The sequence below is a fragment of the Chryseobacterium sp. Marseille-Q8038 genome (genome assembly GCF_965111995.1).
On sequence record NZ_CBCOPN010000002.1, the window covers coordinates 516,311 to 573,981 of the forward strand.

Genomic DNA, 57,671 nt, shown 5'->3' on the forward strand with positions numbered 1-57,671 from the left:
TTTTCAATGACTTGCTCTCCTGGTTCAGCCCCATTAATCTGATAAAGACCACTTTCTTTTCCATATTTCACCATTAAACTGGCAGTATATCTCGGGCTGGAAGGTCCGGCTTTTTCCTTATCTGCATTAATTAAAAAGTCATAGTCTGAGTTATTCATTGTTATACTTCGATCAGACTGAAGGCCTTTATAAGCTAAAGAAGTTTTCCCTGTAGAAAAAATAATAAGATTTTTAGCATCTCCTGCAAACCCTTCAGAAAATGCATTCTGAAGTCCTTTTCCAATTCCAAAAAGTACAATGAAAATAAACAGCCCCAAAGCTACAGTAAAGCCTGAAAGCACCGTCCTAAGTACATTACTCCGGATAGAACTGAATATTTCCTGCCAACGATCTAGGTCAAACATTTTTTATTGGTATTAAAAGATTGAAAAATTTAAAGATTAAAAATTGAATCAATAAATTTTCAAATTATCTTATTTTTAAATTATCAAATTCTTAAAGCACAATCTGCTTAATAAACTCATCGCTTTCAATAATCCCGTCTTTCAGTACTACATTTCTTTTGGTTTGTGCAGCAACATCCGGTTCGTGGGTTACCACGATAATTGTTTTTCCTTCATTATTGATATCCTGAAGAAGCTTCATAATATCATGAGTGGTTTTGGAGTCCAGTGCTCCTGTAGGCTCATCTGCCAGCACTACTTTTGGGTCGGTAATTAAAGCTCTTGCAATAGCTACCCTCTGTTTCTGCCCTCCGGAAAGTTCACTTGGAAGGTGATTGGCCCATTGTGCCAATCCTACTTTTTCCAGGTATTCCATCGCTTTCTGATTTCGTTCTTTTCTCGGTACATTCTGATAGTACAGAGGAAGTGCTACATTTTCCAAAGCTGTCTTATAATTGATAAGGTTAAAAGACTGAAAAATAAATCCTAAAAACCTACTTCTGTATTCCGCAGCTTTTACTTCAGATAAATGTTCGATAGGAACTCCATCCAATTCATAGGTTCCTGAATCTTTTTCATCCAGAATACCAATAATATTAAGAAGTGTAGATTTTCCGGAACCGGAACTTCCCATAATAGAAACAAACTCTCCTTCAGAAATATTCAGATTAATTCCTTTAAGGACATGAAGTTTGCTTTTCCCTGTATCGTATGACTTATTTAAATCCTGAATTACTAACATTAAGTGATGTATGTTTTATACCCAATAAGTAGATGATATTTTCAAATTGTTACAAGAATAAAAATTTATTCAAATATTTTTTTGTTTAACACTTCAACCCTTTATTAATAATACTTTACAATATTTTGTTTAACTGTAACTTGGTATTTCCATCTATTTATCCCCAGGATTGCTGTCCAGCCTATTATTCGAGCCCCTTTCATGTAAATGTGGAAAACTTTTCAGGCTAAAAGTCAGCCTATTAGTATTTACCTCTTTCAAAATCAGTTCTTTTTTTCGAACTTTGCTGTTAGTTCTTTACAAGAAATACTGATTGGGGAAAGTGAATAACTTTAATTCACAATACACAGACAAACAAAAAGTTAAGTATTTCCGGAACGTTATCCACAAGGATCTAAATTATTTAATTATAAAGATATTTAATATGGGAATTTTTGATAAAAGAGTAAGCTATAAGCCATTTGAATACCCGGAGGTTCTTCAGTTTGTAGAAGCCATCAACAAATCGTTCTGGGTGCATTCGGAAGTGGACTTTACTGCAGATGTTCAGGATTTTCATTCGCAGTTGGAACCACATGAAAAGCATGCTGTGAAAAATGCGCTGTTAGCCATTGCACAGATCGAGGTGTCTGTAAAGACATTCTGGGGGAATTTATACAACCACCTACCAAAGCCGGAATTCAATGGATTAGGATCTACTTTTGCAGAGTGCGAGTTTCGTCATTCTGAAGCATATTCCCGTTTATTAGAGGTACTAGGATATAACGACGAGTTTCTTAACGTAATCGAAATTCCTGCTGTAAAAGGAAGAATCGAGTTCTTAGGAAATGCGCTAAAGCATGCTAATTCTGCGACTCCGAAAGAGTATGTTTCTGCTTTATTGTTATTCAGTATTTTAGTGGAAAATGTGTCTCTTTTCTCGCAGTTTGCGATTATCCTTTCTTTCACAAGATTCAAAGGATTCATGAAAAATGTTTCCAATATCATCGCATGGACTTCAGTAGATGAGCAAATTCACGCGAATGCAGGAATCTACCTGATCAACAAAATCCGTGAGGAACAACCTGACTTATTAACAGACAGCGATATTGAAGATATCTACACCTTAGTAGACGAATCTATCGCAAGAGAAGGGGATATCCTTAGCTGGATCTTTGAATTGGGAGAAATTGACAACGTTTCTAAAGAAGATCTTCTTAACTTCATGAAATACCGTGTAGATGACAGCTTGAAGAAAATCAATATGAAAACAAGATACAACATCACTCCGGAACAATACAGACCAATGGTATGGTTCGAGGAAGAAGTTTTTGCCAATTCATTAGATGATTTCTTTGCAAAAAGACCTGTAGACTATACGAAGCACGATAAGAGTATTACTGCAAACGATTTGTTTTAATACGGAGGCGCGAGCGAAGCGAGCGTCAAAGCAGTCAGTATTAGGATTACCCTTTTTCTGACAATATAGTGGAATTGCTGTTCATGAATAAAGCACAAATACAAAAAGAAATGATCAATGTAATAGTAACCTATACGGTAAACCCCGAATTTGTTCCAAACAATAAAACCAATATCCAAAAGTTTCTGGAAGATTTCAAGAATTTAGATCCTTCCACCTTTGAATATAAAGTTTATGTAAAGGAAGACGGTGTTACTTTTGTACATTATTCAAACTACATCAATGATGAAGTTCAGCATGAAGTTTTGAATGTTCCGTCTTTTAAAGAATTTCAGAGATTAAGAGATGAAAGCGGACTGAACGGTTCCCACAAAGTAGAAATTTTACAATCAATACTATAAAAAAACAAAATTCCGGAGTGATTCTCTCATTCCGGAATTCGAAAATATAACATCTATGGAAGAGCAAAATTCAAATATATGGTGGCTCAATGAAGAGTCTGAGCAGATGCTGAACAGAGGATATCTGTTGAAAGGTGAAACGGTAGACGGAGCTATCGACAGAATTACCACTGCCGCTGCAAAAAGGTTATACAAACCTGAACTTCAACCGGCATTCAAAGAAATGATCACAAAAGGATGGATCAGTTTCTCTTCTCCTGTATGGGCGAATATGGGAACAGAAAGAGGTCTTCCTATCTCATGTTTCAACACTCACATTCCGGACAGCATTGAAGGTATTACTCACAAAATGGGTGAAGTCATCATGCAGACTAAAATCGGAGGAGGTACTTCAGGGTATTTCGGAGAATTGAGAAACAGAGGAACCGCTGTAACGGATAACGGAAAATCTTCAGGAGCAGTTTCATTCATGAAGCTTTTCGATACGGCAATGGATGTTGTTTCTCAGGGAGGTGTAAGAAGAGGTGCTTTTGCTGCTTACTTAGATATTGACCACGGAGATATTGAAGAATTTTTATCCATTAAAGATATTGGTAGCCCGATTCAGAACCTGTTTACCGGAGTATGTGTACCAGATTACTGGATGCAGGATATGATTGACGGTGATATGGAGAAACGTAAAGTTTGGGCAAGAGTATTGGAAAGCCGCCAGCAAAAAGGTCTTCCATATATTTTCTTTACAGACAACGTAAACAGAAATAAACCTCAGGTGTATAAAGATTTGGGAATGACGGTAAACGCAAGTAACCTTTGTTCTGAGATCATGCTTCCATCTACAATGGAAGAATCTTTCATCTGCTGTCTGTCTTCCATGAACCTTGAATTGTACGATGAGTGGAAAGATACAGATGCTGTAAAATTAGCAGTATACTTCCTGGATGCTGTATTATCTGAGTTTATTGACAAAACTGAAGGTAATTATTATCTGCAGGGAGCAAGAAACTTCGCAATGCGTCACAGAGCTCTTGGATTAGGAGTTTTAGGATACCATTCTTATTTACAGAAAAATATGATTCCGTTTGAAAGCTTCGAAGCAACTCAATTCAATGCAAGAGCATTCAGACATATTAAAGATCAGGCTGAGCAGGCTTCAAGAGAACTTGCCAACATCTATGGAGAACCGGAAGTATTGAAAGGATATGGATTAAGAAATACCACCACAATGGCTATTGCTCCTACCACTTCAAGTTCTGCAATCCTGGGACAAACTTCCCCTGGAATTGAGCCTTTCTCTTCAAACTATTATAAAGCAGGTCTTGCTAAAGGAAACTTTATGCGTAAGAACAAATACCTGGCAAAACTTTTGAAAGAAAAAGGACTGGATAATGAAGAAACGTGGAGAACCATCATGTTGAACCACGGATCTGTACAACACCTGAATGAGCTTACTCCTGAAGAAAAAGCAGTATTCAAAACATTCAAAGAAATCTCTCCAATGGAGATTATTTCTCAGGCGGCACAGAGACAGCAATACATTGACCAGGCACAATCACTGAATCTTCAGATTCCTTCTACAATGCCTGTAAAAGATGTCAACTATCTTTATATTGAAGCTTGGAAAAAAGGAGTAAAAACGCTTTACTACCAAAGAAGTTCATCAGTTTCAAAAGAAATGATGGTTAACTTCGTTTCATGTTCAAGCTGTGAGGCATAGGATCAAGTAATAAACACGCTATATTTAAAAAAGCACACTTTTTAGTGTGTTTTTTTTATTTACCAGAGCTTTTAAAGGTAATTTATGCGAAAAATTAAAAGAAAAAAAACAACATTAAACCTCGTATTACCCCAATAAAATCAAACCATAACATACTTTCATTAACAAATTTTACTTAAAACTCATAAATAGCACCACATACACTTAAAAGAGATTTTTTTCAAAAAAAGAAATTATATTTACAACATCTGATTGTACACAAAGAGATTTGTAATATTATCGGATAACTAAAACTCAAATATGAAAAAACTTTTAATTACCTTATGGGTAAGCGGATTTTCTATCGCTTACTCCCAGAATCTGAATTTTTCTGATGCAAAATTTAAAGCTTTAATTCTAAGCTCAAATACAACTAACCAGATTGCACAAGATTTTAACGGAAATTCTATTGTCATAGACAGTAGCGGAGATGGAGAAATCCAGCCTTTAGAAGCGCAACAGGTCAAAATACTGACGATTAGATTAGATGCTAACCAAATGTATATTGATTCTAATGGCAGCCCATTTGATCCGGATAATATCAATAGTACATACTATAACAGCCATCTGCCGGAGGGAATTTCGGATGCCTTACTCTTCTCCAGTCTCGAGGAACTTTATTTTTGGAATACCAAAACTGCCAACATCAGTTTTACAAATAATACTAAAATAAAAAAAGTACAGGGAAGACCTTTTTACTATGACTTATCACAGGGAGGTCAATATATGGCATCTCCTATTAATCTTTCTTTTGATAACTGCTCAGGAATTCAGAATATTGCCGATATCATTGCCTATCAGATCTCCGGTAATCCATGGTCTCCTGATGAAAACAGCTTAAGGATAAAAAACTGCCATCAAATAAACAATAATGCAGTGATCAGTTCCGCCGAACTTAAGGAGCTGTATATTGAGAATTCCAATATTCAAACTCTTACATTTGATTCCTGTAAATTTTTGGAAAAGATTGTTGTTCCTAATCTGAATACTTTAACCAAAATTTCAGTAACAGGAGGTTTCAGCTCTTCAGGAAATTCAGAGCAGAATATTCAGCTGATTGCCAATAATTGCACCAACCTTCAGGAGATCATTGCAGATACAGATCATTATGAATCAACAGGATCTTATTTCTCCGGTATAAACATCAATGGCTGCTCATCCTTAAAGAAAATAACGGGACTGAATGCTCCATCTATTGATTTTAGTACAGCAGGATTGATTAACCTTGAAGAATTAGACTGCTCTTTCTATAACAGATACCTCTACTCTACCACTTCGGGAATTTATTTCGGGAATGTAAATAGCTTAAACCTTGCAGGTTTACCAAAATTAAAAACCCTGAAAGCTTTCAATCAAAAGATTACCAATACTATAAACTTCAGCGCTGCCGAAAAACTGGAAAGCATTGATCTCACTAACTCTTGTGGGTATATGAGTACGGTAAACACCAGTAACCTTTCCCATCTGCATACCTTAAAAACAGATCGCTTTATAACTAACGGGACACAAGGAGCCAACAACCTTCAGAACATTTTCACTAACAATTGTATTGCACTCACAAATTTTGCATTCGATAATAATAACGACTTAAAAAAACTGGATTTAGAAAACTGTCCGGGTTTGCAGAATCTGTCAATCGGATACATGTTCTCTAACTTAGAGGAAATCAATCTCAGCCAATGTACCGGATTTAAAGATATTTTGTTAAGCAATACAAAGATATCCGCCTTGGACACCAAGGACTGTACTTCTCTACAATCATTAAGCCTTTCTTACAATGACCTTCTTACTTCAGTAAATACTTCAAATAATACAAATTTAGAATCATTAACATTGGCAAATCTGCCTTTGCTTACCCAGATCAATACTTCCGATAATATTAATCTGAAGAATGTACATTTTAATACCTGTCCCCAGATTACCCAACTTGATCTTTCCCCATCATCACATCTGGAATCTGCTACATTATGGAATATGTCTACTCTTACTTCTGCCAATCTGAGAAATGGTTCTATAGAAGAGTTCATTGATTTTACCAATAACAATTCTAACCTATCCGTTTGTGTGGATGACGCGCAATGGAATGAACTCCAGACCATGTATCCTGATATCACATTGACTACAAACTGCAGCAATTCTTTCCTGAAGAGCGACAATCCAAACTTTAAGTCAAAACAGATCAAAGTTTTCCCCAATCCGGTAAAAGATATCCTGCAGGTAAGCTCAGATACTCCTATAAAAAACATAAAGCTTATCGATTCTCAGGAAAGAATTATTCTGGACAGAAACTTCAACAACACTATTGTAAAAATCGACCTTTCACGCTATCCTACTGCTGTTTATATTATAAAAATCACGACTGATAAAACTCAAGCCACTAAAAAAATCATTAAAAAATAAGTAATTCCGATACAATTATTTCCATTAAAAATCATAGAAAATTCTATGATTTTTTTGGTTTATATTTGTGTTTATTGTTTAATACCAAAACTACAGATATGAAATTCGGACAAGTAGAAGACCCTTCAAAAATAGATTTCACATTACCTAAAGACCATCCCAGAACTAAAGAAATACTGGCACTCAATAAAAAAGGTCTGGAAAATATTTCTATCGGATGTGCAAAATGGAACAAAACAGACCTTAAAGGGTTTTATCCTAAAGGAACTAAAGACGAACTGACCTATTATGCCACTCAGTTTAATTCTATCGAACTGAATGCTACGTTCTACGGAATGCCAACCCCTGAACAGGTAACAACATGGAAAGAAAAAACTCCGCCAGACTTTAAATTTTTTCCAAAGATCACCAATACGGTTTCCCATTTCAGAAGACTGATTGATGTAACAGATCCGGTGACGCAATTTGCATCTTCGGTGATCAATTTTGATGAAAAACTGGGAATGGCTTTCCTGCAGCTTCATGATAATTTTAAACCTAAGGATTATGACAGACTGGAAAAATTTGTAAAGGAATGGCCCAAAGAAGTTCCTTTAGCAATCGAACTCCGAAATACAGAATGGTTTACTGATGAGGAAATCCTGAATACAACCTGTGAGCTCTTTGAAGCCCATAACATCACCAATATCATTGTAGATACTGCCGGAAGAAGAGATATGCTTCATATGCGCCTTACAGCCCCCAACGCATTTATCCGCTATGTAGGAGCCAACGCAGAAAGCGACTACGAAAGACTGGATGACTGGTTGAAGCATCTCACAAAATGGAAGAAAGAAGGACTTCAGAATCTTTACTTTTTCGTACATCAGAATATTGAAAAAGCCTCACCTTTATTATCTGCTTATTTCATCAAAAAAGTGAATGAGGAATGGAAAACGGATATTCATATTCCACAAATGGCAACAGAGAGTACAGGAACGCTTTTTTAAATTTAAATAGAATAAATTCGGTATAAGGAACTTCCTTTTTCATCATGAAAAAATTCGTACCTTAGAGTATAATGTTTTCCAATAATCATTATACTTTAAAAAACATAAATCATGGAAAAGGAAATTTGTACAATCAGTATTGCCAATAACTGGCTTGGTGATGAATATATTTTTTATGAAAATCATACCATAAAAAGAGTATATGATAATCACAGTTTGAATTCCAATAAGAGCGAATGGCTCGAACCTAAAGAAATCAGTAAACAGAATAAGGATAAGCTGATCAAAGCCTGTCCTGAAGAATTTAAAGAACGGATTATGCAGATTCTGGATTATCCTTAACAAAAAAGGTAATGAGTATTTGAAACTCATTACCTTTTTTATTTATTTTTTCTAAGAAGCAATACCAGATTGAGAAATAGAAGCAGAAAGTCCAGTGTAATCCAGATTCCTAATTTTGTATTCTCATAATTATAAGCATCTACCTGCTTTTTGGCGGCATCAGAAAGCTTCATACTTTGATTAATATAATTCTGTACTTCTACAATCTGATCGATATTCTTATTGGGTACGGAATGCTGAGAAAAGTACACCAGGTTTTTCTTTCCAAGATAGCCTGCAATCCAGTATTCATCAGACTTATCCATTTTCAGGTATTCTATCCTGTAATATTCCGGACGTATTTTCCCGATATGCTTAGGTTCAAGGTTTGTATTTTGCTCCGTTTTGTTTACTTTGATCAGGTAAAAATCCAATGCCTGCGGAAGTTTATTAATCACCTGCAGCCCTACAGAATTATCCACAAATGCCACAGCACTTTTCTTGATAAACCAATACGTAAAAACAGAAATTGAAAAAACTACTGTTACAATACGAAACAGCTTCGCCCACTTGGCTATACTTCCTGATTTAACCTTAAACAGGATCAGAGAAAGAACACAAGCCAGAAATATTATAAAAATAATGAGTGTCATATTCTACAAAGATACTTCTTCTCTCTATTTTATCTATATCTGAGGTCATTTTTTTAATTTTACCCCATCATGAAAAAGAGCTTTCTCTCTATCTTTTTGTTCGGATTATATTTTCTAATCTACATTCCATTCTTTATAAAACTGATCAAGGAAATTCATCATATACTGATGTCTTTCTTCTGCCATTTCTTTTCCTTTTTCAGTATTCATCATATCTTTCAGAAGCAATAATTTTTCATAGAAATGATTAATGGTTGTCCCGTTAGACTTTTTATATTCTTCTTTGGACATTCCCAATTTTGGTTTCATATCCGGGTGGTACATCAGGTTATTTTTAAAACCGCCAAAGTTGAATGTTCTGGCAATTCCGATAGCTCCTATCGCATCAATACGGTCTGCATCCTGTACAATCTGAAGCTCAATGGGAGGATTCTCCGGTGCCTGATCTCTGTTTTTAAATGAAATATTTTCAATCACAAATAATACCTTACGGATGATTTCTTCAGAAACGCCCTGTTCTTCAAGAAATGCTCTGGATATTTGGGGAGCAATGGTTTCATCACCGTTATGAAATTTAGGATCCGCAATATCATGAAGAAGAGCAGACAATTCTACTACTTCTTTGTTACAATCTTCTGTTTCTGCTATTTTAGCGGCCAGCTTCCAGACTCTTTCAATATGAAACCAGTCGTGTCCTGCTTCAGCTCCTTCTAATTTTTCTTTTACAAATGCTACTGTGTTGTTAATCGTACTTTTCATTTATCTATCAGTTCATTTAAAATAATATCCCAAAGCTTGTTGTTGTAACTTCTAAAAAAATTGACATGTCCTATTTCTTTTTTATCAGATTCTGAAACATTTACTAACCGGTAAGTTGGTTTAAGATTAGGATAGGTGTCATTTAATAAACTCAACACACCTTTCTCTGTCAGCCAGACATCATCTTCCGCCCGAATTACAAATACTTTCTGGGTCAAATTTTCAGAAAAGTTATCAATTTTCTCCAACAATCTGTTGGTTGATTTCTTGTTTAAAATTAAGGTTCTCCAGTCATATGCGCAATTTTTTGGAAGACTTTCTCCCAGTCCGAACCAATGGGCGGGAAAATATCCTAACAATGAAGTCGTTAACGGCTGAGCAATTCCAAAGCCTAAATAGGCTTCAACTTTTGTCATCCCTTTAAGGTTTCCAACAAAGGCATTTTGGGTTCCCACAAAAACAAATTCTTCGAAGATTTTGGAGTCTTCATTCATTCCCAGAATCAATGCGCCTACCGAATGGCCTAAACAGTATTTTTGGTGTTGTTTAAAAGCTGATTTAATATATTGAGTTACCGCTTTATAATCTTTGGAACCCCATAGTCTCATAGAACCCTGAAATCCTCTCATATCTTTCGGTTTGGAAAGACCAATTCCCCGGTAATCATAAGTAATGACAGTAAATCCCTGTTCAGAAAAATAGCTGGCAAAAGAAAAATAAACCTGCTGTTTTACCCCTGTTGCTGAGTTAATCAGTAGTAATTTCCCATTATCTTTTTCCGGTTTAAACACATGGGCGGTCAGCGTGACATGATCTTCTGTGGTTAATATTAGTTTTTCCATAGTATAAAAAGAAAAAATCCACTATAAAAGTGGACATTTTACTTATATTTTTATGTTAAGTTTCAGACTTTTGATATGTCGTAAATAGCTTTAGGAAAAGAAATCTGAGATTCTCGGAAGTCCTGTCTGAGAGCCTTTACCTCCTGAAACTCTTGATGAGACTTCATTTCCGAATTTTACACATTCTTCGATAGAATTCCCATGGCACATCGCAATGGCAAATCCTGACGTAAATGCATCACCCATTCCCATTTTATATACTTTTTCATCCTTATCGTTTCTGTAATATTTCATTTCTGTACCATCAAAATAAATGGTGGAATTGGTATCATCTCTTACAAAAACTTTATTGAAATATTTTTTAAGAACCTCTTCTCTTTTTTCTTCCCCGAAAATAACATACAATTCATTGCTTTTAGCAACAATAAAGTCAACCAGTTCTAAAATTTCTTCACTGACTCTCATTGCAGGTGAAGCGTATAATCCTACTTTTTTTCCGTATTTCTTGGCTTTTCTAACGGTATGTTCTACAACATCCATAGAAACCTCAAGCTGTACCAGCACAAGATCTGTGGTATGAAAATACTTATCTGCCTCGTCTATATGTAATTTGCTAAGGTATTTATTGGCTGCCGGTACTACAACAATAGCTGCATTTCCGTGGGAAGTGGTTACATAGGCCGTTCCCGTAGCTTCTTTATCTGTTTCGTGAACAAATCCTACATTCACATTTTCACTTACCAGATTTCTCATAATCTGCTGCCCAAGAGGATCCATTCCTACACATCCGATAAAGTATACACTTGCTCCCAGCCTGGCTGTACCTACTGATTGATTAGCGCCCTTACCTCCAAAATAACTATCTGACTTAACGGCTAAAACCGTTTCATTAGGCAAAGGAAGTTTTTCGGTTTCAAGAACCAAATCTATCGATGAGCTGCCCACAACAATAATACGGGGTTGTTCTGATGAGAAATTCATTGTGTTTTGTATTAGCTTTAAAATTTATAACTGACAAAAATTGCGTCTCAAAAATAGCTAATTTAAAATTAACTTATTTCTATAAATTCAGTAATTATTTTCACTGGCTGCTGATCTTTGTTATACGCTATATAGCTGGCATAAAATCCTTCTCCATATCCGGTTTCAAAAGCAAATATAGTTCCGGGATGTTCTTTTGCAGGTTTAAGAAAGGCATACTGATCTATTGCGCCCTTTTCATCAAAGAAGTAGTCATGGAAAAATTCTTCGTAGATTCCCATAAAATCACCTCCTTTATTTTGATACAATCTTTGTTCAAGTTCGTTCAGACTGTTTTGGGTATCCACATCCATGAAACATCCCATCCCGCTTTCTACAGGATATCCGAACACTTCTTCTTTCGCAAGATCTTTTATATTCTGTCCTGCTGTAGTGGCCATTTTCCATTCTTTAATTTCAGAATTACTGAATATAATTTCGGCATAGGCTACACAGTTGCTCTCTCTTTCTTTATGTATCATTACAGAAAAATCTCCTTTGGGAAATTCTGTGGTAAAAGGAAGCATATCATTAGTGATCAAAGGATCACAGGTAACAATCTTTCCACTTGAAAGGTAGATCTTCCCTACTTCAAAACTTTCCAGCAACGGACTTTCTACAAAGTCTTTCGAGAATAGTTTTTGTATGTTTTCTATATGTGTCATTTTTATTTATTCTTTGTTTTCTGTGTCAGGCTGAGCGGAGTCGAAGCCTTTGAAGGTTTTATCTTTACAATTGTCACAATGGCTATCATTCCTGCAAATAGATAATTCTCTCAACTTATCCCAATTATCATTTATAATAGCTTCCTTTTTCTTACGACTCCAGCCTTTCACTTGTTTTTCAAATGCAATTGCTTGAATAATATCATTAAACAGATAAAAGAAGACCAGCTGAACCGGTCTTCTTTTATAAGTATAGCTTTCAGGAAATTTCCCTGCCTGATGCTGAGATAATCTCAACTCAATGTCATTGGTAACTCCTGTATAATAGGAATTATCGGAACATTTTAAAATATATACAAAATACTGTTTCATTTTTCAAAAAAGGCTTCGACTCCGCTCAGCCTGACATTCCGACAAATTAACCTATTTATAAGGTAATTTTTACAAACTTTTCAGTTTTTCTTCAAGGATCGCAATCTTATCCTGAGCATCTTTTTGCTTCTTACGTTCTCCTTCTACAACTTCAGGCTTAGCATTCGCAACAAATTTTTCATTGGAAAGCTTTTTTTCTACTGAAACCAAAAATCCTTTTAAATATTTTACTTCTTCTTCAGTTTTAGCTTTTTCCTCACCTAAATCCAAGTTTTCACTTAAAGGAATAGAAACTTCAGTTGCTCCTACCAGGAAGGTAAAGCTTGGCTTATCTGTTTTCTGCCCAAAGTGAATTTCAGAAATATTTGCTAATTTTCTTACTACATCTTCATTGGCAAATTCAGTAGCATTGGTAAATACCTCAGCGGCTTCTCTTGGTGAAATTCCTTTTGTCTGACGGTAATTTCTAACTCCTGAAATCAATTCTGCTGCAGTTTCAAAATTCTTAATAATAGTCTCATCAAACTTTCCAGCTTCTTTCTGCTGAGCGATCACTAAAGCTTCATCAATACTTCTTTCCGAAATAGTCTGCCATAATTCCTCTGTAAGGAAAGGCATGAACGGGTGAAGTAACTTCATCAGCTCTTCAAAGAAATATATTGTTTTGTTATAAACATCCTTAGAAATTCCTTCTCCATAATTTGGCTTGATCGCTTCAAGGTACCACCCACAAAAATCATCCCAAATTAATTTATAGATCAAATGCAGGGCATCAGAAATTCTGAATTTCTCGAACTGGTCATTAATTTCGGCAATTGTTTTATTAAGCTTGTTTTCAAACCATTCAATAGCCTGATTATCTGTAGCAATAGCTGGCTTATCTTCATGATTCCACATGTTGATCAGACGGAATGCATTCCAGATCTTCGTCATGAAGTTTCTTCCCTGAAGCATTAAATCTTCATCAAAAAGAAGGTCATTTCCTGCTGCAGAGCTCAATAGAATTCCTACACGTACTCCATCTGCTCCATATTTATCCATTAATTCAAGAGGATCAGGAGAGTTTCCAAGAGATTTTGACATCTTTCTTCTCTGCTTATCTCTTACAATTCCTGTAAAATAAACATTCTTGAACGGAACTTCTTTTCTGTATTCCAATCCGGCCATAATCATTCTGGCTACCCAGAAGAAAATAATATCCGGACCTGTAACCAGATCAGATGTTGGATAATAATAGTTGATATCTTTGTTTTCAGGATCAAGCAATCCATCAAATACAGACATTGGCCATAACCAAGATGAGAACCATGTATCCAATGCATCATCATCCTGTCTAAGGTTTTCTATCATCAGAGTTGAATTCCCTGTTTTTTGTTTTGCCAGTTCTAAAGCAGCTTCTTTAGTTTCTGCAACTACAAAATCTTCATCACCTTCTCCATAATAGTAAGCAGGAATCTGCTGTCCCCACCAAAGCTGACGGGAAATATTCCAGTCACGGATGTTTTCCATCCAGTGCTTGTAAGTATTTTTAAACTTCTCCGGATAGAACTTCACTTCGTCATCCATTACTACATCCAAAGCGGGTTTAGCAATTTCAGCCATTTTAAGGAACCATTGTACTGAAACTTTAGGTTCAATAACAGCGCCTGTTCTCTCGGAAGTTCCTACTTTGTTTACATAATCTTCTGCCTTTAACAAAAGATCTTTCTCTTCAAGTTCTTTAGCGATCTGCTTTCTTACATCAAATCTGTTCTTTCCGGCATAATGTAAACCATGTTCGTTAAGATTTCCGTCATCATCCAGTGCATCAATCATTTTCAGCTGATGTTTCTGTCCGATTTCGTAGTCATTGATATCATGGGCAGGTGTAATTTTCAAAGCCCCTGTTCCGAATTCTATATCAACATATTCATCCTCAATAATTGGGATTACTCGGTTAACGATCGGTACAATTACATTTTTACCTTTCAGGTGAGCATATCTTTCATCATTAGGATTGATACATACGGCGGTATCCCCGAAAATAGTTTCAGGACGCGTAGTCGCTACTGAAAGGAATTCTTCTGAACCTTCAATTTTATATTTAAGGAAATACAATTTCCCGTTCTGTTCTTTAAATATTACTTCTTCGTCAGAAATATTGGTTTTCGCTTCCGGATCCCAGTTAACCATTCTGTAACCTCTGTAGATTAATCCTTTATTATAAAGGTCTACAAAACTTTTGATAACCTGCTGCGAAAGTTTGTCTTCCAAAGTGAAGCGGGTTCTGTCCCAATCACATGAACATCCTAACTTTTTCAACTGCTCAAGGATGGTTCCTCCATATTTATTGGTCCAGTCCCAGGCATGCGTTAAAAATTCTTCACGGGTAATATCTGACTTATTGACTCCTTCAGACTTCAGTTTAGCAACAACTTTAGCTTCAGTAGCAATTGAAGCGTGATCTGTTCCCGGAATCCAACAAGCATTAAATCCGCGCATTCTTGCACGACGGACCAGAACATCTTGAAGGGTATTATTCAACATATGCCCCATGTGTAATATCCCCGTTACGTTTGGCGGAGGAATGACCACGGTATACGGTGGTTTGTCATTAGGCTCTGAATGGAAAAATTTGTTTTCCAACCAGTAATTGTACCATTTTTGTTCTGTTTCCTGTGGATTGTACTTTTCTGAAATCTGCATAAATTCTATTTCTTTGGCTTGCAATTTGCAAAAATAGTCTAAAGAAAAAAATTTTTAAGCATGAATTAAAATAATTTTTAACTTTGTTTCACAAAATTTATCTAACAAACGTATTAACATTCAAGAATATGAAAAAATTAATTGCAGGAATTGCACTATTCGGGACATTTGCTCTGGCATCTGCACAAACAATTACATTTGATAAAACAACTTTCGATTACGGTACTATTAAGCCTAATGCTGATGGTACAAGATTCTTTACGGTAACGAACTCAGGTGATAAGCCTTTGATCCTTTCAAATGTAAAACCTTCTTGTGGATGTACAACTCCTGAATTCAGCCAAGATCCTATTATGCCTGGGAAATCAGCTAAGATCAAGGTTGGATACAACACCGCTATTCCTGGCCCTTTCAACAAAATGATTGAGGTTTTTTCTAACGATCCTGCTAACAACAGAAGTGTAATCTACATCAAAGGTAACGTAGATGCTAACGCTCCTGAGCCAAAAGTATTGACTGCTGCTGAGCAGAAAGAAGCTGCTAAGGCTGAGAAAAAAGCTGCAAAACTTGCTAAAAAAGCTGCTGCGAAGTAATCTCTACTCAAAAAAATAAAAGAACCGTCTCCAATGAGGCGGTTTTTTTATTACATTTATGTTTGATTAGGAGGCAGATGATAGGTAATAGGTGGCAGTAAATGTATTGACGTTTATCAAATATATTATCTAGGTTTTGGCTGAAGCCTTCGGATTTTTTTTTAAATGGCTGGGCCAAAGCCCACCCCTATTGAATTTAAAGAACAAGATCTTTTAATCTTTTAATCTTTTAATCTTTTAATCTTTTAATCTTTTAATCTTTTAATCTTTTAATCTTTTAATCTTTTAATCTTTTAATCTTTTAATCTTTTAATCTTTTAATCTTTTAATCTTTTAATCTTAAAAATATATGGACACCGATTTCTCAGATGACTTTAAGGTAAATGGAAAATTTTCAATAAAAAAAACATCAACTTCTTATAAAGGAAAGCTTACTAAAGAAGAAGGAGAGCAAATGCTGATTCAGGAGAAAGAAAAACTTCGTGAACTGCAGGAAAAATTATATGCTGACGGAAGCCAGTCTTTGCTTGTTGTATTACAGGCTATGGATGCTGCTGGAAAAGACAGTATGATAGAGCATGTTTTCGGAGGAGTGAATCCTCAGGGATGTAATGTGACCAGTTTTAAAACCCCAAGTTCCAAAGAATATTCCCATGATTTTTTATGGAGACATTATCTTGCATTGCCACAGAAAGGAATGATTGGAATTTTCAACCGTTCTCATTATGAAAGTGTTCTGGTTTGTAAGGTGCACCCTGAATATAATTTGAGTGAAAAAACATGGTCTTCCGTAAAAGACTTTGACAGCAAATTCTGGGAAAACAGGTATGAAAGCATCCGGAATTTTGAAAAACACCTTTCACAAAACGGAACTACAATTGTTAAGATCTTTTTGCATGTTTCCAAGGATGAACAGAAAAAAAGACTTCTGGACAGAATTGACGAACAGGAAAAAAATTGGAAATTCTCTGCTGGAGACCTTCCGGAAAGAGCATTATTCGATCAATATATGGAAGCTTACGAAAACGCAATCAACGAAACATCAAAAGACCATGCTCCCTGGTATGTGCTTCCTGCTGACAGCAAATGGTTTGCAAGAGTAGCAGCAATCCAGATTATTATTGACACGCTTGAAAAAATGAATCTTAAATATCCTACACTTTCTGATAAAGACAGGCAGGAATTGCAGGAATCTAAAAAACAATTGGAAAGCGAATAAATGAGGTTGGAAGACGGAAGTATGAAAATGGAAATTTAAAATCATTACGTTTAAAAACTTCACTCTTCCAGCTTTTAAAAAAAATCACGAGAAAATCTATAAGCCGGATTCTGTACTTCCGAAGAAGCGCCTGTTATTTATCTACGTGGTACATTGCTGCAACACTTGAGCTGATTACCCCTCGGTTTTCAGGACGAGCCGCCCCTATTTCCATTGCTGAAAAGAACCGATATACTTACCATTGCACCGCAAAGAGTTTACCTGGTTTCACTACAGCCGAACTGTACTTGCTTTCTGTTGCACTTGTCCTACCCTCACGGGTGACGGATGTTATCCGCTTTGCTGCTCTATGGTGTCCGGACTTTCCTACCTCCCGTAAAACGGGAAATCAACAAGCCGATTTTCTCGCGGAGGCAAAGGTACGCAAATTTTGCGGTAAAAAGGTAAAAGTTCAGAAAGCCTCAATGGTTTTAAGCGCTATGTAAATGAGTAGATATATAAATATTTTTCTTTTGTTTTTGATGAGAATATAAATTACATGCTACAATATTCAAAGCATGTTTACCATTCTATGGTCTAGCTTTTACGATTTTTTGTTATAATTTTCACCAATTACCACTTTATTATTATCTTCGTGCCATTATATATCTATGGATTCCAGAGAAAAAGAATTTGCGCAGCTTATCAAGGATAATCAGGGACTGATTATTAAAGTATCGCGTCTGTACACAAATTCTCTGGAAGATGAAGAGGATCTTTTCCAGGAAATTGTGTTACAACTCTGGAGAAGCTATGATTCCTTTAAAGGAAATTCTAAAATTTCCACATGGATGTACCGTGTAGCGCTCAATACAGCCATTACCCTCTTTAGAAAAAAAAGCAAAAGCCTTCCTACGAATGAGCTGGACATCAACCATAAAGATTTTGTGGAAGATGACGATGAAAAACAGCAGCAGGTATCACTTTTGTATACTGTAATCAAGACTCTTCCGAATGTAGAAAGAGCCATTGTCATGATGTATCTTGACGATCTGCCTTACAAGGACATTGCAGAAAACCTCGGAATCACTGAAGTCAATGCACGCGTGAAAATGAACAGATTAAAGAAAACCCTTAAAGAACAGATGGAAAAATATGCCTGAATTTGATTTAGATAGCTTTAAGAAAACATGGCAGGAACAACCTGTACAAGATAAATATGACAACACTGAGATTCTTCAGATGCTGAATAGAAAATCACGTAACTATGTGAAATATATTTTCTGGATCAGTGTTATAGAATTTCTGTTCTTTTCGGTATTGGGACTGTTTTACCTTTTCCCGGAAGAGGAATCAGACAGCTTCCGTAAAATGCTGGAGCGATTAGGGGCTCAGGAATCTCCTGAAGCAGAAAACAATTTCGGTCATGCTTATCTGGCTATAAAAGTCTTAAGCTTATTAATTACAGCTTATTTTGTATTGAAATTCTATCAGAATTACCGAAAAATAAAGATTGAGGAAAATCTGAAAGGGCTTATTACCCGCATCATTAAATTCAAAACAACAGTCAATGCTTTTATTCTCATCAGCATTGTTTTATTGTTAATATTCACTTTTGTACTGATCGCTTTCATCTTTTATATATTAGATTCTCAGAATATACAGCCTAATGGCTCCAACCTTACGATTGTTATTGTTGGAATTGCCGTAAGCTCGTTGCTTGCAGTCTCTATGATCTGGTTTTATTACAGACTGGTATATGGGACAATCATTAAAAAACTTGATAAAAATCTAAAGCAGCTTAAAGAAATAGATTCTCAGGAAAATTAATATACATAGGCATAGTTCGGGATATAATTGCTAATTTTATTCCACCAAATCTTAAACTATGCCCTTATCTTATGTGTATGGAACTTCTGAGGTTTCATTATTAGGACAGACTATCGGAGCGAATCTTAAAAGTACTGTCGAAAAATATCCCCATCAGGAAGCATTAGTCTGCGTTCATCAGAATTACAGAGCTACTTACCAGGAATTTTACAATCAGACAACAGCTGTTGCAAAAGCTTTATTGTTTTTAGGAGCAAAAGCGGGTGACAGAATCGGAATCTGGTCTTCCAACCGTTATGAATGGGTACTTTTGCAGTATGCCACTGCAAGAATAGGAACTATTTTAGTGAATATCAATCCAGCCTACAGAACTCATGAACTGACCTATGTTCTCAATCAGTCTGAAGTTCGTTTTATCTTTTCTTCTTTAAGCTTTAAAACCAGTAATTATAAAGAAATGGTTGAATATGCAAAAGAAGTGTGTCCAACCCTTGAGCACGAAATATTCTTTGATGAAAACTGGGAAGAATTTGTTAATAACGGCCAGGAGATATCAGATGAAATGCTTCACAGTTTTGAAGAACATGTACAGTTTGATGATCCTGTTAACATTCAATATACTTCCGGAACTACCGGTTTCCCGAAAGGCGTTACCCTTTCCCATCATAATATTCTCAACAATGGTTATTTCATTGGTATCAGGTTAAAATATACTCAGAATGACCGTGTTTGTATTCCCGTCCCTTTTTACCATTGCTTCGGAATGGTGATCGGAAATATGTGCTGTACGGCACACGGAGCGTGTATGGTGATTCCCAATGACAGTTTTGATCCGGAGATTACTTTAAAAGCTGTTTCGGACGAAAAATGTACTTCTTTGTATGGAGTACCAACCATGTTTATTGCTGAACTGGCAGTAAAAGATTTTGACACCTATGATTTTTCAAGCTTAAGAACTGGTGTGATGGCCGGTTCCGTATGCCCTCCGGAAATTATGAAAAAAGTGGAAAGCCTGATGAATATTAAAGAAATGAGCATCTGCTACGGAATGACGGAAACTTCACCTGTATCTACTCAGACTTTAATAGGAACACCGCTGGAGAAACAGGTGAGCACCGTAGGAACTGTTCAGGATCATCTTGAGATAAAAATTGTTGACGAAAATGGCAGAACTTTAAAACGAGGAGAACATGGTGAGCTCTGCACACGAGGCTATTCCGTAATGCTGAAATACTGGAATGATCCAGAAAATACGAAGAAAGTACTGGATGAAGCCCGCTGGATGCATACCGGAGACATGGCAGTAATGGATAAAGACGGCTATATTACCATTTCCGGAAGGATAAAAGACCTCATCATTCGTGGCGGAGAAAATATTTCGCCTAAGGAAATTGAAGACTTTTTATATACCTATACCCATATTCTGGATGTTCAGATCATAGGGGTTCCGAGTGAAAAATTTGGGGAAGAAGTTATGGCGTGGGTAAAAGTGAGAAAAGGATTTACCCTCACAGCAGAAGAACTTCAGGAATACTGCAAAGGAAGAATTGCCCACTATAAAGTTCCGAAATACTGGAAATTTGTAGATGAATTCCCAATGACTATTTCCGGAAAGATAAGAAAGGTAGAGATGCGGGAAATTTCTATGAGAGAGCTTGAATTAGGCAGTTTTAAAGATTAATTCAACACAGAGCTGTGAGCTATCAATATCAATAGATTAGCATAAATTCATAAAAAACCTGTTTAAAGTTTAAACAGGTTTTTTATGAATTTATATCTGAATAATAACTTATCTTATAGTATTAAAAAATCATGAACATTTAATAGTTCAAATAACTAAGATATTTTTACTCAGGTTCCGCAATTCCCAGGAAAATTACCACTCCGTCACCACCAGGGTTATCAAAAACATCTACGAGGGCTGAAGGTTTCCAGTTATTCATACACCAAAGATTTCCTGCGCCGTCAATATTCGTTGAAGTAAGTCTCATAATAGGCTGATAACATTGCATCCGTAACTCTTCATGTTTTGATCCGGGTAATTTTGGTTTATGCTGAGTACCGTATAAGGGATATCCGTTCGCTAAAGTAACCTCTGAACCTCCTGTAGGAAGAGTAAGTAACATTGCTGTTTCCGGTTTTGAAGTATCACGAAGCATTGTTACTCCAAAAGGCCCCTGCATATCCAGCGTAGGATTATTTTTAAAATCTGTTTCATGGCCAAAATTAGCTAGAAAAACAGTCTCATTTTTATCTATTTTAACTCCCCAGGGAGCATAAGTATTGACATCGTAATACCCCAAAACGGTTGAAAGGTCTTTGCTAAGAACCGTGGCACGGCTACTGCTTACTCCTACCACAACAATATTACCATCCCCATTTATTGCAATCTGACGAAGTGATTCATAACCTTCCTGCTTATTGGCACTTTCAGAGTAATTGCTGAACCAGCTATGGGTAACCACCAACCGATCTCCATCAATTGTAACTTTATAAACCGCTGAAAAGGCACAGTTTTCAGGAAAATCTTTATCATAATTTCCAATACAGGAAATATAAGCACTCCCTTTATGATCCGGAGCTACATCAAATATTTTCAAATAAGGGGTTCGAGTTGGCAATGGAGGTGAGTCCGGTGATTTTTTTACAGGAAATTCATTACAGATGAGGGTAAGTGCTGCTGTAGGGCCTTTCTCAAAATCACCATCTTCTGGTTTTAGATAGACCACCACTGCACTGGGTTCACTTTTAAAAGGATAAACTCCTGGCTTGGCAGGCGCAAAAGGTTCCTGACAACCTACTGAAGCCATCCAAAGATTCCCTTGATTATCATATTCCATTCCCTGAACCCGGGAAAGTCCTAATGTAAAACCGTTGGAAGGACTTACGGGTTTTCCATCTTTATAATAAAAACGAGAAATACTTCCCTCCTGTGGATTATTATATTCCGAACCCCACCCGAAGTTTCCGAAAGAAATATATTTTTTATCGGGGCTAACGGCAGCTCCAAAAGCGACTCCAAGTAATCCGCCACCCTGAACCGGAGAAAAATCGGCAGGCGTAGCATCATATTTATAAACAGGGCAATGAGTTCCGGAATCCGGAGAACCCGCCCGGAAATTATTGGCAATCCATGCGTTATCATCTGCATCAAAAACAACAAAGGCTGCCCCACTCGGAATAAAGTTCTTAGCTCCTGATGAATTACTTTTTAATGTAAGAGTCCAATTATTAGGAATCTTTTGATCCTCGGTCATATTTTTCATCGAGACTAATGAATCAGAGTAGATTTCTTCCAATCCAAAAAGCATCTGATAAATAGGGTCTGCATTATGGCAAGGATCATATATTAGATTTCGTATAGCCTGAAGAAAGTTTTTGTTTGATTCCGAAGGTTTGTGCCAGGCATAATCCAAAAATTGTCTGTAAAAAGGTTTTCCCGTACTGAGGATTGGGTTTGTTAAAGAATAATAGTATAAATTACATAAAGAGTTGAACATGGGATAACTGTTCGTTTCAAAACCATTTGGTGAAGTACTAATCATATCTCCGATGGCTCCTTCTGTTTTATATAGATTCTTCTTCATTCCATAAGCGATTTTCATATTTCTTTCGGTTCCTGAAATGCGCACTGTTCCATCGTCATCTACTTCTGTCATACGTGCAAATGTATAGATTGAAGCGATAGAGGATTCAGGATTCACAATAACTGGATCAAGGATATCAGGAAGATAAAATGTCGCTAATAAACTTAAAGGTTCACCTTCAACTTTGTACAGAGTATTTTCAATTATATATTCATGCACCCAAACAGTTACAGCGTAATATTCAGATTCTGCATTCTTAACTTCAACACTGAAAGTATTGTTTTCAAATGGCGTTTTTTTATTAACAGCGCCAATGAAATTTTCAACAATTCCAAAAACTTGGAAACTTCCTGAAGTGATGGTTATATTTTTCACTTCAACACTAAATTGAACGGTTCTTGTGGACATAAGCAGATGATTAATGGTTCAGTTATAAATTAATTAATCAAATGTCGGGAGAAACGATTGGATTTTACTCAGTAGAAATACGGTACTGAAATACGTTCGAGAAACTTTTTATATTAAAAGAAGTAATGAAAACTTAAATACACTCCGTAACAAAAAAAAGCATTTCAGATTGAAATGCTTTTTTATATTTTTAAAGTTCTTTTCTTAACCTTGCTACAGGAATATTGAGCTGTTCACGATATTTGGCAATCGTTCTTCTGGCAATATTATAACCCTGTTCTTTCAGAATAACTACTAATGCATCATCTGTAAGCGGTTTTCTCTTATTTTCCTTATTGATAACTTCCTGAAGATGGGTTTTGATCTCTTTGGTAGAAACTTCTTCTCCATCGTCATTCGTTAAACTGTCTGAGAACAGATCTTTAAGGTATACAATACCATTAGGGGTATCTGCATATTTACTTTTTACGACTCTTGAAATGGTAGAAATATCAAATCCTGTAATATCTGCAACATCTTTCAGGATCATTGGCTTCAGTGATTTTTCGTCTCCTGTGATAAAGTAATCCTTCTGAAACTTTACAATTGCTGTAATGGTCTGTAATAAGGTATTCTGACGCTGATTAATCGCATCGATATACCATTTTGCAGCATCCAGTTTTTGTTTAATAAATAAAGCAGCCTGCTTGTGTTCCGATGAGTTCTTATCATGGGAATACGTAGTCAGAATATCTTTATATTCTTCAGAAACTCTTAAAGTAGGTGCATTTTTACTGTTCAGCATAGGAATTACCTGGCCGTCTTTCACCTGAATAACAAAATCCGGGATAATTTCCTGATTGATTGTAATCGTCTGTGTATCAAAGTTCCCTCCTACTTTAGGAGATAGTTTTGAGATTTCATCCAGGGCATCTTTCAGATCATCTTCTTCAATATCATATTTCTGAATGATTTTGTTATAATGCTTATTGGTTAAAGCTTCAAACTGATGTCTTAAGATATTGGCAGCCAAAGAAACCGCTTTATCTGAGCTTACTTTCTTTTCAATCTGTAATAACAGACATTCCTGCAGACCTCTTGCTCCCACTCCGGGTGGATCCAGTTTCTGAACATAATTCTCAAGGATATCTTCCACTCTTTCTTTTGTGGTATAAATTCCCTGCGAGAAAGCTAAATCGTCAACAATAGACTTGATTTCTCTTCTCAGATATCCGTCTGTATCTAAATTCCCGATAAGGTATTCTGCAATCTTCAGATCTTCAGCACTGATATTCACCAAATGAATCTGTTCTCTAAGATAATCATATAAAGACTGTCCTTCCGTTAAAAGACTCTCGTTATCAAATTCTTCATCATCCGGAGAATAGTTGCTGGATGCGGTTTTATAGCTTGGCTCATCGTCATAGATATATTCATTGACGTCGAAATCTGTTTCAATGCTTTCCGTACCCTCATCCTGATAAGCGTCTTCAAGGGAAGAATATTCATCTTCCTTAGAATCTTCTTTTGCAATTTCCAAAGCTGGGTTTTCTTCTAACTCTCTCTCCAACTCCTCTTCAAATTCAAGAGTATGAAGCTGAATAAGCTTCATCAACTGGATCTGCTGAGGTGCCAGCTTTTGTCCTAATTTGAGTTGTAAGTGTTGTTTAAGCATATTCTTATTTGCGTTTTAACATAACATATTCTACGAATTTAATAAATTTATTTGATAAAAAACGCATTTAGCATGATTTTTGCATTACTTATCCTAATATAATAAACTATTAAATAATAAAAAAAGCCTTAACTTGTGATTAAGGCTTTTTTTATTGTGTTAGAATTCAGCGCTTTTCGGCGTTCTTGGGAAAGGAATTACATCTCTGATATTCGTCATTCCTGTTACGAAAAGAACTAATCTTTCCAGTCCTAAACCAAAGCCTGCATGCGGCACAGAACCAAATTTTCTGGTATCAAGATACCACCAAAGTTCATGCTCATCTACGTGCATATCTGCCATTTTCTGTTTTAAAACATCTAGTCTTGCTTCTCTTTCTGATCCACCGATGATCTCACCGATACCAGGGAAAAGAACATCCATAGCGGCAACGGTTTTGTTATCATCATTCAGTTTCATGTAGAAAGCTTTGATTTCTTTCGGATAATCAAATAAGACTACCGGGCTTTCAAAATGTTTCTCAACAAGGTATCTTTCATGCTCAGACTGAAGGTCAGTTCCCCAACTTTCAACCGGGTAAGCGAATTTTCCTTTTTTGTTTTCTTTAGAGTTCAATAAGATTTCGATGGCTTCCGTATAGCTTACACGTTTGAAACGCTTAGCCACTACATTCTGAAGTTTTTCGATAAGTCCTTCTTTTGCTCTTTCTTTCTCAGGTTTTGTTTTTTGCTCTTCTGCAAAACGGTTGTCTAAGAATTCAAGATCATCTTTACAGTTATCCAATACATACTGGATCACATATTTTAAGAAATCTTCCGCAAGGTCGATATTGTCTTCAAGGTTGTTGAATGCCACTTCCGGCTCAATCATCCAGAATTCTGCAAGGTGTCTGGTTGTGTTGGAATTTTCAGCACGGAAAGTAGGTCCGAAAGTATAGATTCTTCCTAATCCCATGGCTGCAGTTTCTCCTTCAAGCTGTCCTGAAACGGTAAGGTTTGTTTTTTTACCGAAGAAATCCTGTGCAAAATCAATTTCTCCTTCTTCAGTTTTAGGCATGTTGTTCAGGTCAAAGTTGGTTACTCCGAACATTTCACCTGCTCCTTCTGCATCTGCTCCTGTAATAACCGGAGTGTTGATATAGAAGAACTGGTTTTGGTTGAAGAATGAGTGAACTGCAAAACTTACAGCGTGACGCACTCTGAACACAGCTCCGAAAAGGTTGGTTCTGAATCTTAAGTGTGCCTGCTCACGAAGCTTTTCAAGGCTGTGTTTCTTAGGCTGAAGAATCGTACTCTGAAGTTCTTCTGTAAAGTTATCTCCTAAAACAATAATCTTTTTAGCGATAATTTCCACAGACTGTCCTGCTCCCTGGCTTTCTACCACTTCACCTACCACTTTCAGAGAAGAAGCAGTACTGATATTCTTGATGATCGCTTCATCAAAATTTTCGAAATCAACAACTATCTGCAAATTATTAATCGTAGAACCATCGTTAAGCGCAATAAAGCGATTTGCACGGAAGGATCTTACCCATCCGTAAACGGTAATGTCATGATGTAATACTTTCTTGTAATCCTTTAGGACTTCTTTGATCGTTTGCTTTTTCATTTGTTGATGATAAATTTTTTATATAAAAATTAATGTCTGCAAAGTTACAAAAAAACAGCGCAACTTAATGATTGCGCTGTCTTTAAAAATCATTTAACAGGTATTTAGACTTTCAGTTCAGGAAATTCACCTTTTTTCATCTGCCAACCCTTCTTCATTTTCAGGTTACATTTCCACTCAATATTGTCCTGAACTTCAATAAAATCCGTATTGACCCGGAATGAACACACTTACATTATCACCTTTAGAAAGAATAAATTTGATTTACTCTGAGCTTTCATGGAATTAGTTTTATTGAAATGGTTATTAGTTTTTAAGTGCTAAGTTCGTGGTAAATTACCAGGTCATACATCCATTTTTAGACTATACTATACTTTTAAACATTGTTGTGGATTCAACGGATTTTAATTTTAACTGTTTACGATTTTTTAAATGATCACTACACTTTTACATCTCTAAATTCTGAACAAATATTTCATTCTTTACATTTTGTTTTTTACTGGTTATTATTTCTCATTTCTACCAGCTTCGTTAATAATTTTGTTATCCGGTTCCTAACCATGATCTTTTAATTAACCATTAGTTTGGAATGATATCTTGTACTGTGTACATACAAAATAAAAGGTTGTGTTTTTACCTGAAGCAAAGATGCAGGAAGTAGAATAACGATACAAGTGAATGCTTTATAGATTCATAAATTTATATACCTAAAATCATGAATTTATAAATAATAAAATATTAAAAATCAATTAATTAACCCTGATTCGAAGACATGTTTTCGATTTCTTTCAGATAGATAGAAAGTGGTGTTCCGGTGCGTTTTTTGAAAGCTAAAGTGAAGGCCTGTTCATTATTATATCCTAATTCTTCGGCAATAAAAGGAATTTTATAAGACCTGAATTTTCTGTCATTGGCCAATCTGCTGATGGCATAATCAATACGAAGATCGTTGAGATAAGTAGCAAAGTTTTTTCCTTTGTAAGTATTGATAATTTCCGACAAGTATTTCGAGTTTGTTTTTATCTTTTTGGCAAGACTTCCCAATGTAATTCCCTTATTCAAAAACTGATCATTGTTTTCAAATATTTCAAGTTCTTTTAAAATATTCTGGGCAATATCTTCAGAAATAGTTCTGGATGTCTTGTCCTCAGAATTTTCTGTATTTCCTACCGGAAGAATCTCAGAATGAATTTCGATTGGGGTTTCCGGCTCTGTATTTTTCCCTACCCTATTTTCATTAACAGACTGAATAAGATCCTGAGCAATCTTTTTATAATTTTTCTCAGATTTTTTATATTTAAAGTAAACGTTGATAAACAACAGGTGTGATATCAATAAAAGACTCAGCACAATATAAAACAGACTCTTTCTTTTAGTCAGTTCATTGGTAATACTTTCTTTCTCCTGCTGCAGTTCCGGAGTATCATATCTTCTCGGAAGTTCTCTGGAAATATATCTGAACTGATTATCCAGTACTTGATCCACCTTTAAAAAGCGATCTACATAATACAGCTGTTGTTCTTTATCACTGTTTGCTTTATAATAATCAATCAGATAAGTGTATACATCCCTCAGCTCCGGATAGATATAACTTGTTTTAAGAACCATAGAATCAATCTTCCGGAAAAAATCTACAGCTTTTTCTTTTTCCTGAAGCCCCGCATAGGATTTCCCCAAATATAAAAGGGTATAATTCTGATCTCTTCTATCATTATTATTGGTAAAGAAATATTTTTTACACTCTAATAAACCGTCAAGAGCCTTCTGATAATTTTTTGAATGCAGATTATAATATCCTAATAATCCAAGATTCTGATGATAACGGTAAACATCTCTATTTTTCTTGGAATCCTGTAAACCTTCCTGTATCAATGTATAAGCAGAATCCATTTTACTGATCTCGATATAGGCATCGGCCAGATTCAGTTTGAGAGAATTTATCTCATCTTCATTCATATAATCAACATCATAAGCATAGTGCCTCAGGACTTTTGCTGTCTCCTCATGTTTTCCGATATAATTATTCAGATAGGCAATATTGATATGTGCCATGGCAATCTGCCTTTTATTTCCTTTTTCTTTTGCATATTTCAGTCCCAAAATATAATTATTCAATGCAGACTGGAGATTATCATTTCTAAAATAAAGGTTTCCTTTTAAAAGATAAGTTCTTGCCGGATAGGTATTTTCTTTAGAATTTTGTGTAATATGTTGTAAGCTGTCAAGATATTTTAAAGCATTAGGTAAGTTCTCTTCGAAATGAAGCATAACATATCCCTCAGCAATCTGAGTTGTATTTTTTTCAGATTTTGCTTTTTTAAGATAACAATTGGCAATACTTTTACTGTTTCCTTCTCCTATACGGTTTTTATAGAATGCTTTACTCAACTCTTCATAAGTCCGTTTCTCTGGAATATTCTTTTCTATATTATTGGTCTGTGCCTTAAAGAACACATTTCCAATAATCAAAAACAGTAGTAAAGATTTTATTTTCATCATTCATCCTAGCTATATTACAAAAATATTATTTTTCTTCAGTAGATACACTACTCCTTTTGCTTTTTTCCATGTATTCATCCATATTTTCATTAAAATTTAAAATAATAATTCAACAAAAAGTGAATACATATTAAAGATTACACTCATTTCAAATATCATTTCCATTCTACTTTACCTTCCAGATAATATACTTTTCCATTGTTTTCATACAAAAGATCGTATCCCTGAGATGTCAGGTAGAAATGACAGACTTTCATCTCGCCGTTTCTGTCTTTAAATTGAATAATAGCAGGACACATTTTCGCGCGGTCCATTTTTTTCACAATCAGATCAAAATTTTTCCGGATATTTTTTTTACCGTAGAGAGATAACATTCTGTCATCAATAAAACGGACATATTTCAAAGAAGAAAGCGGGTAAGTAATTAACGTAAAAGGTTGTCCCGCCAGCTTCGCTGCATTCTCATTAAAAAAGTTTGTGATTGAAATACTATCCTGTGTAATTTTTTTCACCACACTTGATTCATATCTTTTCCCGTCATTAAACTCCATACTGTATATAGCTTCAATTTTAATCGCAAATCCTTTCCCTGATTTTCTTAAATCTGTAAGGTCTGTAAATTCTTTTCCTTTTTTGATCACAATCAAAACATTTCCTTCTCCAAAATCACAGTCATAATATTTTTTATAATCAAAAGGCTCTTCAATATTGGTCTTCAATGTATCTGTTGGAGTATTTTGTGAAAAAATAAGCACCGGAAACATTAATAAAAATAAGATCAGTTTATCATTTTTCATGGCTGAAGTATTTAATGGTTTAAAATCATTTACTTAATTTTTTGAGATATTGATAGTGGGAAACAACAGCTTTCACAATACTTTTCTCATGGTATGGAAAATTATTTCTGGCAGCTGCTTTTCGGATCGCTGGAGTAATAATGGTATAAACAGTGTGAGGTAAACCGGGAAAAAGATGATGGGCAGCATGGGAATTGAATCCACCAAAAATCCAGTTAGCTAATCTGCTGGTTGGGTGATAATCCAATGAAACGGCTAACTGATGTTCATAATAATCATATGGCAGATACCCTTCATCATCCGCTTTGGGAAAATCTGTTTCAAGACTCAGGTGAGAAATGATCAGGGTCAGCACAAAAAACAACGAAATTGTCACATGCATGATGATAAAAGATGCAACAATCGTCATCACCGGAATATCAGTAAAAAGCACAGGCAAAATCAACATATAGCTGAAGTAAGCTAATTTCAACAGGATAACTTCAAACACAGACAGTATAGAATGTTTCTGATTTCTGAGATTGGCCAATTCTTTTTTTCTGACATATATAAAATCTTTAATCACGATCCAATGCAAGGTGTAAAAACAATACAGTATGGTAGCATATAAATGCTGATAGGTGTGGATTCTCCTTTTGGGATGATGCGCAGACAGCCGTAAAAAAATATTATCATCAATATCTGCATCACAGCCATCCACATTAGGAAATACATGATGGGATGCAACATGTCTTGTTCTCCACAGTCTTGCATTCACTCCCTGCAGGTTAAAGGTGATATAATAAATAATCTGATTCACCTTTTTGTACCTGGAAAATGTGTTGTGTACACAGTCATGAGCACAATTAAAAGCCAATAGTATTCCCGTTAGTCCCAGGATAACATAATTCAAAGCTACAGCCCAACTCTTATCTTCCATATAAGGATTAAAAAGATTAGCATATAAAAGCAGGAAGCTCAAAGAATAAAACAGAAATTTCACAATCATCAATCTGCCGGCCTTTTTTGTCACTTCGTCCGTAAGCAATACTTTCACCTCTTCACGCAATTCTGAATAGAAAGGAGAGGCTGCCTTTTTAAATCTGATTTTTGGTTTCATAATCATTGTATTAATTATTTAAAAGACAAGATTAATTCCCAAGCCATAGCGGAATCCTTTGATTGGGAATGGTTTATAGGTATTATATTCGAAATTGTACCCGAATTCTGCACACAAGAAATGGTAGAAGTTGATTCCTGCTTTAGGCGAAACCGCATAAGGTGAAACTCCCACACCTGCATATAAGGCTGATATTTCTACCCCATCTTCAAAGGAAACAACTTTTCTGAAATAATCAAATTCGGGAATGACCAGCAGCCTTCTTTCGTCCCACCAGTTAAAGTGGCCTCTTAAGCTGTAATAATTCTTATCACCATCAGTAAGTTTCGTTCCTATTGACAGGAATGCCTTGTTATCCAGTGAAGTTCCTTCAATTCTGGTACTGAGAAGAATGACCAGCCATTTTTTCTCTTTGATTTCTTCAAATTGGGCTTTCAGAAAGCCACATAGAAATATTGCGGTGATGACAACGAACTTTTTCATAACGCCTGATTTGTTTTTTGTTTCTTGAAATTCCAGTTGATAAGAGGGAGTTTCCTCCTTCCGTTTTCATTCCATCCACCAATTTGTATTCCTCTGAAATCCTTACATTTATTATACAAACCGATCTGTATTCCTCTGCATTTCTGCCCGATATTGGCTAATGGTGCTACAGAAACCCCTTTCATCTCATGATGCAGATTAAAAAATGGAGAAACAGACATGCCGTTGGTTACTGCATAGGTGTTCACATTACTCGATATATTGATCTCTAGTCCATTGGTGACCGTGGGTTCCATGTTGATCAATGAAAGCTGAAGTCCGTTAATGGTATTCATCTTTTCGCGGGGAAGAATTACATAATCATTATTAAGATTCCAATGATCCGGCTGTAAAGTAAAAAGCATTAATGGAGGAAGGAAAATACCCATAACGTTGAATCCCATTCCTAATCCATTTACTTTTTTAGGTTTAAAATGATCTTCTTCATCATAATATTTAAATAGAATTCCGTTGACGTTCTTGACATTCTTTGAAGGTGAAGCTGCAATCAATCTCGGTTTCAAAGAATCTGCTTTTACACTGTCTGATGCATACATCAGGCTACTGAATAAAAGAACTGCTGCTAATAAAATTCGTGTTTTCATAACTCGTTATTTTAAAATTACAGTTCAAAATTATCAGCGAAGCGCTCAGTTCCGAATGTGAAAAAAAATTAAAAAAAATACTACATTTGTGAAAATCACAAAACTATGCACCAGGAAGCTCTCCTCAAGGAAATCCGAAGAAAAATCGGTGAAAAATCTTTAAATGATGAAATTGCCAACATCCTTAATATCAGCTATGATGCAGCTCACAGAAGAACTTCTTTGAAAGCAAAGTTTAGTTTTGAGGAAGCACTGGAACTAGCCAAATACTATCAGATCTCACTGGATCAGTTTCTGGGAACGAAAAACCAGTTGGTAGTCAAAAGAACACAGCCTGTAAAAACTACCGAAGATCTTCTCAACTACTTCGAGAACTCTTTAAAGATTTTGAATGTTTTTCAGAATATTACCAATTCTAAAGTATTTTATTCAGCAAAAGACATCCCGTTTTTTTATACAATTTCAGATTCAGTACTGTCCCGTTTCAAATTTTATGTCTGGATGAATCTACTGAATCAGGATAAATTCTTAAGCCCTTTTCACGAATTTAATATGGAGTACCATTCTGTAAAAAATGAAATGCTGAAAGATCTTTATGATAAACAAAATGTAACGGAAATATGGAATGACACCACCATTATGAGTGCATTGAGACAAATTTCATTTTATTATGAAATGGGATTGTTAAAAAAGAATGATGTGGATCTTATTCTGGAGGATCTGAGAAAATTACTGGAAGGTCTCGAAATCAAAACACTGGAAAAAACTAATTTCCAAATATATGTGAATGATTTAGTAATTTTAAACAACAGTATTTTATTCAAAAATGAAGAACAGTGTTCCTTTTTTGTTCCTTTCAGCATGTTCGGATATATGATGACCAATGATAAAATCACGTGTGAAGATTCTCTGAGCTATTTTGAACATCAGATCAAAAACTCAAGATCACTGAATGAATCCGGGAACAGAGAGAGGAAAATGTTTTTTAATAAAATGTATGAACAGATTGACCGCTTAAAACAAAATTTATCATGAATACTCTTCGTAACGGCGAATATTTTGGGGAGACCAATCAAATGGTTAATTTAGAAGGATTAACCATCACTGATACAGAATATACACATCCTTACGTAGACTGGCATTATCATGAGAATGCTTACTTTACCTTTCTGCTTCAGGGCAATATGACGGAAGGAAATAAAAAAGAAACTTACAGCTGTTCTGCCGGAACATTATTGTACCATCATTGGGAAGATCCGCATTACAATAGTAAACCTGATGTTTTTACAAGAGGTTTTCATATCGAGCTCTCGCAAGGCTGGTTTGACCGTTTTGATATTCAGAAAAATAAAGTGGAAGGCAGCATTAATATAAAAAATCCGGCCTTAAAACTATTGGTGTATCAGATGTTCAAAGAAACCAAAACTTACAATATTTCTTTTGAACTAGCCATTAATCAGCTGTTAGTAAACCTTTTCAGCCAGTTAACCCATCAGAAGGAAAGTTCGGAAAGAAAACCCGTGTGGGTAAGCCAGATTAATGAAATTTTACATGAAAGCTTTACAGAAAACCTCAGTCTCACTGAACTTTCCAATATACTGGACATTCACCCTATTCATCTCAGCAGGGATTTCCACAAATATTTCCACTGTAATCTTGGCGAATACCTAAGAAAATTAAAACTTAATAAATCTCTGGAACTTCTTGCGCTACCTCATACTTTAACAAATGTTGCTCTGGAATGCGGTTTTTCAGACCAGAGTCATTTTATCCGGTGTTTTAAGGAAAACATTGGAATTACCCCTTTGAAATACAGGAATCTTTTGAAAAATCATTAAAATTTATCTGAATTTAAATGATATAAAATTACCATTCACGATTTGGATACATCATTCCCCGATTCGGCTACATTTACCCTATTGTAAGTTTCCATCTTTGTACCATCATTTAAACAAAAAAATATTTACAAATGGAAACAAAAAAAGTATGGTTCGTGACAGGAGCTTCAAAAGGCTTAGGATTCGAGTTGGTAAAAAAATTACTATCCGAGGGATTTCAGGTTGCTGCCACAAGCCGTACCGTTGAATCCCTGATCTCCACTATCGGAGAAACATCGGTAAACTTCCTTCCACTCAGCGTCAACATTACAGACAATAATGATATAAAATCTGCCATTGAAAAAACGGTTGAACACTTCGGACGAATTGATGTGGTGGTCAACAATGCGGGATATGGACAGATCGGAACGCTGGAAGAACTTACCGATGAAGAAGCAAGAGAAAATTATGCTGTGAATGTTTTCGGAACATTGAATGTAATCAGAAATGCTATGCCTTACCTTCGTGAACAAAGATCAGGAAACATCTTCAATATTTCTTCTGTTGGCGGATATTCTGCTAATTTTCCGGGCTGGGGAATTTACTGTTCTACAAAATTTGCGGTGGCCGGATTTACGGAAGCACTGGCCGAAGAAGTAAAAGATTTTGGAGTTCATGCTACTGTGGTTTATCCCGGATATTTCCGTACCGATTTTTTAACTAAAGATTCTGTAAAAACACCTTCAAATCCTATTCAGGCTTACGAAGCAGCAAGAAATTCTGAACAGGCACATCTCAATGAAATCAACGGAAACCAACCCAATGATCCTGAAAAGGCAGCTGATGTTCTGATCCAGATCAGTAAAGAGAAAAATCCTCCTGTACATTTATTATTGGGTGTAGGAACGGTGGAGTTTCTCAATAATAAAATTGATATTTTAAAGAAAGATGCTGAGAAATGGGAAAGTCTGACTGTTTCCACTGCCATTTAATTTGATACCATCCTTCGACTCCTCTCAGGATGACATTCCTGATACTTGATGTTTCAATTTATACAGATGAATTAAATATAAAGTGTTACAAAAGTCAGTCAGAGCGGAGCCGAAGACTTTTTAAGATCATGCAATACACTTTTTACAAAAACAACTAACTTAGCTCTTATGAAACAACCCGTTCGTTTTAATTCTATATCAGATTTTCATACTTTCTGTGGGCTTCCTAATCCTGAGCATCCGTTGATCAGTGTGATAGATTATAGCAAGGTTCGTTATATCGTTGACAATGAAGAGCTGAAGTGGATTCAGTGTTTTTATTCAATTGGTTTGAAAAAGAATGTCACTCCAAAATTCAATTATGGGCAACAGCAATATGATTTTGATTCAGGAGTGTTGTGTTTTGTTTCGCCACAGCAATATTTAAGTCTTGAAATCAATCCGGATATTGAGGTAGAACCCACAGGATTTTTATTACTTATTCATCCTGATTTTCTGTGGAATACTTCGTTAACCAGAAAAATAAAATCATATGATTTCTTCAGTTATCAGGTAAAAGAGGCACTTTTCCTTTCTGATAAGGAAGAGAAAATCCTTGTAGAGATTTTTAAAAATATTGAACGGGAATATCAGTCCAATACGGATAGATTTACCCAGGAATTGATTATCGCCCAGATTGAATTATTGCTGGTTTACTCCGACCGCTTTTATGAACGTCAATTTTTCACCAGAAAAAAATCAAGTCATGAATTATTGTACAAATTCGAAGATATCCTTTCTCAATATTTTGAAAACGGAAATCTCCTTGAAAATGGTATTCCATCAGTAAAAACCATTGCCGAGCAGATGAATATCTCTCCCAACTATCTGGGAACACTGCTCCGTTTGCATACACAGCAAAATACACAGCAGCATATTCAGAATAGATTAATTGATTCCGCCAAAGAGCGTTTGAGTACCACAAATTTATCGGTAAGTGAAATTGCTTATGAACTGGGATTTGAACATCCGCAGTCTTTCAGTAAACTCTTCAAACAAAAGACGAATCAGTCTCCCGGAGAATTTAGAAAACTGTTCAATTAGAATAGATCGCAAATAATAAAACAGTAATGTTAATTTCATTCTATTTTACCATGAAGAAGTTTGTTACTTTTGTTTAAATACTTCTAGCAATGAAACCTGTTCTATTATTGATCTTTATTTTTACATTTTATCTTTATCACGGACAAAACAAAAACATAGTCAATCCAGAAAAAATTGAAAATCCGATTCAAAAAAATAATGTTGGTAAGATTGTTTTCGTTAATAAAACTATAGCTCTTGAAAACCTGAAAGATTCGGACTTTCTCACTTCTTCTGTGTTTCAGGAAAACGGAGATCTTGCCATTTATGCTTTCTTTGATAACTCTCTTGTCAACAATCTGCATCAGCTTGAACCCAACTGGACAGCGGAAGAACTTCTCAAAAAAGGAAATTATCAGTTCTCATTTTATGTGGACGGAAAGCTGATTTATACAGAAAATCTCAATACAGGAGCAGGTACAGCAGAAAATAAAAAAGTCAAAACTACATTGCGAATTCCTCTTCTCAGCAGTAAAAATGAAGATTCATGGGGAAGGTATTTATGGATGCGTTTTTATATGGCCCATAATGGAATTGATGCTTTGACACCGGGAAATCACCTCTTAAACATTGAAATCCGGCCTTATCTCAATGTTTCCACAATCAAAACAGGGCCTGTTATTGCAGAAGGACAAATCAACCTTACTGTTCCAGTTCAAAATATTTCGAAGCAGCAAATCGCTATTCAGCCTATATCATCCCATAGCGGATGGAAGATTTCTCAGGAGAAAATCAATACGGAGATCATCAAATCTCTGAACAGGAAAATTGCAGAAAACAGGTTTAAAAATATAACAGGAATCGTCATTATCAAAGAAGGGAAATTACTTCTTGAAGAATATTTCAACGGCTCCGGAAGAGATTCTCTGCAGGACACCCGCTCAGTAGGAAAATCATTCTCTTCGGCATTAACAGGAATTGCGATCAAAGAAGGATATTTAAAAAGTGAAGATCAAAATCTGAAGGAATTTTATAACCTGAATCAGTATAAAAACCATTCTTCTCAAAAAGAAAATGTTACCCTAAAAAGTTTATTGACCATGAGTTCCGGATTTGATGGAAACGATGAGAATTATGATTCTCCCGGAAATGAAGAAAATATGTATCCGACTGAAAACTGGGTAAAATTTACTCTGGATCTGCCGATGACTGAGAATACGATAGGAAAAAACTGGAGTTATTTCACGGCCGGAGTTGTGTTAACCGGAGATATTTTAGATAAAACAGTTCCACAAGGTCTGAAAAACTATGCAGATAAAAAACTATTTCATCCTCTTGGAATTACGAATTACAAATGGCAGTTTACTCCACAGCAAAAGCCTTCTCTGGCCGGAGGATTACGCATGAGAGCTCTTGATTTTGCAAAATTCGGGCAGCTGTATAAAAATAACGGAATCTGGAATGGGAAAACGATTCTGACTCAGGATTGGATTAAGAAATCTTTCACCAATTACTTCACAGATAATCCTGATTTTGAAGGATATGGATATTTATTCTGGAGAAAAGTTTATACAGTAGGAAACAATAATTATGAAGCTTTCCAGTCCAGTGGAAATGGAGGAAACAAAATTATTATTTTTACGAAAATTCCAGTTATCATCGTGATTACGGCGCAAGCTTATAACAAGCCTTATGCCCATCAGCAATCTGAAAAAATAGTACAAGATTATCTTTTACCCGCATTAAAAATGAGTAATGAGTAATCAGTAATGAAAATAGTAATGAGAAAATAGTGAAAGAATAGCTTATTGCTTATTGCTTATTGCTTATTGCTTATTGCTTATTGCTTATTGCTTATTGCAAAACTATTCGTCTTTCTTTGAAGGAATAAGAAAAACATCAATAAGACCTTCAGGAAGTTCCATTCTGATGGTTCTTTCTTCTCTGTCAACTTCAAGAATCCAGTCTTTGATCATAGGAATAACCACTTCTTTTCCATCCAGATTGGTAATGAAATATACCTGTGCTGTCTGATCGTTTATGGATCTGATCACCCCACAGTTGCTATCATTTTGATCAAAAATTTCAAATCCGATGATCTCGTGGTAATAGAATTGTTTTCCTGAAAGTTTAGGCAGTGAAGTAAGCGGAAGGTAAACACTTTTACCCAACACCTGATCCACCATAGCCTCAGAAGAGTTTTTGAATGCAAGATTCAGAGCATCCAGTTTGCTCCATGATGATTTTTCAATAAAAAATGGAACCAATAATCCGTTGATTTCAACGAATATTGATTCCAATTTATTGTAAAGCTCGGGTTGATCGGTATCCAATTTAAGGATTACGTTACCCGCAAGTCCATGTCTGCGTGTGATTTTACCTAAAAAATAGCAATCTTCTTTACGCATAACAGGGTTTGTTCTTAAGCTTCAGTGTTTTCTTCAGTTTCAGCAGCAGGAGCTTCTCCTTCTGTAGCTTCAGCAACAACTTCTTCAGCAGGTGCGTTTGCAGCTTCTTCAGCAGCTTTAGCATCAGCTTCAACTTGTGCAGCAGCAGCAATTCTAGCTTCGTTTACTTTTACTTCAGCTTCTAAAGCAGCTTTCTTAGCGTCAGCTTTAGCAGTTGCTAAACCTTCTACTTTACCTTGTACTTTAGAATCTTTAGCTTCTACCCAAGCATTGAATCTTTTTTCAGCTTCAGCTTCGTCAAAAGCACCTTTAGCTACACCACCTTGTAAGTGTTTTTTGTAAAGAGCACCTTTGTAAGATAGAATAGCTCTAGCAGTATCAGTAGGCTGAGCACCGTTGTTTAACCACTGTACAGCAGAATCAACGTTCAATTCGATAGTTGCCGGATTAGTAATTGGGTTGTAAGTTCCTAGTTTTTCGATGAATCTACCATCTCTTCTAGCTCTAGAATCTGCAACCACGATGTGGAAAAAAGGTTTTCCTTTTTTACCGTGTCTTTGTAATCTGATTTTTACTGACATAATGTTTGAATTTTACGGGAACTCGTCCCAGTTAAATATTTAAGAGTGCAAAGATAAACAAAAATTCTAATTTAACAATTAATAAATATAACAATTTATCAATCTAATAGGGAAACAATATTTTGGTCCTTTTTTAAACTGATTGTTACATTGGTAAATTTTCAGATTGTTATATTAAAACCATATTATATTGTTCCCATATAGAAAAGTCCCAGACATTTCTGGTTTTCTTCAATGGTTAAAGAGTTTTTCAACTCCTCTACAATTTTAGGAGAACTCCAGTAGCATCCGATATTATTTGCAGTACAGGTAAGATACATGTTCTGAACTGCCATTGAGGTAGCCGCTATTTCTTCCCACTCAGGAACCATTCCGCTGAAATTGACAACAATGGAAACTACAGCATCAGCTTTATTGATTTTAAAACCAATATCGTTGTATTTTTTCTCTAAGAAAAGCTGTTCTGGTGTAACTGCCTTATAGATGGCCTGCATTTCTGACGCAAGCTGTGCTTTTTCTTCTCCTTTGAATATTTTGAAACGCCAAGGTTTGGTACGTTTGTGATTAGGAGCAAATGTGGCAGCATTTAAAATTTCCTCCAACACTTCCTGAGATATCTCTGTATCAGTATAATCTTTTGGAAAAATACTTCTTCTTTGCTCTATGATTTCTTTTAAAATGGATGCATTATTCATACCTGCAAATTTACAACATGGAATTCAATCTCTTCCATTTAAAATGTTAAGTATTTACTTCCTGATGATGATTAACGTTTTCAGGATAAAAAAGACTAAAAAAGAGTATAGAAAACCATTTATCATAAGGTTTCCTATTCAAAGCCTGTATATAAAGATTTATATTCTACAATACTTCAACAATCTTCTGATGGATTTTGTTTAAAGTAAATTCATCACCGCTCTTTCTGCCCATCATCTCTTTAGCCATAGGACTTTCCGGAGATATGGCATAGAACCTGTCTCCTTCAAAAAAGAATTCTCCCAGTGACACAGAGATATAGAATCTGGCTTTATTGGTAATAACCAACGAACCGAGCTGTACTCTTTCAGTGGCCGTATTGAGAACTTTTGCCATATTTCTTTTAAGATCATTCAAAGCTCCCAATTGTCGCTGCATCTGATAGATCTCCTCCTGCATTTCTTCTCTCATGCTGTCATATTTCGGCGTTTTTTTGATGTCACGGCTGGCTTCCAGGGTAAATTCGATAAAGTTTTTCAATTTTTCAATTTTCTCTGCGATGGTAGTCTTTACAAAGTCTCTGATATCACTTTTTTCAAATACAATCTTCTCCATACAATCTATTCTTTATATAAAGATAATATTTTTAGAATAATATTTCTTTGGCTTTACAAAAATAACGCTTACAAAAATAAAGGAGAAAGAAAATGGGATTCAGTTCCAATAACGGACTGTAATAAAAAAGCCTTGTAAAGTTTACAAGGCTTCTTTATTATTTTTCAGCAAGTTTTTTCAGATCGCCCAGCCCCTGGCTGAACATTTTGTCCATATTGCCATTCATCAAAGGTTTCATAACCTTCATCATGGGAGTCAGTTCGTTATCTATCATCCAGGTTACTTTGGTACCACTTCCTTCAGGAACCAACAGGAAATTAGCTTTCATATCTCCTTCAAAAGGTTTTATAAAGTGAAGTTTTGTACTCATTTTCTGGTTCGGTATCAGTTCAGTAATGGATTGCTCTCCTTCACCTACATTTTTATCTCCTTTCCAGTGATAGGAATCTCCTACTTTATCTCCGTTTCCTGAATAGGTAATGACAATGTTTTTATCAGCTTTAGAAAAAGGATCCCATTGGTTATATCCTTTTAAATTCCCTGCATAGCTCCATACTTTTTCCTGTGGTGCATTGATAACAATAGATTTTTCATATTGGTAATCTTTACTGAAAGTGAGCATGGCAATGACAGCATAGATAATAATCAGTACGATGATGGTACCAATAATTTTTAAGAGTGTTTTCATAGTCTATATATTTAAGGTTATTTATTTTAATGATAACTTTTAAATCTGTTCTCAAAATTAAATATTCCTACATCACTCCCTCTTTCCATATGACAAGATTAAATAAAGATAAGGTATTTTTGTCATAACTCGCCAGTGAGGCATTATTTTTGCGCGTTTCAGCTTTGATTCCCAATGAATCATTAAATTTACTTTATATAAAAAGATCAAAAAATGAATATTTTAACAGAAAAATTTAACACTCCATACCATTCGGCACCATTCAATGCCATCAAAAATGAAGATTATCTTCCGGCATTTCAGGAATTGATTCAAAAATCTGAAGAAGAAATTGAGGCTATTGTCAACAATCCTGAAGCGCCTACTTTTGAAAATATAATTGAAGCACTGGCCTATTCAGGAGAGCAGCTGGATGTGGTATCCAATATTTTTTTCAATTTAAATTCTGCAGAAACCAGCGACGAAATTCAGCAAATCGCTCAGGAAGTTTCCCCGATCTTAACTGAATATTCTTCAAAAATCTCTCAAAACGAAGCCCTTTTCAACAAAATCAAAAAAGTATATGATGAAAAGGAAAATTATAATCTCAACGAAGAGCAGAAAATGCTTTTGAATGAAACCTACAAAGGTTTTGTAAGAAGCGGAGCTTTATTGAATGAGGAAGACAAGGAAAAATTAAAGAAAATCAGCATGGATCTTTCTTTAAAGTCATTACAGTTCGGACAAAATGTATTGGCTTCTACCAATGCTTATTTTAAACACATTACCAATAAAGAAGATCTTGCAGGAATTCCTGAGGCAATCATCGATCAATATGCGGAGGAAGCAAAAGAAAGAAATCTTGAAGGTTGGGTAGTGACTTTACAGTATCCAAGCTATATTCCGTTTATGACCTATGCCGAAAACCGTGAACTGAGAAAGGAACTCGCTTTAGCCAATGGTAAAAAATCTTTTGACGGCGGAGAATATGACAACCAGAATCTGATTAAAGAATTGCTTACTCTTAAACAACAGAAAGCTGAGCTTATCGGATATAAAAACTATGCAGATTTTGTTCTGGAAGAGAGAATGGCTAAGTCTCCGGTAAAAGTTATTGACTTTTTGAATGAACTTCTAACCAAAGCAAAACCTTATGCTGATAAAGAAATTGAAGAATTAAAATCTTTAGCAAAAGCTGACGGAATTGAAGAAATGCAGAGCTACGATCACGCATTTTATGCTGAAAAACTTCGTAAAGAGAAATATGACCTGAATGATGAGGAACTGAAACCTTATTTCCCGTTAGATCAGGTACAGGATGCTGTATTCGGATTGGCAGAACAACTTTTCGGATTAACGTTTGAGGAAAGAAATGATATTCCGAAATACCACGAGGATGTAAAAGTATATGAAGTAAAAGAGAACGGGACTTACAAATCTCTTTTATACGTTGATTATTTTCCAAGAAAAGGGAAAAGAGCCGGTGCATGGATGACCAGTTACAAAAATCAGTACAAGCAAAACGGTGAAAATTCCCGTCCGCATATTTCCATTGTCTGCAACTTCAGCAAACCAACAAAAGATACCCCTAGCTTACTGACATTCCAGGAAGTGACTACTTTGTTCCATGAATTCGGGCATGCTCTTCACGGAATGATGGCGGATACCCAATATCCTACCCTTTCCGGAACATCTGTAAAATGGGATTTTGTGGAACTTCCATCACAGTTTCTTGAAAACTTCTGTTATGAACCTGAGTTCTTAAAAACGTTTGCAAAGCATTATAAAACAGGAGAGGTACTTCCTGACGAAAAAATTGAAAAGATTGAGCAGTCTAAAAACTTTATGGAAGGCTACCAAACATTAAGACAATTAGGCTTCGGGCTTCTGGATATGAACTATCATACGAAAGTTGAAGAATTAGAGAAAGAAAGTGTAAAAGAGTTTGAAGATAAGTATACCAAAGCCACCACTCTTTATCCTTCAAATTCAGAAACGGCAATGAGTCCAAGTTTCTCTCATATTTTCCAGGGAGGATATTCTGCAGGATATTATTCTTACAAATGGGCAGAAGTTCTGGATGCTGATGCTTTCCAGTATTTCAAGGAAAACGGAATTTTCAATCCTGAAATTGCTGCCAAGTATAAAGTATTGCTGTCTTCAGGTGGAACAAAAGATCCAATGGAGCTTTACAAAAATTTCAGAGGCAGCGAGCCGAAAGTAGAGAGCTTATTGAAAAGAGCATTTGGATAGGATGTATATTCAGATTGTGACAGAAAAAATAAATGTAAAAAGGACAGCGATTGCTGTTCTTTTTGTTTTAAATTAGTCGATCAATAATCTCAAACATTTCCTTATTTCACATGAATATTCAAGAACAAATCCAAAATTATATCCACAGCCAGCCTGAACCAAAACGCAATGATATGCAGGAACTTCATCAAATCATTCTTGAGCTCATGCCGGAATGCCAGCTATGGTTTCTTGATGGTAAAGACAGTGAAAATAAAACCGTTTCTAATCCTAATATCGGATATGGATTGTATACCTTGCAATATGCAGGTGGAAAAACAAGGGACTTTTACCAGATCGGAATGAGCGCCAATACAACCGGTATCTCAATCTATGTTATGAACATCAGTGATAAAAAATATTTATCCGAAACGTATGGAGAAAAAATAGGTAAAGCCAGCGTAACCGGATATTGTATTAAATTTAAAGCTCTGAAAGATATCAACATTGAAATACTGAAAGCAGCGATACTGGACGGACTGAAAGAATAAAAAATACTGAAATTCTTTTTACTCTTAAAAAAACAGCATATCTATTCTAAGAAAGCTAAATTTGTACTTTATAAATAAACATCCATTCTGTAATTTTAAATAATGAGCAGCATAACACTAAGATTAGAAAACGTAAAAAAACTTCAGGCTAAAAGATGGGAAAATGAAGACCATTGGGACACTTTAAACGATCTATTGGTCAAAGAATTAGATGAAATTTTGCTTATTGAGCCTAAAAATACGGCAGCTTTAATTAGTATTGGTGCTGTTTATTCTGATATGGGTGAAAATGAAAAGGCGCTGGCCTACTTAAAAATGGCATTAGATTTGGGTTCTAAAGACAAAAATCTTTTTGTAAACCTGGCCATTGTGCTTATTTATATGGAGAAACATCAGGAAGAGTATCTGGAATATCTTGAAGAAGCCGAGGATACCATTGAAGATCCTCTTACTTTTAAAGCGTATTTTGATCCTCAGTCCCGGTAAAAAATCAGTTTAATTAAAAACTTAAAATCATGTTACTAGCCATATTACTTCCTTTCTTATCTTTCATGGTCCGTGGAAAAGTTCTCACCGGAATTATCTGTCTGATTTTACAGATCACTCTGATCGGATGGCTTCCTGCCGCAATCTGGGCGGTACTTTCTTTAAATAATGCAAGAGCTGATCAACGTAATGACAGACTGATTAAAGCAATGCGCGAGAATAAAAAGTAAATCAGATAAAAAACCTGATTGCATTACATTATTTATCATCAATTAAGATCCCATTCCCATCAGGAAATTAGAGGCAACTCTGTGAAAAAGTATTCATAACTGATTAAAATATATATTTGTTTGACCTCAAATTACCTATTATGAAGTTCTTGAGCTTTTTCTTCCTGTTTATTTTTTCCCTCCAGTTTTCTGCTCAGCAATATGGCAAAGAGCTGGATCGCTATTTTACAGCGCTGACCAATCTGAAAAATTTTAATGGGAATGTAAAAATTGCCAAAAACAATACAATCCTTCTTGATAAAACATATAATATTCCCCATGAAGACAAAGCATTACAGGTTAACAGAAACAGTAAATTCATCATTGCTTCCGTTTCCAAGATCTTTGTAAAATATGGAATCTTAAAACTTGCCGAGCAGGGAAAACTCAAGCTTTCAGATCCTCTTAATCTTTACATCAGAGATTTTCCCAATGGTGCAAAAATTTCTATTGAGAATCTTTTATTTCATCAATCAGGATTGCCAAGAGAAATCAAAGATTATGAAAAATATGACCATCTCAGCCTTGAAAAAATAATAGAACTTGCCAGGCAAGAAACATTGCAATTCGAGCCTGGAACACAAACTTTATATTCAAATGTGGGATATTTTATCCTGCACTACATTATTGGTAAATTATCGGATAAAGGATATTGGGATTTCATTCAGACAGAAATCATCAAAAAGTATCAGCTAAAGAATACGGGTGAGTTCAATTCTGTACAATCATTATCAGATTTTGCTTATGGATTTTCAAGTGAAAATGGTAAAATTACACCGGTTTCTCAGAACAGTATCAACAGGTTTGAAACCGGAAACTATTTTTCGACAACGGATGATCTTTATAGTTTTAGCAAACAACTTATTTCAGGAAAACATCTCAAAAAAGATCTTGCTCTTAAAATGTTTGGAAACAACAGTCAATTGATACAGGCAGGAGGCCGTCCAGGCTACAGAGCATATTATTATCAGGATTTAAAATCTGGTATTACTTTTATTTTCACCTCAAATTTCACAGATATTCCATTTCAGAAAGTGACGGAAGATATTATTAACCTTTTAAACGGCCAGCCTTATCAAATTCCTCAGAAAATTAACAAAAAAGCCATTGAAGTTCCGGATGAAATTCTTAAACAATACACCGGAAAATTTGCTCTTGAAGCAGATCAGTCACAGGTTTTCACTGTTATCTTAGAAGATCATTTCCTTTATATCCTTGATAAAGACGGTGAAAAAACCAAGATTTATCCTGAATCACAACATTCTTTTTTTGACAATCCTGAATCTGAGGACGTGTATCAGTTTTTAAGTGACAATAACCATCAATATCATTTACTCATCATTTCCACAGGAGTTCGATTAAAAACCAAACGGGTACAATAATCATTAAAAGGATTCTGGATTACACAGGAATTAAAATTTACATCAACAGCTATATTGTATAACATAGTAATAAAAATAAATCATATCTTTGTATAACAAATTACATACTTATGATTATTAAAAAATTGATAACCGCTTTTGTTTTGCTGCCATTTTTAACTCAAACAATGGAGGCACAGGCAAAAGGATATGAAAAGAAAATTGACAGTATTATCCAGACTGAATTTGGAAATAAAGAGGAACCGGGAGGCGTTTTTTTAATTTCTCAAAATGGAAAAAGTCTCTATCGCAAGGCATTTGGAAAAGCCAATCTTGAGCTCAAAGTCAATATGACACCGGATCAAGTTTTCCAGATCGGATCAATGACCAAACAGTTTACCGCTGTAGCAATTCTGATGCTTGAACAGCAGGGAAAACTTAATGTTAATGATCCCGTTTCGAAATACATCAAAGATTATCCTAACGGAGATAAAATTACCATTCACCAACTTCTGACCCATACTTCGGGAATTAAAGATTTTACGAAAATAAAATCTTTGCCTTCTATTGCTCAAAAAGAAATGAAGCCTGAAGAAATGGTCAATTTTTTCAAAAACGAACCTGTCGATTTTGCACCAGGAGAGAAGTTTGATTACAATAACTCCGGGTATGTCGTGTTGGGATACATCATTGAACTGGTTTCCGGAACTTCTTATGACGATTTTATCAAGAAAAACATCTTTGATAAAGCAGGAATGAGTCATTCTTATTACGCTTCCGACAGAAAAGTAATTCCTCAGAGAGCTTACGGCTATCACAAAAAAGAACAGGGGTTTGTGAATAAAACCGTGATTAGTTTCAGTGTTCCGTTTTCTTCCGGTTCGTTGATGTCTACCGCAGATGATATGCTGAAATGGCAGCAAGCTCTGAATCAAAATACTTTACTGAATTCAAAAGAAACCCAAAAAGCTTTTCAAAAATATAAGCTGAACAATGGTGAAGAGTTTACCTATGGATACGGATGGCACCTGAAAGAAATTAACGGAACAGCTGATCGTGAGCATGGAGGAAGTATTTTTGGATTTAAAAGCATGGGAATTTATATTCCAGGTGAAGATCTCTATGTGATAGGGCTCAGCAATTGTGACTGCCACTCTCCTACAGAAATTACCCGAAATATTGCTAAGGCTGCTTTACAAGAAATCAAAACCTCAGCAAAGAAACCTTAGTTTTATTTCCTGTTTTTCATTTCAGGAAGAACATAATCCGGAACCTTAAAAATACAGGCCATTACAAAAAACAAACAGAGAATATTAATCAGTAAAGTAACGGAAAAGGCATTGTGATACTGCTCTACGGAAGGTTTTGTTCCCAGAAAATAATAGAAAATACTTCCTACAGCAACAATCCCGACTATAGCAGCAATCTGTTGAAAAGTATTATAAACCCCGGAAGCATTTCCAATCAGTTTTTCAGACATTCCTGACAAGGCAATATTCGCCAGTGAAGGAATAATAGATCCTATTCCCAGCCCATGCAAAAATAAAAGCAGGCAGAAAACAGGAAAACCAGTCTGCATTCTGAATAAAAATAACTGAAGCATAAGAATCAAAATAATAAAGCTAAGCCCTGCCATCAGGGCTTTTTTCCCATATTTCAAAATGAGCTTTACAGAAATGACTGAAGCTAAAATGAAACCCAATCCCTGAAAAACAATGATCTCTCCTGCCACTAACGGGCTCATCTTTAGCCCATCCTGAAAAAACAGAGACAGAATATAAAAATAGGAATCCAGCATAATAAAAAAGAAAGAAACCGCCACAATTCCCAAATTGAAATTTTGATAACGGAATAATTCAAAATCAATCAGATAGGAACGTTCATTTTGGATTCTCTTCTTCTGATTTTTTATAAAACTGAATAAAATTCCACCAGAAATAATCATTAATGAAACATTTTTGAAATGAAGACCTTCATGTTCAGACATTGTTAAAGCATAAGTTGCACAGAACAATCCTGCAGAAAGAATGAGAACTCCACCAGCATTGAAAGATTGTTTTACAGGCGTTTTAGATTCGTTCAATAATTTCAGGCTAAGAAAAATAGCGGGTAAACAGATGGGAATATTCATCAGAAAAATAAGTCTCCATGGCTCTTCCATAACAGTCAAAGATGAAAAGTATCCTCCGAGAAACTGTCCCAAAACGGTTCCAATCCCGATAGTAATTCCATACCATCCCATCGCTTTGGTGCGTTCCTGATGAACGGGAAATAAAATCTGTATCATGGAAAGTACCTGAGGCGCCATCATGGCAGCACTGATTCCTTGTACAAACCTTGAAATTACCAGCTGACCAGCTCCTACAGAAACTCCGCAGGCAATAGAACTTATCATAAAGGCAATCAATCCGAAAATATAAATCCTTTTTCTTCCGTACAGATCTCCCAATCTGCCTCCTGTGATCAGTAAAGAAGCAAATCCTATAAGATAAGCGGCAATCATAAACTGCATTTCTCCATGAGAAGCATGAAGGTCACGCTGTATGGAAGGTATAGACACATTGATGATAAAAATATCCATGATTGTCAACAACAGTCCTAATAGTATCACTAATAATTTCAAATACTTATGTTTCATTTTTATATAGATATATCTATTTTTAAATAATTAAAAAAAATTAGGGCAATAAACCCTGAACAATTTTTTTTATCTCGTCAAAAGAATCAGTTTGTTTGTTGATCGTAGAGGTAACCACAGCTCCTTCTATGAGCAGAAAAATATGATCTGCTATTGAATCTGTGTCAGCCAGCTTCGCCTCTGTTCCATATTCATGGGCAAGTGCTCTGATCAAATCCTTTTGCTTTTCTTTATGCTGTATGGCAAAAGCGGAAACAGAAGGATTGCCCTCTCCTATTTCGGAGACAATTTTAATGAAATGACAGCCTGCAAATTTTGAGTTCTGCTGCAATTTTTTTCTGTAATCAATGAGGGCAAGAAGTTTTTCTTTCGGGTCTGAAATCCTGGATATACTGTTTTCATATCCTTCAAACCAGCCAAGTTCCTCTTTGGTAAGATAGGCCTGAAGAAGATCATTTTTGGATGAAAAATGATTGTACAAAGACCCAATGGCAATATCCGCTTCTGCAATAATCTGATTGATCCCCGTAGAATTATACCCTTGCTTATAAAACAATTCTGAAGCAACCCTGATAATCCTCTCGCGTACTTTTTCTTTTTTCATCGTGAAAATTTTTACAAATGTAGATAAAAAAATAGATAAGTCTATCTATTTTTGAAATTGAGATAAAAACTTTATTTTAGATTCAGGAAATACCATCTGCCATTTAAACTTCCAATCATGAAATCACTGTCGCTCTTTTTGATATTTATATTGCTAACCGTATCTTGCAGTCAATCACAGAAACCTAATGCTTTAAAAAATATGGAATCCTCCAATCCTGTCGTCTACTTTGAAATTCCCGTGCATGATCTGGCGCGTGCTGAAAAGTTCTATTCTTCTGTTTTCAATTTTAGTTTTGAGAAAGAAATCATAGACCGTTATGAGATGGCATTGTTTCCATTTGAAGAAAAAAACAGTGGCATAACAGGTGCATTAGCTAAAGGAGATGTCTACAAACCTTCCAAAAATGGTGTCATTATTTATTTTAAAGCAGAAAATATTGACCAAACATTGGAAAAAGTTCTGCAACAAGGAGGTTCTGTTCTTTACCCAAAAAGGATAGATGAAAAATATGGTTTTGCAGTAGCAGAATTTGAAGACTCGGAAGGCAACAGAATAGCGCTGCATGAAACAGTAAAGTAGTCATACCATTCATTACATATTATTTTTTTTCATGCAGTTGAAGCATATTTTGTATATTTAAATAACCATTTGAAATCTAATTTGGTAAATACCTATGGCGGAAGAACTGTATTTCATCAAAACCAATCCCATTATTGCCAAAATAAATTTGTACAATAAGCTCAGCCGTGAAGAAGAAAATATTCTGAAATTCCTTGCGCCTGAAGCGAAAAATACCCTTGAAACAATTAAAGAAAAAGTAAAAGATTCTGTTGAAGAACTTAGCCAGGAAGAACTTCTGCTTATTTTTCAATGGTTTCATAAGGTGTATTCTTCAGATCATGAGGAAACCAAAACACAGCTTTTCATCAATGGTATTGATCTTTTTTATGAAATTCCAACTAACATTCATGCCGAAAATTTCCTTCAGATTCTTTCAGATTATGAAAAACTTCTGAAGCAGGATATGAATTATATTGTAGATTCCAAAAATTTCAATCAATTCCTGATCTATGGGATTTTTCTGACAGAGATTATCAACAGAGAACAGCATCCGGATAATATCCTTTGCGAATATCTGAAACCGGATAACCAGTCTTTATATCTTCTGGCTGAAGACCAGTGTAGTTTGAAAGATTTTGATCCTGCCATCATCCCGGATCTGCAGCATTATTTTACCGATCTGTATGATCTGACTAAGTTTTACAAAGGTTCTATCATCAAACTTGAGAATCAATAAAAAGAGGCTTCTTAAACCTCTCGCAGCATTTCAGGATTTTTCATGAGATACTCTAAAGCTTCTGTCACAGCCTGTTCAGGACTTTTAGGATTGAATCCTAATTCATTTCTTGCTTTAGAAATATCAAAATCCTGTTGTAATCCTGAAAACATGGCAATATCTTTTCGGGTAAGTACGGGTGGTTTTCCACTCAATTTTGCGGTAAGTTCCATGAGAGCAACAATGGTAACCAGGATTCCTTTGGGAACGGAACGGGGAATATTCAGCTTCAGCTCAGGATAAAGGGTATTGGCGAGAATAGTTGTATCTGTGATCGTCATACATTTTTCATTGGCAAGAATATAACGCTCACTGGAGCGTCCTTTTTCAGCTGCCAGATAGCATCCTTCTGCAACATCCTTCACATCAATCCAGTTCAGCGTAATTTTAGTGTCTACCGGAATTTTTCTATTCAAAATTAATTTGAGAACTCCATAGGAAACATTTAACGGTAAAAATGCCTTACTACCAATCATCGCAGAAGGCATCACTGAAACTAATTCTATCCCTAGTTTTGAAGCCAGGTCAAATGCCAGTTTCTCCCCATCATTCTTAGAGTTATAATACATATCTCTGCGATCCGGATTATAACCATTGCTTTCTCTGGTAGGTAAATTTGTATAATTGAGAGCAGCAATAGAACTTACATATATTATTTTTTTTACGCCTGCTTCTGCAGCTGCTTCAATAGTATTCCGGGTGCCATTGATGTTTACTTCATAGATTTCCTTTTTAGGATCTTTAGCCCATAATTTGAAAGAAGCGCCTACAGCATAGAATGTTTCCACTCCCTGCAGTGCTTTTACAAAAGAAGCTTTGTCAGTAATATCCGCTTGTACCAGCTCACAATCCAATCCGTCAAAAGGTTTTTTGTTTTTTGTATTTCTTACAGCAGCTCTTACCGGAATCCCTTTTTCCAGTAAAAATCTGACTAAATTATTTCCCAGATGTCCATTGGCTCCTGAAACAAGACTTACATTATTCTTTGTCATTACATTAATTTTAATGCTGCAAAGTTCATCTTCCCGATTCCAGAACCACTTGACTTTTGTTAGTTAATTATTTTCCTCCGGATTCTGCTCAGGCTTTCCGGCTTCATTCCTAAAAACGATGCGATGTATTGGATAGGAACATTTTGAATGATGCCAGGATAATCATTCATGAGTTTCAGGTATCGCTGTTCAGCATTTAAAACAGATAACTCTCTGGAACGTTTTTCGTTATAAGCAATCGACTGTTGGAAAATTGAAATACTAAAATCCTTCATCGCCTGGCTTTGGCTGATCAAATAATTCAGGTTTTCTTGGGAAATTCTCAAAAGTTGAGCATCGGTGATCGCTTCTAAATTATTTTCAGAAACTGTACTGTTGATATAGTCTGAATAAGAGGTAAAAAATCCAGGCGGACAATTGATATGGGTGGTTACTTCATGACCATTTTCATCGGTATAAAAAAGTCTGAGGTAGCCTGAAACAATATAATATAGATATTGAGGTATTCTTCCCGCCTCTTCTATAATCGTATTTTTTGAAGATGATACAGGCTCAAAATATTTTTTGACTGCTTCCGTTTCTTCCTGACTCAAATCATGGCCGGAATAAATATGTTGTAAAAGCTTGTCATGCATTGAACTGAGTATGTTTTAATCTTTCACAAAAATACCAAAAGAAAACTTCAATATTTATGAACTTAAAAAATATTTACCTGCCTATGTAACATCCTGGATTCAATAATTGTCTTCTATACATAACTGAAAGAAAATCTGCTGTTGAAAAAGGAAATAAAAATACAACAGGAACGAGTACAGAACCAGGATAAAAACTATAACACAGCCAGCAGTCTCCTTTTACGATGTGGAACTGTTGGCTCTTTTATTACCCCTCCGAAGAATAAGAAAGTAATATACCATTCCACCTGCAAGATAAGCCAGCACATCCCAAAAATCTCCTGTAAAATGAGGGGATAGTTTCGGGCAAAGCACTTCAAACAAAAAAGACAGATAAAGCACTGAAGTCAATACAAATTTCAGATCAGGTTTCCAGTGATAGCCCAGCACAGAATTCATGATATATTCTATCAGATAACAATACATAGGAACTGTAATACAATCTGTAAAATGATCATTGATAACAGGAATAAAAATTCTGTTTCGTCTCAGGAGAATAATGAGTCCCCAAACTGCCAATCCCATCAGGAACCAAAATGAAATTCTTTTGTTCATCACATATGCAATACTGCCATTATGATCCCAAGAATTACCTGCAGTATTTTTGCTATAACTTCCTGCGGATCTGTTGTATTTTCTTTTTCAGTTTGATCTGCCAATTCATAATTGAACTTTTGCTTCCCTTCCATTTTGATAAGATTTAATCCTGCAAATATATCAAATTAGAACAATTGTTCTAATTTTAAAAATATGATTTATATCCGTTCTGATATTCTTATCTTTGGATGATGAAGACCAAGGATAAAATTCTGTCTAAAGCACTGGAATTATATAATGACAAGGGGTACAACAATATTACCACCAGGCATATTGCGGCTGAACTCAATATCAGTGCGGGAAATCTGCATTATCATTTCAGACATTCGGAAGACCTCATTAAAATCCTTTTCTCTGAGCTTACTCTGAAAATGGATGAGCTGCTGAACCAAATGAAAAAAACAGAGGATAAAACGCTGGATGATCTTTATCAGTTCACTTATTCTACCTGTAGAATTTTTTATTCTTATCGTTTCATCTTCATCAATTTTATAGATATTCTGAATCAAAATCCCGACATCAAAGCCAGCTATGAAGGGATTAATTTCAGCAGGAAAGAAGAATTTCAGCAGATCTTTTCAGATCTTCAGAAGAGTAATATATTTCAGAAAGATGTTCCTCATTTTATTATAGAGGGTCTTGTTGAACAGATTTTCATCATTGCAGACAACTGGCTTACCCACAACAGGCTTATATTAAAACTCAATCAGAAAGAAGCAATACAACACTATACGCTTCTACAGATGAATCTTTTCTACCCGATTCTCAATAAAGAACAGCAAAAACTTTATGAAGAACAATATATTCAACAGTCATAACATGACCGTCAGAAAAGGGATGAATGATGATCTCCCGGAGATGCTGCAGCTTTTTACCGCAACTATAGACGAGATATGTAAAAAAGATTATGATCTTCAACAGCTTAAAGCATGGAAATCCGGTACAGAGAACAAGGAAAGGTGGATGAAAGTGATGAGAGATCAATATGTTTTGATTGCTCTCACCGAAAATAAAATAGTAGGATTCTGTACTCTTGATCAGGGAAATTATATTGACCTGCTTTTTGTACACAAAGATTATCAGCATAAAGGAATTGCCTCAATGCTTTATAATTTGATTGAAAAAGAAGCCCTCCGGCATCATGAGAGAGAACTTACTGCTGATGTGAGCAAAACAGCCAGACCCTTTTTTGAAAAAAATGGTTTTCAGGTTGTTCTGGAGCAAACGGTGTATGTAAAAGGAATTGCGATGATGAATTATAAAATGGCAAAAACACTTATCTTTTAATGTTAAGATTGATGGGATTACAACCGGAATATAGTGAGTATAGAATTTCAGTTCCTCAGGAATTTGAAAATGTATTTACTCATTTTTATTTTGCCGAAAATACTTCTGAAATATCAATAACCAAAACACTTTTGCCAACTTATCAGACGATCCTGTTATTTTGTTTCGGAGAAAGTGCCACGATGTCTACACGGGAAAAAACCATCATAAGTATTGATAAATGTATGGTATTCGGTCCGGTGAGACAAGCTTTTGACTATACGCTTCCGGCAGGATGTTCTATTCTTGTCGCCAATTTTAAAGATGATGCATTCTTCAGATTTTTTGGGAAAATATCCATTATGCAATCGGTAAAACATCCGGATGAACTGTTGAAAGAAAACTGTTTTACAGATCTGTGGCATCAGTTGACAGCATTACATTCTACTACAGAACAAGTGAATCATATCTTAGAATTTTGCAGACCTTATCTGCAGGATCGGGATATTACCAGCCAGCTTCTGAGCAGTTTTGAGAATGATCTTCTAAACCCTGTTAAAGTCATTGCTGAACAGACTCATCAAACAGAAAGAAACATCCAGCGAAAACAGAAAGAGCAATTTGGGTATTCTTTAAAAGAACTTAACCGCTATAACCGTTTTTTAAAAGCCATCAAAATCATTGAAGAGGAAACCGAAAAACAAAATCAGGTCAAATGGTTTGTCATCATTGATGAGTGTGGTTATTATGATCAAAGCCAGCTTATTCATGATTTCAAGCATTTTATCAATATTTCTCCCGCTCAGTATTTAAAATTTCAGCAGGAGATCTGTAATCCAAAATCGAAATAGGTCATTTCGTTTTCTTACAATTTTCGAATTGTACACCAGACTACTTTTGTCTCATTAATCTAAACAATCAAAGTAATGAGACATTTAATCATTTACGCGCACCCTAATAATAACAGTTTAAATCATCATCTTTTAAACACTGTTGTAGAAACACTCCAATCCCGTAATCAGGAAGTTATTGTGAGAGACCTTTATGCAGTCGGTTTTGATCCGGTTCTTTCCTTGGCTGATATGCAGGAACAGCGTTTGGGAAAAGTATCAGATGATATAAAAATTGAGCAGGAGCACATTTCATGGGCAGAGCAGATTACCTTTATCTATCCTATCTGGTGGACAGGTCTTCCTGCAATCATGAAGGGCTATATAGACCGCGTTTTCAGCTATGGTTTTGCTTACCGCTATGATCAGGGCATCCAAAAAGGGCTTTTGAAAGGCAAAAAAACCGTTATTATCAATACTCATGGGAAATCTCATGAAGAATATGAAAAAACAGGCATGGATAAAGCTCTGACTTTAACTTCTGATCATGGTATTTTCATGTACTCCGGACTGGAAATCATCAGACATTTATTTTTTGATAAAGCAGATAAAGCTTCTTCTGAAGATCTGGAAATCTGGAAAAGTCAGGTTAAAAATTTATTTTCCGAACCTGTATTTAACTATTAATTTTTACGTAATGAAAACATCTGTGGAAAAACAAGATATCAGTCCTGTTCTATTGGGTTCTTATAAACTAACGAAAAAAATAATAAAATACAGTTTTTATCTCTTTATCTTCTATTTTGCTTTTAAAGGATTTATGGCATGAAATTAGCTTCAAAAATCGCAAGTAAAATTGTTTTGAACCATTATTTTAAGCCATTAAGATTGATGGATGGTTAAGTTTTTATTTAAAAACAAATCTTGTTATAACCCTGCAATGCGTCTTAATGGTTTAAATATTGGATCCTCAGGAAATTCATGTATATTTACCCAACAATGAAACATCTAAACAGTATATTACGTCTTCCATTCTTCAGTGAATATTACACTCCGGGCTATCGTTCGGGAAGACTTTCTATATCTGTAATCCAATAAAATAATCTAACGTATATATAGAACCCGGACAGTCCCTGTCCGGGTTTTTTCATTTTAAAACTATTCAACATGATTCATTCATTACAAGAAAATGTGGCTATTATCCTGCCTGAAAATGGGTTGGAAGAAAAACTAGCCCAAGCCAAAAAGGAAAATAGAAAACTTTCCATCAAGTTAGGATTTGATCCTACGGCTCCTGATCTGCATCTGGGACATGCCGTGGTATTAAAAAAACTGAAGCAGTTTCAGGATCTGGGACATCAGATCATCATTGTGGTAGGAAGTTTTACGGCCAGAATTGGTGATCCTACCGGAAAAAACAAAGCACGAAAACCTTTAAGTGCTGAAGATGTACAGCACAATGCCCAGACGTATATCAACCAACTTTCCAAGGTCATTGATGTTCAGAAGACAAAGATTGTGTTTAATTCTGACTGGCTGGACACACTGGACTTTTCTGAGGTAATCCAGTTACTTTCAAAAGTTACCGTTGCTCAGTTGATGCACCGCAATGATTTTAATAAAAGGTTTACAGAAAATACTCCCATCGCCATGCATGAACTGGTATACCCAATTCTTCAGGGTTTTGATTCTGTAAAAATTGAATGTGATATTGAAATGGGCGGCACAGACCAGCTTTTTAACTGTACCATGGGAAGACAGCTTCAGGAAGTACACCAGATGCCAGCTCAGATTGTGATGTGTATGCCATTGCTGAGAGGTCTTGACGGAAAGGAAAAGATGAGCAAATCTCTGAACAATATTATCGGACTTACGGATGAACCTAACGAGATGTTTGGAAAAACCATGTCTATTCCGGATGCATTGATTGAAGAATTCATCAACCTGGCCACCGATTTTTCCATGGAAGAAAAAAGAGCACTTTTTTCCGGAATAGCAAAAGGGGAAAATCCCATGGATATCAAAAAACAGATCGCTAAAAACATCATTACCCAATACCACGATGCTGCTTCAGCAGAAAATGCAGAACAGTTTTTTATCAATCAGTTTCAGAATAAAAATTTTGAAGAGAAAAAGTATGAGCCTGTTTCTATAAGTTCTTTGGGAAATATTAAAAACAGAATATCTCTTGTGGAACTTTGTCATCATCTTAAAAGTGACCTCAGCAAATCGGCAATCCGGAGACTGATTGAGAATGGAGGAATTCAAATCAATAACAGTAAAATAACAGACTCTAATGAAGAAATGGAACTGATCCCTCAAACCAAAATAAAAATCGGGAAAAGGGGCTTTTTTGAGCTTGTGAGGTAAGTTGGAAGCTGGGAGCTCGAAGAGGGAAGTTTTTGAAAGACGATAAACTTATAAAGTTTTTGATAGGAATATTTTTAAAACAAAAGTTAAAATTAAAAAACACAGAAGTTCTTTACAGTCCGAAAATAACTTCCAGCTTCCCTCTCCCATCTTCCATCTTCTATCCTCCATCCTTCAACTAATTTCAATATCTTCGTTTTCTAAAAACTATTTCCAATGAGCTACATCATGGTCGACATAGAGTCAGACGGCCCGATTCCAGGAGATTTTTCCATGGTATGCTTCGGAGCAGTACTTGTGAATGAGGAACTGGACACCACCTTTTATGGAAAACTGAAGCCGGTTTCTGAAAAATTTAACCCTGATGCTTTAGCGGTTTCCGGTTTCAGCAGAGAAGAAACAATGAATTTTGATGATCCGGAAAAGGTAATGCTTGCCTTTGAAGACTGGATTAAAATACATTCTAAAGGCAGACCAATATTCATCAGTGATAATAATGGTTTCGACTGGATGTTTATCTGCTGGTATTTCCATCATTTTATCGGACGGAATCCTTTTGGCTTTTCTTCGAGGAGACTTTCTGATCTTTATTGCGGACTGGAAAAAGATACTTTTGCCCAATGGAAACATCTGCGTAAAACCGAACATACCCACAACCCGGTAGATGATGCCAGAGGAAATGCCGAGGTTCTGCTCTACATGAAGGAAGAGATGGGACTGAAAATAAGTTTTAAATAACCTTTACAACTTATGGGAAAAGATACTTCAATCTTTATGAGG

Annotated in this window: 58 protein-coding genes and 1 other RNA gene (1 of these 59 cut by a window edge); 30 read left to right on the forward strand and 29 right to left on the reverse strand. The window is 35.5% G+C overall.

Features of this window, described 5'->3' with window-relative positions:
- Both ACWPWS_RS16250 and ACWPWS_RS16255 read right to left on the reverse strand, forming a co-directional pair.
- Positions 1-404, reverse strand: the 5' end (the start) of a protein-coding gene (locus ACWPWS_RS16250) for an ABC transporter permease (protein ID WP_105681261.1). It extends 826 nt beyond the left edge of the window; only the first 404 of its 1,230 coding nucleotides appear in the window; its start codon is at positions 402-404; its stop codon lies off the left edge, out of view.
- Positions 405-495: 91 nt separating this feature from the next.
- Positions 496-1,185: an ABC transporter ATP-binding protein gene (locus tag ACWPWS_RS16255; RefSeq protein ID WP_034699055.1), complete on the reverse strand. Its 690-nt coding sequence runs from the start codon at positions 1,183-1,185 to the stop codon at positions 496-498.
- A 424-nt stretch (positions 1,186-1,609) separates the two neighbouring features.
- Between ACWPWS_RS16255 and ACWPWS_RS16260 the strand changes: the two genes are divergently transcribed.
- The 6 genes from ACWPWS_RS16260 (at position 1,610) to ACWPWS_RS16285 (ending at position 8,469) form a co-directional block, all read left to right on the forward strand.
- Positions 1,610-2,584 carry a ribonucleotide-diphosphate reductase subunit beta gene (locus ACWPWS_RS16260; RefSeq protein ID WP_041461620.1) on the forward strand — a complete coding sequence of 325 codons (975 nt, stop codon included), beginning with the start codon at positions 1,610-1,612 and terminating at the stop codon, positions 2,582-2,584.
- Positions 2,585-2,694: 110 nt separating this feature from the next.
- Positions 2,695-2,985, forward strand: coding sequence for a hypothetical protein (locus tag ACWPWS_RS16265; protein WP_454047220.1), 291 nt, complete (start codon positions 2,695-2,697; stop codon positions 2,983-2,985).
- A gap of 55 nt (positions 2,986-3,040) precedes the next feature.
- Entirely contained in the window at positions 3,041-4,699 is a 1,659-nt protein-coding gene (locus tag ACWPWS_RS16270; protein WP_149833340.1) for a ribonucleoside-diphosphate reductase subunit alpha, read from the forward strand.
- A 300-nt stretch (positions 4,700-4,999) separates the two neighbouring features.
- Positions 5,000-7,138 carry a T9SS type A sorting domain-containing protein gene (locus tag ACWPWS_RS16275; protein ID WP_454047221.1) on the forward strand — a complete coding sequence of 713 codons (2,139 nt, stop codon included), beginning with the start codon at positions 5,000-5,002 and terminating at the stop codon, positions 7,136-7,138.
- A gap of 98 nt (positions 7,139-7,236) precedes the next feature.
- Positions 7,237-8,127, forward strand: coding sequence for a DUF72 domain-containing protein (locus ACWPWS_RS16280; protein ID WP_454047222.1), 891 nt, complete (start codon positions 7,237-7,239; stop codon positions 8,125-8,127).
- Positions 8,128-8,238: 111 nt separating this feature from the next.
- Complete coding sequence (locus tag ACWPWS_RS16285; protein ID WP_209787649.1) at positions 8,239-8,469, forward strand: hypothetical protein; 231 nt, start codon at positions 8,239-8,241, stop codon at positions 8,467-8,469.
- 38 nt (positions 8,470-8,507) lie between these two features.
- On the opposite strand, the gene ACWPWS_RS16290 is transcribed toward ACWPWS_RS16285, so the two are convergent.
- The 7 genes from ACWPWS_RS16290 to ACWPWS_RS16320 all read right to left on the reverse strand — a co-directional run bounded on the left by ACWPWS_RS16290 (position 8,508) and on the right by ACWPWS_RS16320 (position 15,444).
- Entirely contained in the window at positions 8,508-9,101 is a 594-nt protein-coding gene (locus ACWPWS_RS16290) for a hypothetical protein (RefSeq protein WP_454047223.1), read from the reverse strand.
- A 114-nt stretch (positions 9,102-9,215) separates the two neighbouring features.
- Positions 9,216-9,860, reverse strand: a complete 645-nt coding sequence (locus tag ACWPWS_RS16295) for an HD domain-containing protein (RefSeq protein ID WP_209787646.1) — start codon at positions 9,858-9,860, stop codon at positions 9,216-9,218.
- The gene (locus ACWPWS_RS16300) at positions 9,857-10,702 is read right to left on the reverse strand and encodes an alpha/beta hydrolase family protein (protein ID WP_454047224.1); all 846 of its coding nucleotides are present in this window, start codon (positions 10,700-10,702) and stop codon (positions 9,857-9,859) included. The genes ACWPWS_RS16295 and ACWPWS_RS16300 overlap by 4 nt, the downstream gene beginning before the upstream one ends.
- A gap of 90 nt (positions 10,703-10,792) precedes the next feature.
- Positions 10,793-11,683 carry a ribokinase gene (locus ACWPWS_RS16305; protein ID WP_209787642.1) on the reverse strand — a complete coding sequence of 297 codons (891 nt, stop codon included), beginning with the start codon at positions 11,681-11,683 and terminating at the stop codon, positions 10,793-10,795.
- A 68-nt stretch (positions 11,684-11,751) separates the two neighbouring features.
- Entirely contained in the window at positions 11,752-12,387 is a 636-nt protein-coding gene (locus ACWPWS_RS16310; protein ID WP_309512702.1) for a DUF4241 domain-containing protein, read from the reverse strand.
- A gap of 6 nt (positions 12,388-12,393) precedes the next feature.
- A complete protein-coding gene (locus tag ACWPWS_RS16315) occupies positions 12,394-12,759 on the reverse strand; it encodes a GIY-YIG nuclease family protein (RefSeq protein ID WP_454047225.1) in 366 nt (121 codons plus the stop codon).
- A 69-nt stretch (positions 12,760-12,828) separates the two neighbouring features.
- Positions 12,829-15,444, reverse strand: a complete 2,616-nt coding sequence (locus ACWPWS_RS16320) for a valine--tRNA ligase (RefSeq protein WP_454047226.1) — start codon at positions 15,442-15,444, stop codon at positions 12,829-12,831.
- A 128-nt stretch (positions 15,445-15,572) separates the two neighbouring features.
- Here ACWPWS_RS16320 and ACWPWS_RS16325 point away from each other — a divergent pair, with 128 nt between their 5' ends.
- The gene (locus ACWPWS_RS16325; RefSeq protein ID WP_105681272.1) at positions 15,573-16,037 is read left to right on the forward strand and encodes a DUF1573 domain-containing protein; all 465 of its coding nucleotides are present in this window, start codon (positions 15,573-15,575) and stop codon (positions 16,035-16,037) included.
- A gap of 349 nt (positions 16,038-16,386) precedes the next feature.
- Positions 16,387-17,256 (forward strand): polyphosphate kinase 2 family protein, encoded by an 870-nt coding sequence (locus tag ACWPWS_RS16330; protein WP_454047227.1) that lies wholly within the window; start codon positions 16,387-16,389, stop codon positions 17,254-17,256.
- 83 nt (positions 17,257-17,339) lie between these two features.
- Here the strand turns inward: ACWPWS_RS16330 and rnpB are convergent.
- An RNA gene (gene rnpB / locus ACWPWS_RS16335) (RNase P RNA component class A) lies at positions 17,340-17,664 on the reverse strand.
- 242 nt (positions 17,665-17,906) lie between these two features.
- Between rnpB and ACWPWS_RS16340 the strand changes: the two genes are divergently transcribed.
- Genes ACWPWS_RS16340 through ACWPWS_RS16350 form a run of 3 tightly spaced genes read left to right on the forward strand, consistent with a single transcriptional unit; the run spans position 17,907 to position 20,746 of the window.
- Positions 17,907-18,398, forward strand: coding sequence for an RNA polymerase sigma factor (locus ACWPWS_RS16340; RefSeq protein WP_062673949.1), 492 nt, complete (start codon positions 17,907-17,909; stop codon positions 18,396-18,398).
- Complete coding sequence (locus tag ACWPWS_RS16345) at positions 18,391-19,065, forward strand: beta-carotene 15,15'-monooxygenase (RefSeq protein WP_309512705.1); 675 nt, start codon at positions 18,391-18,393, stop codon at positions 19,063-19,065. Before ACWPWS_RS16340 ends, ACWPWS_RS16345 begins: the two co-directional genes overlap by 8 nt.
- A gap of 58 nt (positions 19,066-19,123) precedes the next feature.
- Positions 19,124-20,746, forward strand: coding sequence for an AMP-binding protein (locus ACWPWS_RS16350; RefSeq protein ID WP_454047228.1), 1,623 nt, complete (start codon positions 19,124-19,126; stop codon positions 20,744-20,746).
- 166 nt (positions 20,747-20,912) lie between these two features.
- Here the strand turns inward: ACWPWS_RS16350 and ACWPWS_RS16355 are convergent, their stop codons facing one another.
- From ACWPWS_RS16355 to ACWPWS_RS16390, 8 genes are all read right to left on the reverse strand, one after another.
- Entirely contained in the window at positions 20,913-23,060 is a 2,148-nt protein-coding gene (locus ACWPWS_RS16355; RefSeq protein ID WP_454047229.1) for a hypothetical protein, read from the reverse strand.
- Positions 23,061-23,250: 190 nt separating this feature from the next.
- Complete coding sequence (rpoN, locus tag ACWPWS_RS16360) at positions 23,251-24,714, reverse strand: RNA polymerase factor sigma-54 (RefSeq protein ID WP_209787627.1); 1,464 nt, start codon at positions 24,712-24,714, stop codon at positions 23,251-23,253.
- A gap of 159 nt (positions 24,715-24,873) precedes the next feature.
- Positions 24,874-26,322: an asparagine--tRNA ligase gene (gene asnS, locus ACWPWS_RS16365; RefSeq protein ID WP_105681278.1), complete on the reverse strand. Its 1,449-nt coding sequence runs from the start codon at positions 26,320-26,322 to the stop codon at positions 24,874-24,876.
- Between the two features lie 753 nt (positions 26,323-27,075).
- A complete protein-coding gene (locus tag ACWPWS_RS16370) occupies positions 27,076-28,821 on the reverse strand; it encodes a helix-turn-helix domain-containing protein (protein WP_454047230.1) in 1,746 nt (581 codons plus the stop codon).
- 155 nt (positions 28,822-28,976) lie between these two features.
- A complete protein-coding gene (locus ACWPWS_RS16375; protein ID WP_454047231.1) occupies positions 28,977-29,618 on the reverse strand; it encodes a hypothetical protein in 642 nt (213 codons plus the stop codon).
- Positions 29,619-29,643: 25 nt separating this feature from the next.
- Positions 29,644-30,717: a fatty acid desaturase family protein gene (locus tag ACWPWS_RS16380; protein ID WP_454047232.1), complete on the reverse strand. Its 1,074-nt coding sequence runs from the start codon at positions 30,715-30,717 to the stop codon at positions 29,644-29,646.
- 18 nt (positions 30,718-30,735) lie between these two features.
- Positions 30,736-31,200, reverse strand: a complete 465-nt coding sequence (locus ACWPWS_RS16385) for a hypothetical protein (protein ID WP_454047233.1) — start codon at positions 31,198-31,200, stop codon at positions 30,736-30,738.
- Complete coding sequence (locus tag ACWPWS_RS16390) at positions 31,197-31,844, reverse strand: LA_2272 family surface repeat-containing protein (RefSeq protein ID WP_454047234.1); 648 nt, start codon at positions 31,842-31,844, stop codon at positions 31,197-31,199. The genes ACWPWS_RS16385 and ACWPWS_RS16390 overlap by 4 nt, the downstream gene beginning before the upstream one ends.
- A 105-nt stretch (positions 31,845-31,949) precedes the next feature.
- On the opposite strand from ACWPWS_RS16390, the gene ACWPWS_RS16395 reads away from it, so the two are divergent.
- From ACWPWS_RS16395 to ACWPWS_RS16415, 5 genes are all read left to right on the forward strand, one after another.
- Entirely contained in the window at positions 31,950-32,879 is a 930-nt protein-coding gene (locus ACWPWS_RS16395; protein WP_454047235.1) for a helix-turn-helix domain-containing protein, read from the forward strand.
- On the forward strand, positions 32,876-33,682 hold the full coding sequence (locus ACWPWS_RS16400; protein WP_454047236.1) for a helix-turn-helix transcriptional regulator: 807 nt from the start codon (positions 32,876-32,878) through the stop codon (positions 33,680-33,682). Before ACWPWS_RS16395 ends, ACWPWS_RS16400 begins: the two co-directional genes overlap by 4 nt.
- Positions 33,683-33,813: 131 nt before the next feature.
- The gene (locus ACWPWS_RS16405; protein ID WP_454047237.1) at positions 33,814-34,653 is read left to right on the forward strand and encodes an SDR family oxidoreductase; all 840 of its coding nucleotides are present in this window, start codon (positions 33,814-33,816) and stop codon (positions 34,651-34,653) included.
- 168 nt (positions 34,654-34,821) lie between these two features.
- Positions 34,822-35,736, forward strand: a complete 915-nt coding sequence (locus ACWPWS_RS16410; protein ID WP_454047238.1) for a helix-turn-helix domain-containing protein — start codon at positions 34,822-34,824, stop codon at positions 35,734-35,736.
- An 89-nt stretch (positions 35,737-35,825) separates the two neighbouring features.
- Positions 35,826-37,478: a serine hydrolase domain-containing protein gene (locus ACWPWS_RS16415; protein WP_454047239.1), complete on the forward strand. Its 1,653-nt coding sequence runs from the start codon at positions 35,826-35,828 to the stop codon at positions 37,476-37,478.
- A 102-nt stretch (positions 37,479-37,580) separates the two neighbouring features.
- Here the strand turns inward: ACWPWS_RS16415 and rimM are convergent, their stop codons facing one another.
- From rimM to ACWPWS_RS16440, 5 genes are all read right to left on the reverse strand, one after another.
- Entirely contained in the window at positions 37,581-38,123 is a 543-nt protein-coding gene (gene rimM / locus ACWPWS_RS16420) for a ribosome maturation factor RimM (protein ID WP_454047240.1), read from the reverse strand.
- Positions 38,124-38,137: 14 nt separating this feature from the next.
- A complete protein-coding gene (locus ACWPWS_RS16425; protein WP_209787576.1) occupies positions 38,138-38,704 on the reverse strand; it encodes a 30S ribosomal protein S16 in 567 nt (188 codons plus the stop codon).
- Positions 38,705-38,889: 185 nt separating this feature from the next.
- A complete protein-coding gene (locus tag ACWPWS_RS16430; RefSeq protein WP_454047241.1) occupies positions 38,890-39,399 on the reverse strand; it encodes a nitroreductase family protein in 510 nt (169 codons plus the stop codon).
- 166 nt (positions 39,400-39,565) lie between these two features.
- Positions 39,566-40,015 carry a GreA/GreB family elongation factor gene (locus ACWPWS_RS16435; RefSeq protein ID WP_209787570.1) on the reverse strand — a complete coding sequence of 150 codons (450 nt, stop codon included), beginning with the start codon at positions 40,013-40,015 and terminating at the stop codon, positions 39,566-39,568.
- A 157-nt stretch (positions 40,016-40,172) separates the two neighbouring features.
- Entirely contained in the window at positions 40,173-40,703 is a 531-nt protein-coding gene (locus ACWPWS_RS16440) for an SRPBCC family protein (protein ID WP_454047242.1), read from the reverse strand.
- A 213-nt stretch (positions 40,704-40,916) separates the two neighbouring features.
- On the opposite strand from ACWPWS_RS16440, the gene ACWPWS_RS16445 reads away from it, so the two are divergent.
- From ACWPWS_RS16445 to ACWPWS_RS16470, 6 genes are all read left to right on the forward strand, one after another.
- Positions 40,917-42,935: a M3 family metallopeptidase gene (locus ACWPWS_RS16445; protein ID WP_454047243.1), complete on the forward strand. Its 2,019-nt coding sequence runs from the start codon at positions 40,917-40,919 to the stop codon at positions 42,933-42,935.
- A 110-nt stretch (positions 42,936-43,045) separates the two neighbouring features.
- On the forward strand, positions 43,046-43,465 hold the full coding sequence (locus ACWPWS_RS16450) for a DUF1801 domain-containing protein (RefSeq protein WP_105681296.1): 420 nt from the start codon (positions 43,046-43,048) through the stop codon (positions 43,463-43,465).
- A gap of 102 nt (positions 43,466-43,567) precedes the next feature.
- A complete protein-coding gene (locus ACWPWS_RS16455; RefSeq protein ID WP_309512718.1) occupies positions 43,568-43,951 on the forward strand; it encodes a hypothetical protein in 384 nt (127 codons plus the stop codon).
- A gap of 29 nt (positions 43,952-43,980) precedes the next feature.
- The gene (locus ACWPWS_RS16460; RefSeq protein ID WP_454047244.1) at positions 43,981-44,181 is read left to right on the forward strand and encodes a YqaE/Pmp3 family membrane protein; all 201 of its coding nucleotides are present in this window, start codon (positions 43,981-43,983) and stop codon (positions 44,179-44,181) included.
- A 140-nt stretch (positions 44,182-44,321) separates the two neighbouring features.
- Positions 44,322-45,602: a serine hydrolase domain-containing protein gene (locus ACWPWS_RS16465; protein WP_454047245.1), complete on the forward strand. Its 1,281-nt coding sequence runs from the start codon at positions 44,322-44,324 to the stop codon at positions 45,600-45,602.
- Between the two features lie 110 nt (positions 45,603-45,712).
- Complete coding sequence (locus ACWPWS_RS16470) at positions 45,713-46,810, forward strand: serine hydrolase domain-containing protein (protein WP_454047246.1); 1,098 nt, start codon at positions 45,713-45,715, stop codon at positions 46,808-46,810.
- 2 nt (positions 46,811-46,812) lie between these two features.
- Here the strand turns inward: ACWPWS_RS16470 and ACWPWS_RS16475 are convergent, their stop codons facing one another.
- Both ACWPWS_RS16475 and ACWPWS_RS16480 read right to left on the reverse strand, forming a co-directional pair.
- Positions 46,813-48,219: an MFS transporter gene (locus ACWPWS_RS16475; protein WP_454047247.1), complete on the reverse strand. Its 1,407-nt coding sequence runs from the start codon at positions 48,217-48,219 to the stop codon at positions 46,813-46,815.
- A 40-nt stretch (positions 48,220-48,259) separates the two neighbouring features.
- Positions 48,260-48,823: a TetR/AcrR family transcriptional regulator gene (locus ACWPWS_RS16480; RefSeq protein ID WP_454047248.1), complete on the reverse strand. Its 564-nt coding sequence runs from the start codon at positions 48,821-48,823 to the stop codon at positions 48,260-48,262.
- Positions 48,824-49,024: 201 nt separating this feature from the next.
- On the opposite strand from ACWPWS_RS16480, the gene ACWPWS_RS16485 reads away from it, so the two are divergent.
- Both ACWPWS_RS16485 and ACWPWS_RS16490 read left to right on the forward strand, forming a co-directional pair.
- Positions 49,025-49,405: a VOC family protein gene (locus ACWPWS_RS16485; protein ID WP_454047249.1), complete on the forward strand. Its 381-nt coding sequence runs from the start codon at positions 49,025-49,027 to the stop codon at positions 49,403-49,405.
- A 94-nt stretch (positions 49,406-49,499) separates the two neighbouring features.
- Positions 49,500-50,123, forward strand: a complete 624-nt coding sequence (locus ACWPWS_RS16490; RefSeq protein WP_454047250.1) for a hypothetical protein — start codon at positions 49,500-49,502, stop codon at positions 50,121-50,123.
- A gap of 11 nt (positions 50,124-50,134) precedes the next feature.
- On the opposite strand, the gene ACWPWS_RS16495 is transcribed toward ACWPWS_RS16490, so the two are convergent.
- The 4 genes from ACWPWS_RS16495 to ACWPWS_RS16510 form a co-directional block, all read right to left on the reverse strand.
- A complete protein-coding gene (locus ACWPWS_RS16495; RefSeq protein WP_454047251.1) occupies positions 50,135-51,154 on the reverse strand; it encodes an NAD-dependent epimerase/dehydratase family protein in 1,020 nt (339 codons plus the stop codon).
- A gap of 59 nt (positions 51,155-51,213) precedes the next feature.
- Positions 51,214-51,789 carry a Crp/Fnr family transcriptional regulator gene (locus ACWPWS_RS16500; RefSeq protein ID WP_454047252.1) on the reverse strand — a complete coding sequence of 192 codons (576 nt, stop codon included), beginning with the start codon at positions 51,787-51,789 and terminating at the stop codon, positions 51,214-51,216.
- A 219-nt stretch (positions 51,790-52,008) separates the two neighbouring features.
- Entirely contained in the window at positions 52,009-52,383 is a 375-nt protein-coding gene (locus ACWPWS_RS16505; protein WP_454047253.1) for a hypothetical protein, read from the reverse strand.
- Entirely contained in the window at positions 52,383-52,517 is a 135-nt protein-coding gene (locus ACWPWS_RS16510; RefSeq protein ID WP_454047254.1) for a hypothetical protein, read from the reverse strand. Before ACWPWS_RS16510 ends, ACWPWS_RS16505 begins: the two co-directional genes overlap by 1 nt.
- A gap of 96 nt (positions 52,518-52,613) precedes the next feature.
- On the opposite strand from ACWPWS_RS16510, the gene ACWPWS_RS16515 reads away from it, so the two are divergent.
- The 6 genes from ACWPWS_RS16515 to ACWPWS_RS16540 all read left to right on the forward strand — a co-directional run bounded on the left by ACWPWS_RS16515 (position 52,614) and on the right by ACWPWS_RS16540 (position 57,629).
- On the forward strand, positions 52,614-53,243 hold the full coding sequence (locus ACWPWS_RS16515) for a TetR/AcrR family transcriptional regulator (RefSeq protein ID WP_454047255.1): 630 nt from the start codon (positions 52,614-52,616) through the stop codon (positions 53,241-53,243).
- Positions 53,215-53,712 carry a GNAT family N-acetyltransferase gene (locus ACWPWS_RS16520; RefSeq protein WP_454047256.1) on the forward strand — a complete coding sequence of 166 codons (498 nt, stop codon included), beginning with the start codon at positions 53,215-53,217 and terminating at the stop codon, positions 53,710-53,712. The genes ACWPWS_RS16515 and ACWPWS_RS16520 overlap by 29 nt, the downstream gene beginning before the upstream one ends.
- Positions 53,712-54,542, forward strand: coding sequence for a helix-turn-helix domain-containing protein (locus tag ACWPWS_RS16525; protein ID WP_454047257.1), 831 nt, complete (start codon positions 53,712-53,714; stop codon positions 54,540-54,542). The genes ACWPWS_RS16520 and ACWPWS_RS16525 overlap by 1 nt, the downstream gene beginning before the upstream one ends.
- Positions 54,543-54,617: 75 nt before the next feature.
- Positions 54,618-55,208 carry an NAD(P)H-dependent oxidoreductase gene (locus ACWPWS_RS16530; RefSeq protein ID WP_454047258.1) on the forward strand — a complete coding sequence of 197 codons (591 nt, stop codon included), beginning with the start codon at positions 54,618-54,620 and terminating at the stop codon, positions 55,206-55,208.
- A 480-nt stretch (positions 55,209-55,688) separates the two neighbouring features.
- Entirely contained in the window at positions 55,689-56,891 is a 1,203-nt protein-coding gene (gene tyrS, locus ACWPWS_RS16535) for a tyrosine--tRNA ligase (protein ID WP_454047259.1), read from the forward strand.
- A 216-nt stretch (positions 56,892-57,107) separates the two neighbouring features.
- The gene (locus tag ACWPWS_RS16540) at positions 57,108-57,629 is read left to right on the forward strand and encodes a 3'-5' exonuclease (protein WP_309512734.1); all 522 of its coding nucleotides are present in this window, start codon (positions 57,108-57,110) and stop codon (positions 57,627-57,629) included.
- Positions 57,630-57,671: the final 42 nt, after the last annotated feature.

Excerpts from the sequence above, each read along its gene's own strand:
- ACWPWS_RS16520 (WP_454047256.1), top strand. The coding sequence starts at position 53,215 with ATGAAGAACAATATATTCAACAGTCATAACATGACCGTCAGAAAAGGG.
- ACWPWS_RS16345 (WP_309512705.1), top strand. The coding sequence starts at position 18,391 with ATGCCTGAATTTGATTTAGATAGCTTTAAGAAAACATGGCAGGAACAA.
- ACWPWS_RS16400 (WP_454047236.1), top strand. The coding sequence starts at position 32,876 with ATGAATACTCTTCGTAACGGCGAATATTTTGGGGAGACCAATCAAATG.
- rpoN (WP_209787627.1), bottom strand. The coding sequence starts at position 24,714 with ATGCTTAAACAACACTTACAACTCAAATTAGGACAAAAGCTGGCACCT.
- tyrS (WP_454047259.1), top strand. The coding sequence starts at position 55,689 with ATGATTCATTCATTACAAGAAAATGTGGCTATTATCCTGCCTGAAAAT.
- ACWPWS_RS16340 (WP_062673949.1), top strand. The coding sequence starts at position 17,907 with ATGGATTCCAGAGAAAAAGAATTTGCGCAGCTTATCAAGGATAATCAG.
- ACWPWS_RS16280 (WP_454047222.1), top strand. The coding sequence starts at position 7,237 with ATGAAATTCGGACAAGTAGAAGACCCTTCAAAAATAGATTTCACATTA.
- ACWPWS_RS16270 (WP_149833340.1), top strand. The coding sequence starts at position 3,041 with ATGGAAGAGCAAAATTCAAATATATGGTGGCTCAATGAAGAGTCTGAG.
- ACWPWS_RS16470 (WP_454047246.1), top strand. The coding sequence starts at position 45,713 with ATGATTATTAAAAAATTGATAACCGCTTTTGTTTTGCTGCCATTTTTA.
- ACWPWS_RS16445 (WP_454047243.1), top strand. The coding sequence starts at position 40,917 with ATGAATATTTTAACAGAAAAATTTAACACTCCATACCATTCGGCACCA.
- ACWPWS_RS16530 (WP_454047258.1), top strand. The coding sequence starts at position 54,618 with ATGAGACATTTAATCATTTACGCGCACCCTAATAATAACAGTTTAAAT.
- ACWPWS_RS16355 (WP_454047229.1), bottom strand. The coding sequence starts at position 23,060 with ATGTCCACAAGAACCGTTCAATTTAGTGTTGAAGTGAAAAATATAACC.
- ACWPWS_RS16525 (WP_454047257.1), top strand. The coding sequence starts at position 53,712 with ATGTTAAGATTGATGGGATTACAACCGGAATATAGTGAGTATAGAATT.
- ACWPWS_RS16440 (WP_454047242.1), bottom strand. The coding sequence starts at position 40,703 with ATGAAAACACTCTTAAAAATTATTGGTACCATCATCGTACTGATTATT.
- ACWPWS_RS16375 (WP_454047231.1), bottom strand. The coding sequence starts at position 29,618 with ATGAAAAATGATAAACTGATCTTATTTTTATTAATGTTTCCGGTGCTT.
- ACWPWS_RS16480 (WP_454047248.1), bottom strand. The coding sequence starts at position 48,823 with ATGAAAAAAGAAAAAGTACGCGAGAGGATTATCAGGGTTGCTTCAGAA.
- ACWPWS_RS16390 (WP_454047234.1), bottom strand. The coding sequence starts at position 31,844 with ATGAAAACACGAATTTTATTAGCAGCAGTTCTTTTATTCAGTAGCCTG.
- ACWPWS_RS16425 (WP_209787576.1), bottom strand. The coding sequence starts at position 38,704 with ATGTCAGTAAAAATCAGATTACAAAGACACGGTAAAAAAGGAAAACCT.
- ACWPWS_RS16435 (WP_209787570.1), bottom strand. The coding sequence starts at position 40,015 with ATGGAGAAGATTGTATTTGAAAAAAGTGATATCAGAGACTTTGTAAAG.
- rimM (WP_454047240.1), bottom strand. The coding sequence starts at position 38,123 with ATGCGTAAAGAAGATTGCTATTTTTTAGGTAAAATCACACGCAGACAT.
- ACWPWS_RS16450 (WP_105681296.1), top strand. The coding sequence starts at position 43,046 with ATGAATATTCAAGAACAAATCCAAAATTATATCCACAGCCAGCCTGAA.
- ACWPWS_RS16255 (WP_034699055.1), bottom strand. The coding sequence starts at position 1,185 with ATGTTAGTAATTCAGGATTTAAATAAGTCATACGATACAGGGAAAAGC.
- ACWPWS_RS16460 (WP_454047244.1), top strand. The coding sequence starts at position 43,981 with ATGTTACTAGCCATATTACTTCCTTTCTTATCTTTCATGGTCCGTGGA.
- ACWPWS_RS16490 (WP_454047250.1), top strand. The coding sequence starts at position 49,500 with ATGGCGGAAGAACTGTATTTCATCAAAACCAATCCCATTATTGCCAAA.
- ACWPWS_RS16430 (WP_454047241.1), bottom strand. The coding sequence starts at position 39,399 with ATGAATAATGCATCCATTTTAAAAGAAATCATAGAGCAAAGAAGAAGT.
- ACWPWS_RS16260 (WP_041461620.1), top strand. The coding sequence starts at position 1,610 with ATGGGAATTTTTGATAAAAGAGTAAGCTATAAGCCATTTGAATACCCG.
- ACWPWS_RS16415 (WP_454047239.1), top strand. The coding sequence starts at position 35,826 with ATGAAACCTGTTCTATTATTGATCTTTATTTTTACATTTTATCTTTAT.
- ACWPWS_RS16395 (WP_454047235.1), top strand. The coding sequence starts at position 31,950 with ATGCACCAGGAAGCTCTCCTCAAGGAAATCCGAAGAAAAATCGGTGAA.
- ACWPWS_RS16350 (WP_454047228.1), top strand. The coding sequence starts at position 19,124 with ATGCCCTTATCTTATGTGTATGGAACTTCTGAGGTTTCATTATTAGGA.
- ACWPWS_RS16295 (WP_209787646.1), bottom strand. The coding sequence starts at position 9,860 with ATGAAAAGTACGATTAACAACACAGTAGCATTTGTAAAAGAAAAATTA.
- ACWPWS_RS16515 (WP_454047255.1), top strand. The coding sequence starts at position 52,614 with ATGATGAAGACCAAGGATAAAATTCTGTCTAAAGCACTGGAATTATAT.
- ACWPWS_RS16485 (WP_454047249.1), top strand. The coding sequence starts at position 49,025 with ATGGAATCCTCCAATCCTGTCGTCTACTTTGAAATTCCCGTGCATGAT.
- ACWPWS_RS16315 (WP_454047225.1), bottom strand. The coding sequence starts at position 12,759 with ATGAAACAGTATTTTGTATATATTTTAAAATGTTCCGATAATTCCTAT.
- ACWPWS_RS16300 (WP_454047224.1), bottom strand. The coding sequence starts at position 10,702 with ATGGAAAAACTAATATTAACCACAGAAGATCATGTCACGCTGACCGCC.
- ACWPWS_RS16290 (WP_454047223.1), bottom strand. The coding sequence starts at position 9,101 with ATGACACTCATTATTTTTATAATATTTCTGGCTTGTGTTCTTTCTCTG.
- ACWPWS_RS16495 (WP_454047251.1), bottom strand. The coding sequence starts at position 51,154 with ATGACAAAGAATAATGTAAGTCTTGTTTCAGGAGCCAATGGACATCTG.
- ACWPWS_RS16510 (WP_454047254.1), bottom strand. The coding sequence starts at position 52,517 with ATGGAAGGGAAGCAAAAGTTCAATTATGAATTGGCAGATCAAACTGAA.
- ACWPWS_RS16265 (WP_454047220.1), top strand. The coding sequence starts at position 2,695 with ATGATCAATGTAATAGTAACCTATACGGTAAACCCCGAATTTGTTCCA.
- ACWPWS_RS16505 (WP_454047253.1), bottom strand. The coding sequence starts at position 52,383 with ATGAACAAAAGAATTTCATTTTGGTTCCTGATGGGATTGGCAGTTTGG.
- ACWPWS_RS16285 (WP_209787649.1), top strand. The coding sequence starts at position 8,239 with ATGGAAAAGGAAATTTGTACAATCAGTATTGCCAATAACTGGCTTGGT.
- ACWPWS_RS16320 (WP_454047226.1), bottom strand. The coding sequence starts at position 15,444 with ATGCAGATTTCAGAAAAGTACAATCCACAGGAAACAGAACAAAAATGG.
- ACWPWS_RS16305 (WP_209787642.1), bottom strand. The coding sequence starts at position 11,683 with ATGAATTTCTCATCAGAACAACCCCGTATTATTGTTGTGGGCAGCTCA.
- ACWPWS_RS16330 (WP_454047227.1), top strand. The coding sequence starts at position 16,387 with ATGGACACCGATTTCTCAGATGACTTTAAGGTAAATGGAAAATTTTCA.
- asnS (WP_105681278.1), bottom strand. The coding sequence starts at position 26,322 with ATGAAAAAGCAAACGATCAAAGAAGTCCTAAAGGATTACAAGAAAGTA.
- ACWPWS_RS16540 (WP_309512734.1), top strand. The coding sequence starts at position 57,108 with ATGAGCTACATCATGGTCGACATAGAGTCAGACGGCCCGATTCCAGGA.
- ACWPWS_RS16325 (WP_105681272.1), top strand. The coding sequence starts at position 15,573 with ATGAAAAAATTAATTGCAGGAATTGCACTATTCGGGACATTTGCTCTG.
- ACWPWS_RS16370 (WP_454047230.1), bottom strand. The coding sequence starts at position 28,821 with ATGATGAAAATAAAATCTTTACTACTGTTTTTGATTATTGGAAATGTG.
- ACWPWS_RS16310 (WP_309512702.1), bottom strand. The coding sequence starts at position 12,387 with ATGACACATATAGAAAACATACAAAAACTATTCTCGAAAGACTTTGTA.
- ACWPWS_RS16475 (WP_454047247.1), bottom strand. The coding sequence starts at position 48,219 with ATGAAACATAAGTATTTGAAATTATTAGTGATACTATTAGGACTGTTG.
- ACWPWS_RS16405 (WP_454047237.1), top strand. The coding sequence starts at position 33,814 with ATGGAAACAAAAAAAGTATGGTTCGTGACAGGAGCTTCAAAAGGCTTA.
- ACWPWS_RS16410 (WP_454047238.1), top strand. The coding sequence starts at position 34,822 with ATGAAACAACCCGTTCGTTTTAATTCTATATCAGATTTTCATACTTTC.
- ACWPWS_RS16385 (WP_454047233.1), bottom strand. The coding sequence starts at position 31,200 with ATGAAAAAGTTCGTTGTCATCACCGCAATATTTCTATGTGGCTTTCTG.
- ACWPWS_RS16275 (WP_454047221.1), top strand. The coding sequence starts at position 5,000 with ATGAAAAAACTTTTAATTACCTTATGGGTAAGCGGATTTTCTATCGCT.
- ACWPWS_RS16465 (WP_454047245.1), top strand. The coding sequence starts at position 44,322 with ATGAAGTTCTTGAGCTTTTTCTTCCTGTTTATTTTTTCCCTCCAGTTT.
- ACWPWS_RS16500 (WP_454047252.1), bottom strand. The coding sequence starts at position 51,789 with ATGCATGACAAGCTTTTACAACATATTTATTCCGGCCATGATTTGAGT.
- ACWPWS_RS16380 (WP_454047232.1), bottom strand. The coding sequence starts at position 30,717 with ATGAAACCAAAAATCAGATTTAAAAAGGCAGCCTCTCCTTTCTATTCA.
- ACWPWS_RS16455 (WP_309512718.1), top strand. The coding sequence starts at position 43,568 with ATGAGCAGCATAACACTAAGATTAGAAAACGTAAAAAAACTTCAGGCT.